This is a genomic window from Gottfriedia sp. NPDC056225, from assembly GCF_042267765.1.
In the GTDB taxonomy this organism is placed as follows: Bacteria; Bacillota; Bacilli; order Bacillales; family Bacillaceae_G; genus Gottfriedia.
In genome coordinates, this window is record NZ_JBHJTJ010000008.1 from 1 (window position 1) to 57671 (window position 57671).

Genomic DNA, 57671 nt, shown 5'->3' on the forward strand with positions numbered 1-57671 from the left:
ACTGCAAGACTTTCAATATTTTGCGGATCATTTGTACTAGCACCCAATGATAAATTAATAACATCCATCCCATCAGCTACAGCCTTATCAATACCTCCTAACACATTTTCCGTTGTACCAGAACCAAATTTTCCTAATACACGGTATACATATAAATCCGCATCAGGTGCAACCCCAGTTACTGCGTAATCCGTATTATTTTTACCGCGTCCAGCAATAATACCTGATACATGTGTTCCATGCTCTGTATAGAAAGTTGAACCAGTAAGAGGATCCTTTTCTGCTAAACCGGATTTTTTCCAGTCATCATAAGTTGTTTCCATTGGATCTGCATCATTGTCAACAAAGTCCCAACCTTTTACTGAGCTGGGGCTAATTGTTTTTGGATCAACTCCAGTTTGAGCACGATATCCTTTATATGCATCCGTTAAATCTGGATGATTATAATCAATCCCAGTATCGATAACCCCAACTTTAACGCCTTTACCAGTGTATCCTTCTGCGTGTAATTTACTTACACCAGGGAATACTTCTGTTTCCATTTTCTTAGTCGTATCTTGAGAATCCCCAGCACTTTCAGTTGCATTTGGTGGCTCAACTTGAATCTTATTATTTGGCCAAACTGCTTTAACAACCTTTGAGTTTAATAGAGATTTAACTTTATTCGCTGGTAAGTCTATTGCTACACCGTTTAACGTATTTTTGTATGTACGTTTAATTTTATAAAGATTCTTATCTTCTTTTAAATCATCTTTAAAAATTGTTTGTAAATCCGTTTTAAATGTTTCTTGCGCATTGTCTGCCTTTTGCTCTGCATCGTCAAGAGATAGGCTATTGCCATCTGCAGCTTCCTCTAATACGGCTACTTTTGCAGGCTGCTCCTTAAATTCAACGATTACTGATAGATTTTTAGAACTTTGTAAATCGACTGAAGAAGGTAGCTGTAATCCTTCTTGACTAGTAACCTCTATTTTTTTTAAAGCTTCTCGTTGCTCAGGCGTTAACTTTGATAGCACTTCTTCAATTGAAGTTTGCGACGCAGCCTTTACAATCGACTGATGATGAGTTACTGGAAATGCATTGAATAATACACCAGTACTCAATGTTAAAACTGCTGTACTTTTAATTAAACGATTCAACTTGTTATATCCCCCATTCAAATATGTTTTCTGTTACTTTCTAATTATATTGAAAGTTTATAATTTTTAGATTTCAACATTTTTCACCAACGTTTCTTTATTTATCAACAGCTTTCGACAAGTTTTTCTATTCAATTCTTGTTTCATCATTCTAAATCGTTCCTTTTTGACTAAAAAAAAAGACTTCGGTTTATACCGAAGTCCATTAAACTAACTCATAAACTATTAATTTATATTTTAGTTAACACCTAATGCACTCTTAACAGTTTCAAGAGTTTGTGATTTGTATTTCTTCTTAGGTGTTGGTGCGTAGTTAATTGTTGGATTTTGCATTAAGTAGTTTTGTTCTACATATGCTAGATCTTTTTCATCTACTACACCATCATTGTTAATATCTGCATCACGTTTATTTGTTCCCCAATAAGTTTGTAAGTAAAGCGCGTCCATTACGTCAATGACATCGTCTTTGTTAACATCTCCAGCAATCGCCGTATTTAATTTCAAGTTAAGATGTTGATTCATCACTTTTCCATCTTCATCATGGAATCCGATTGTAAAGTCTTTGTGTTGTGTAAAATGCCCTGGAATATTTACTTCTAACTCATACTTATCATCCGTTAATGGTAAATTCGGCACTTGATAACGACCTCCAGCAGTCGTAACTCCTTCGAACACTTTACCGTTACCAGCTGTCGCTTTAACTTTTATCCCTAGTTTAGAATAATCAAACGAACCAAGTATACCTCCATCTGGAGCTAAGAACGGTTCTGCCAACAGATTACCATCCAGTAAAGAAGTAGTTGGTTGCATATAAGTAATAGATGGATTTCCAGATGGAACCGTTTTTGTCGTACCGCTATTGTCCGTAACTTTAACACTATATAAGTTTGTAGGGAAAATTACAGCACCCGCATTATAATCATTACTCATTTTAAATTCGATATCTGCAAGATTTAAATTGCCTGATAATGGGGCAACTCCATCTTTTGTTGTGACTGTTACTTTACCTTCATATGTAGTTCCAACCAACTTTGTATCTTCCACTTTTACATCCACTTTATCAACTACACTTGGGTTGGGTATTACATTCATCGTTGCAACAGCTTTATTATATTGGAATGTATAGACTACTTGTTTGACATCACTTGCATGATTTAATAGTAACGTAGCATTCGTTGTTTCGCCCATTTTTGCCGTGCGTTTTTCAGGGTTCATATAACCATACGTTACGTCATCACGCGTAACAAAAATATCTCTACCTTCTTTAAATGTTTTATTTGATGCCGCATCCATCGCATAAAACACAAGTTCCATCGGTTTTGTTGCATTTGTTGGAATTGTCGCTGTAAATGTACCGTCAGAATTTACAGGTACCGACACGGCCCTTCCACCGTTTAAATAGTCTGCATAATACACTGTTGTACTACCTTGATTAAAGTTCATGCCAAGTTTTTGCATTTCTTCCGTTTCTTTATCGTAAACTGAACCAGTTATTGTCACACTTGTTTGACCGTTTTTATATTCGACAACATCCGGACTGTTAATTGTCATTTTTGGCGCCGTATTATCAAAGTAGAACGGTGCTTCTTGCGTAAATGTTTTTCCAGCGTCATTTTTGCCAACTAACTTGATCTTATAATAACCTGGTTTTGCTAAATCAGAATCATACGCAAATGGATGCTCATCATCGCCAGTTGCTTTATAATAATATCCATTAAATACTCTCGCTGATAAAGCAACATTCTCCTTCATTCGCAGGCCATCTAACGTCCCTACATAGCCTAATTCTTCGCCTGTTTTCCCATCTTCTAAGATGACATCAATTGTGCTTAAGTTTGCTTTCAGACTAAATTGCGCGTTTGTATAAATTAATTGACCTGCATATGCTGAATCAAATACTTGCGTAAAGGCTTGTGGACTCATCGTTACTGGATTTATTCCTTCTTCCACCGTTTTAATTCCGAAAGGCACTTGGAATGTTTCTTCTGAATTATTATGATTTGTATACGTTACAAATCCTTCATAAATACCTAATTTTGCTGATTTTGGAACTGTAATTGCAACTGTTGATCTCTTTTTCGCGTTTGCCCCAACTTTAATCGATTTATCTGTCACGACCATAACGCCATTGTCGTCAGCATCTAATGAACCACGACGGCCTGCTTGATAGGAAACAGTCACATCATATGTTTTTGCTTGATTGCTATTGTTATAGATGTTCAGCGTGCGTTGTTCGCTAATATTTTTTCCTTCTGGAGCATGCGAACCAAATGAAAGTGCACCTGTTAAATCTTTTACCGTTGTTAAATTACCTTTTTTATCGTATGTTCCTTTAGTTTCATCCACTACTTCAATTCTTGTTTTTGAATGGATTGCTTCGTAAGGATCAACTTGGCCTGCACCAGATTCAAATACACTATAGTCACCATTTAGTGGATCTGCAGTATTCATTAATGTTTCTTTAATTTGTGCTGGTGTTAAGTTTGGATTTGCTTGTTTTAATAATGCTGCCACACCCGCTACGTTCGGTGTAGCCATTGATGTACCTGATAAATTCTCATAAGCATAGTCATATTTTCCAATTTGATCTGCTCCATGCATATAAGAAGGTACGGTTGAAAATACCGCAACACCTGGTGCTGTTACTTCAGGCTTAATATCATAATTAATACGAGAAGGCCCACGTGAACTGAATGCCGCTAACTTACTACCTTCATCCGTTACTTGTCCGATTTCATCAAATGAGAAGGTTGGATTAGCCGTACCAAGTTTTGCGACTAATGCTGCCCCTTGTTCATATGACATTGAGAATGCAGGAATAAATCCATAACCTTTACCTAAGTACGATGGAACAAACCCTTCGCCAGGTACGTTATCTATCAGAATAACTGCAGCTGCGCCATGCTTTTGAGCAATTGTAATTTTATCATTCAGTGATACTGATCCTCTATTTACTAATGCAATCTTTCCATTCACATCAATATTTTTATAATCAGAATCTGCACCTACACTTGGTACTAAAACGATTGGTAAATTTTTGCCTTTTAAGCTTGATACATTATCTTCAAAGCCTTTTCCAAATAATTTTAAATCAGCCGTAACATCTTCTGTTCCATGTAGTGTACCTTTTGATGTTTCAATCACAGTTTTCGTATCATTCGCACCAACTGTAATAGGCAATGCTGCTGCCCCTGGTGATCCTAACGTATCCATACCATCTCCTGCGTTACCTGCTGCTACAACAGCCGTTACACCTGAAAGGACTGCATTATTTAACGCAAGACTCTCAATATTTTCTGGATCATTAATGCTTGATCCAAGTGATAAATTGATGACGTCCATGCCGTCAGATATCGCTTTATCAATACCACCTAAAACAGCTTCAGTTGATCCCGATCCATATCTTCCTAGTACACGATAAACATATAAATCAGCCTCTGGTGCAACTCCAGTTACTGCGTAATCAGTATTATTTTTACCACGACCAGCAATAATTCCAGATACATGTGTTCCATGTTCTGTGTAGAATGCTTCACCAGTAAGTGGATCCTTTTCTGCTAAACCGGATTTTTTCCAGTCATCATATGTTGTTTCCATTGGGTCTGCGTCGTTGTCAACAAAATCCCAACCTTTTACTGAACTTGGACTAATAGTTTTTGGATCAACGCCAGGTTGCGCGCGATACCCTTTATATGCATCTGTTAAATCAGGGTGATTATAATCGATTCCTGTATCGATAACCCCTACTTTAACGCCTTTTCCTGTAAATCCTTCTGCATGTAATTTACTTACTCCAGGAAACACTTCTGTTTCCATTTTCGTAGTTGAACCTTGTGCACTTTCAGCTATTTTTTCTGGCTCAACTTTAATCACATTATTTGGCCAAACAGCTTTAACAACCTTAGAATTTAATAAAGACTTAACTTTATTCGCTGGTAAGTCAATCGCTACACCGTTTAACGTGTTTTTGTATGTTCGCTTAATTTTATAAAGATTCTTATTGTCTTTTAAATCGTCTTTATAAATTGTTTGTAAATCTGATTTAAATGTTTCTTGCGCATCATCTGCTTTTTGTTTTGCATCGGCTAGCGATTCACTATTGCCATTCACTGCTTCTTCTAAAACAGCTACTTTTGCTGGCTTGTCTTTCAATTCAACGATAACTGATAAATTTTTAGTACTGTTTAAATCGACTGAAGAAGGTAATTGTAAACCTTCTTGACTAGTAACCTCTATTTTCTTTAAAGCTTCACGTTGTTCTGACGTCATTTTTGAAAGCACTTCTTCAATAGTAGATTGTGCTGCAGCTTTTGCAATTGGCTGGTGTTGTGTGATTGGAAATGCATTAAATAAAACACCAGTACTTAAAGCCAAAACTGCAGTACTTTTGATTAAACGTTTCATCCTGTTATTCTCCCCCATTTTTTGTTTTTTCTTTCTATTTAGATTATACGGAAAGTTTACACTTTCGAAATTTTGACAAATTCCACAAAACTAAACATTCTATCGATAAATTTCGACAAAAAACGAGCGTGTTATTTAATATGTTCATTTAATTTATAATCTGTATCTTTCTTTCCTTCTAATTCTTTATTTTTCCTATGATTTCAGATCATACTTTTTAGGTTTTCTACTAAAACATTGAATAATTGGCGTTTTATGGTCAGAATAAATGTCGTTTAGTGCAAAAAAAATTAGCTTCCATACCATTTTTTTCCTTGTTATAATTAAGTTTTATACTATTAATTTGATGTAATTAAAATTCCCCAAAAATTGTTACTCATTTTTTTGTTATACTCAAATGAAAAACTCATTTTTTGGGAATCGTTTATCATATACATTTTTTAAAAATACTAATGAGTGATATCAATAAACTAATGCGCTATATATCAACCTAGCTTGAACAAAAATAAAACGGTAATCCAATAAAAGATTACCGTTTTTCCTAATACTTTCACTTTATTATTTTAAACTTAGTGTCTGTGGACAATATCTAACACTTCAACTTTGTATTTCGTACTTGATTTTAAATCATTGTCAAACTAAATCGACAATATATGGGTTACAATTCTATTTGGGCCTATTTGTTATACGGAACCATTACCAGTCGTACTATATTACTGAGTGATCCCATCCCACCAATAAAAATTTGAAATCTCATTGTAAGCAAAAATACTTTCATTTATAGACTCGTGGGCTATATCACTTTTGCTTTCTTGCCAAATGTTATGACTGTAATCAGATTTTTCAATCGTTTCGAAGTTACTATCATTTTTATTTGAATTCATAGTAGAATACGTTTTATTTTCTGAGTTTAAAAGCTTCATATATTTTTCTTCTAATTCTCTATTAAAAAATCTTCGGTAATTCCAGATTGCCAAGAGACATTTTCGAAATTTCTCACGATTCTCAGCATTTTTCAGTTTTAAAGCCAGTTTTAATAATTCTTCTATCCCTAAATGGGTATTATTTGTTTCACATTTTAATATTCCGATTGCATACCTATATTCTAAATAAAGATGTTGAATAAATAAATTAGAAGAGTTACTCATTGCTTCAATTTGATCTTGATGCTTTTCAATAAAGATTTCTGCATCTTTGAATCTCCCTAATTTTACATAGCATTCAATAATCCTTGGAATTCCAATAAAAAGGTCATCACGTTTAATTAACCAATTATAATAGAAATCAATTACTTCTAGGTTTCCAAAATCTATAAGTGCAACATATCGATTTCCAGCAGCAATTTCTGCATAATGATCATTTATTTTACTATATGTTTCAATTTTATTTAAAACATCTTCTAAATTACCACCTAATCTAGTTAATGCAAATGCTTGATACATTAAACTACGTCCCAAATAATCTTCATTTTTTGTGATTTTTTCTAATTTTTTAGCATAATGTAAAACCTCATTCCACTCCCTTAAGAAATAATAGGAAGCTGTAATCCATAAGATGGTTAATTCTTGAAATTTATCTGGCATATACGAAATATACTCTAATACATGAACCAAATGTGAATTCCCTTTGTTGGATGGAATGGTCATATAAAACTTTCTAAAATAACTTATCGCCACTTCTTCAGTTGCTGAATGTGGCATATATTTAATGACCATTTCATATAAAGGTAATGATTCTCTTTCTTTCCCATCTAAGAAAAGCTGTTCTGCAATCGAAAATAAATTTTGAAAGTATTTAGTCCGAATTGCTTTTGATTTTTCTTTTATCATAACTGATAAAATATAGGATAACTCCGATTTAAATCCATACTTAGCACATTGATAAATCAGTGAACTACTTCTTCTTTTATCTAAAAGATGTCTTTCATTAAAGCATAGGTTCAAATACATTTTATAAAATGCCCCTTTAGGAAGTTGGAAAGCTTCAGTTATGGCATCCAAATTATGTAAAGAAATATGTATTTTATTATTAAATATTTTACTGATATCGGTATAATGTATATCTGATTTTTTTGATAAGATTCTAAAGTTCCATTTATTTCTATTCAACAACTTGGTAAATTCATTAAGTAGAATATCATTCATTTTGGACCCCCATCCCTTTAAATGACGATTTATAACATATTAATAATAAGAGACCAAATCTTTAAGTGATTTGGTCTCTTATATTTGAAGGCGTATTATTATAGTTCAACTCGACTGTAAAACCATTTTGACCATAAGCATTTTATTTAATTTTTCGATCTAGCCCCATTTTTAAATAATTAGCTAGATTTTTCTTTTCAACCTATTACTAGTGATTTTTTTAATTGTGGAATTTCCCTAAAAGTTTTTCTTTATAAAACAAACATCCATCTCAAGTAGCAACAACAAATAGAAGACAATATTCTGTACTTTAGGAAATATAGATCACTATATAAATCTAGTATATTGAAGTAATATAAGCTATGGGGGTTTATGGGAGATCTAAAGACCTACAAAATAAAAGTTACAAATTAAGTTTTATCGTATTATAAGATAGAATTAGACCAAATACCCACAAAAACTTGCAATCTACATAAATAGATATACCCAAAAAATAAAAAATACATTTCATACATTTGGGGTTATTATTAAAATATTAAAGTATTAACTTAAGCGGAGGGATGAAAATGGTTGAAGGGAAAATTATCCAATTTTATAGACAACATAGAAATATTAATCAATCTGACTTAGGTGAAGGAATTTGTTCTGCGACTCACATAAGTAAAATTGAAAGAGGGCTTACTGAAGTTTCTGATCAAACAATTACTTTAATAGCTGACAGACTTAATATAAATATGGAAGATGAAATAAAAAAATTCATGAGTTTAGAAAGGTTACTAAATGATTGGTTTCAGTCCATTATTATGAAAATAGCTGTAAAAGCTGATCGTATAAAAGAACAATTAGAAGAAATTCCATTTATACATCTATCTAATTTCGTTCACCTTTATACACTTATACTGACTAAATATTATCTGTTAAATAATAATGAGAAATTAGCAAAAATAAACATTAAAAATATAGAACAAACTAAAGCTTTAAGTGAATTTGAAAAAAACTTACATCTTCATAATAAAGCAATCTTTCAACTCAAATTTAAAAATGATTACGTAGAGGCAATTTCACTACTTAAGCAAATAAACACAACTGAGTATGATAATAAAGAATTTTATTACGATCTAGCATCTGCCTATCATTACAAGAACTCTAGAGTGCTTGCTTTCTACTATGGCAATAAAGCATTACAATTTTTCACTGAAAGCCAATGTTTTTCTAGAATGATAGAGGCCGAAAACCTTATGCTCGTTCAGCTTGAAGAAACTGATAAGAGTAATACAAGTGATAAAGACTATTACCGTCTAATTGAACTGTCATCACAATACGGTCTAAATAACCAAATGAGTACTCTATATCATAATCTTGCATACCATCAACTACTTAATGATCAATATAAGGAAGCGAGTGTGTATTATAAAAAATCGATGCAATTGAAAGATAAGGACACAAAAAACTACTTGCTCTCTCTTGAAGGATATATTAATTCGATGACAAAAGGGAAACTAATACCAAACAAGGATTTACTTCCACTAGTTGAGAAGGGTTTACTTTTAGCAGAAAGAATTGAGTCACAAATGCACATCCATATTTTTAAGCTTCACCAATTTACACTACTAAACTTAGAAAACGAATATTTTCACTACTTAGAAACTGAAGCCTTACCATACTATTACAAAATTGGTATCACTGATGCAATCGAACATTATCAACTCAAATTATTCGACTATTACATGGAAAAACAAAATAGAATAAAAGCAGACGAATATGCAAAAAAATTACTAAACAAATTTCGTAATAATAATAGTAATCCATTTGTGTAATAAAATGTAAAAGAAAAAGGCCAAACCTTAAATCTTAGGTTTGAGCCTTTTCATTTGTATAATCCCAACTGGAAGCTAACTAGCTATCCCTTGAGGAGTCTTTATTTACTTGAGGTAATCCATACATATTCATTATTTATTTTGTCATAGAAGTATTAGAAGAGTAAAATAACAAGTATTATTTTCATCATTCCACAATGAATAAAATAAACGGTAACCCCTTATAGAGATTACCGTTTATTTAATTATTCTAAACCAAGTGCTTGTAAAACATCATCTAATGTTTTACCTTTTGATTTCTTAACTGCCTTAGGAGAATTATCATTCCATGGATTTTGCATCATATAGTTATTGATGACATATTGCATATCGTTTGCGTCAACAACGCCATCAAAGTTAATGTCTGCATCACGTTTATTTGTACCCCAATACGTTTGGATGAATAACGCATCATTTATATCAATGACATTATCTTTGTTTACGTCTCCACCAGGGATATAGTCATATTGAACAGGTTTAGATCCCGCTGTAACCTTCCCGTCCTCTTTTATTCCTACTGTAAAATCTTTCGAGAATGTAAAGTGGCCTGGCACGTCAATTTTTTGTGTAAACGTATCATCTGTTATAGGTAAATTCGTTGTAAATGTATTTGGGTATCCTAATCCAGTATTATATCCTAGCTGATTAGTTACACCATATTCTTTACCTTTGGAATCTTTGACACTAATTTTTGTACCTGCTTTAGTATAATCAAGTTTTTTCACTTCAGGTTCTAAACCACTAAACTTCATTAATCCTTCTACCTCAACAGATCCACGCATAATTGAATAATTCGGTGTAACGTAGAAATACGGTTGAATTCCTTGTGTCGTCACTGTACTATTATCCACATTTGTATAAACAGCACTAAAGAATCTACTTCCAGTTGAACTAGTGAAACTCATAGGACCTTTGTAGTATGCATCTTTGGCTTTAAAATTCAAGTCTACTAACGATACATCTCCAGCTATTCCTGTATTCGCAAGGTCTCCAGTCGCTGATGCAGTAATGGTCATTAACGTTTTACCGCCAGCTTGAGGCACACTTGTATATTGAACATCTAACTTACCTTTATATGCAGCAGTTGGTTGCACATTCACTACATCAAGAAACGCGCTTGGGTAACTGAAAGTAAACACAGCTTTCTTCACATTTGTTTTCACATTTTTTGTAGAGAATGTCACAGTCGTTGAGTCACCCATATTAATACGTTGTTTATCAGCGATTGCAGTTGTATAAGACGTTCCTTTTCTTACAAAGTATGCATCTACAAAACTACCATAGTTTCTAACAGATGATTTGCTATAATCTGAGAAGTCATATTCTGTAATGGCATTGACAATTGGACCAGATGTACTTAAAGGAATTTCCGCTTTGAAATTACCTTGAGCGTCTACTGGTATACTTGTTTCTGCAGAACTATTCGGATTATAATACGTAAAATTATTATCACCTTGAGAAGCAGTAATTCCAGCTGCCTTCATATCATCGATGTCTTTATCAAATACATTACCTGATACTGAAACTTTTGTGTCGGTTGAATTAGCCGTTTCGTAAATGCCACCAGGTTTCATATTATCCATTGTTACCTTTGGTTCTCTCTCTCCATAGTAGACCGATGTATCTGCTGTAAAGGTTTCCCCTTTATCGTTTGTTCCTACCATTCTAACTTTATATGCTCCTGGATCCGTTTGTTTTGAGTCATATGCAATCGGATTATCTGGGTTATCAGTTAAAGGATAATATCTTCCTTCATTTAGCACGCCTCGGAAATAATAATCCGTATTCTCATCTGCTCCCATTCCATCAGCTGAACCTAAGAAACCAATTTCTTTGTCTGTTTTTGGATCGACAAGGAAGAAATCAAAATGACGCATATGTGAATTTAATTTAAAGTTTGCCCCAATAGACCATCTAGTCGCATTACTTCCTGCTTCATACGCTATTGTATAAGCTGGTGGATTAGCTGTCACATATTCAATGCCTTCTTTTACAGTATGAATCGCAAATGGAATTTTATATGTTTCATCAGGGTTCTTTTGGTTTGTATAGACTACATACCCTTCGTAAGTTCCCAGCTTTGCAGTTTTTGGTACGTTAATTGTAGCATCCATATTTGCACTGCTATATTTTTTTACTTTTACAGATGATTTTACATCTAAAGTAACACCATTTGCTGCAGCATCTTGGTCTGCTCTAGAATCACTTGTAAAACGAGCATCCATTGTCTGGAACTGAACCTTTACATCATATGTTTTATCTACAGATGATTTATTAAATAAAGTGATTGAACGTTGATCAGCCAAGTCTTTACCTTCAACGGCTTGTTCACCAAAACTTAATGCACCAGTAATGTTTTTAATTTTTTTAATTCCCTTATCTGCCAAAGTTGTTATATTATTTGTTACATTTTTTACAGTTAAAGTCTTGTCGTTAACTTGGATTTCCGTTTGCGCATGGACAGCTTTATACGGATTTATACGCCCAGCCCCGACTTCGTACACACTATATTTATCAGACAAAGGATCTGCTGTGTTCATTAGTGTTGCTTTAACATCAGATGGAGTCATGTCAGGGTGTGCTTGCTTAACTAAAGCAGCTACCCCTACAGCATTTGGCGTTGCCATCGATGTTCCAGATAAGCGTTCGTAAGCATAATTATATTTTCCGATTTGATCTGCCCCGTGCATGTAAGATGGAACAGTAGAGAAAACAGATACACCAGGTGCTGTTACTTCAGGTTTAATATCATATAATACACGGGATGGACCACGTGAACTGAATGGCGCTAATTTATCACCTGTTGTGACTACTTGCTTCATATTACTAAATGTAAAGTCCATAGAAGCACCAGCAGTTTTCAATCCTCCTATTGGAGCAGCTAAAGCAGTTCCTTGTGCGTTACTAATTAAAAATGTCGGAATATAACCGTAACCTTCTCCAAGGTACACATCGCCATTTGGCACAGGTGAATCATATAATACAGCGCCGATTGCTCCATGTGCTTTCGCATTCGCTATGATTTGAGATAAACTAATGCTTCCTCGTTGAGCTAATACAACTTTTCCCTTTACATCAATTGGTGTAACAGTACCATCAGCATTTCTCGTCTGGTACGAAGCTTCAGTGCCATATAATACATTGACTAATTTCATAGTTTTACTATCAAAATCTGCTACGTTATCCGTTAAACCTTGAGCTGCTAGTTTTAAATCAGCTGGAACATTACCTGTTGGCGATTTTAATGTTCCTGTATAAGTCGGAATTGTCACAGATGTGTCACTAGCCCCAACTGTAATAGCTAAAGGAGAAGTACCTGGAGCCCCAAGCGAATACATCGTACTTCCAGAATTTCCGGCAGCAACAATCGCTGTCACACCTGCAAGTACAGCATTATTAACCGCAATCGTTGTAGGATATAATGGATCATTGTAATTTGCACCAAGAGACATGTTAATAATGTCCATTCCATCTGAAACAGCTTTATCAAGTCCTGCTAGAATAGCTGATGTATAACCAGATCCATATGGTCCTAATACACGATATGAATAAATATCTGCATCCGGTGCAACTCCTGTTACTGAAAGATCTCCATCATTTTTTCCTTGCCCAGCAATAATACCTGCAACGTGTGTTCCATGCTCAGTATAATAAGCTTCTCCACTTGTTGCTAACTCAGCCTGCCCAGACTTCTGCCAATCTGCATATGTTGTTTCCATTGGGTCATTGTCATTATCAACGAAATCGTATCCACCTTTAAAAGCACCTTTTAAATCTGGGTGGTTATAATCAATCCCAGTATCAAGAATACCGACTTTTACACCTTTACCTGTATAGCCCTCCTCATGAAGTTTTTCAACTCCAGGGAATGTCACCATCGTATGCGTTGCAGCTTGTGTTCCTGTAGTTGATGTTTCGCTGATCGATGGTGGCTCTACTTGAACTTGTAAATCACTATAGACAGATTGTACTGCACTTGATTTAAGTAGTTGTTTTATTTTGTTAGCCGGAATTGTCATTGCAACCCCATTAAATGCTTTTTTGTATGAGCGTCTAATTGTATATGGATTTTTCTTTTCTTTTAATTCACTGCTGAAAATTGTTTTTAAATCATTTTGGAACGCTTCATGTGAAGCGCTTACATTATCTTGTGCATCTTTTGCTGATAACGTTTCACCATTTGATGCTGCTTCTAATACAGCCGCCTGCTCAGGCTTGTCCTTAAACTCGACAATGACAGACGTAAGCTTATCACTTGTTTGATCGACTTCATTAGATAATTGAAGCCCTTCTTTATCACTTAATTTCAATTGCTTAATTGCCTCACGCTGCTGGGGTGTAAGATTTGCTAATACTTGTTCGACCTTTGAAGTTGCTTGTGCATGTACTTGTTGTGAAAAGGAACCTGGTGTCATTGTAGTACTTATAAGTCCTGTTGTTAATGCTAATGTTGTCACATTTCTAAACATACTCTTTTTCATCTACTAGCCTTCTTTCTTTTCTCAAGATAGATTCATTATACGGAGAGTTGCTCGTATTTAGATTTTGCAAATTTCAATCAATTCTAAATTTTTTACAAATTTCTGTTATTTACATGATTCACCTTAATATTTTGTAAAAAAAGAAATAAAGAGGTCGAAAAATTCTCCGACATCTCTTGTTGTATTTCCAAACACTATTTCAGGTGATTTTGCCTATCTTTCTACTATTTTTTTCTTGTATTTTCGACTTAAAATATTTTTGTTGTAATTGTAATTTCAAGCATATTTAACTGATTTACTAATAGTTAAATAATTCCATAAATTAAGAACTTATTATATAATTAAACAATAAATTAAAACTAAATTTTATTAACTTAACTAATAGTTAAGGAGAAAAAGTGAGATTATGCATATTGAACAATTAAGATATATTGTTGAAGTCGCCAAAACTAGCTCAATTGCTCGAGCTTCTGAAAACATGTGTGTAACACAACCAGCTGTTAGTCAATCCATTACTAACTTAGAAAAAGAAATAGGTTTTAAATTGTTTATTCGTTCACGACAAGGCGTTTCTCCTACTGTTGAGGGCAAACTAATTATTCAAAAGGCTTATGAGGTTTTGGCAAAATTAGATGAACTTCAAGATCAAGTAGATTTATACAACAATGTAATAGATGGACATGTCACATTATCTTCTGTACCAACTATGTTACCGATTGCATTAAAAGCTTTAAAATACTTTCAAAGAAAGTATCCAACCATACAAGTACAAGTTTTAGAGAATCTAGGACCCGGGGTATTTAAAGATATTCAGCATGGAAGGGCCGATATTGGTCTTCTAGCGGCAGACAACATGATAGGTGAACTAGAGCACATAACATTTGAACAGCTAGTTAATGGTAAAGTTCAAGTAATTGTAGGAAAAGAATCTCATCTGGCTAGTAAAGATGTTTTAACTGTAAAGGATATTCAGGATCAGAGCTTTGCGTTGTATAGTGGCCCACTCTATTCAAAGGGAATAGAATCTATTTTTTCTTCACCTATAAAAAGAGCAATTGTAACTGATAACTTCGAAACGATCCGCTTTGCTGTTGCTGAAAACTTAGCGATTGGACTTGTACTCGACTTTTATCTTGAAAAACATCCTGACTTAGATCAAGCAAGTATTGTTCCAATTAATTTAATTAATTTACCTCCTTTACCTTCTCTCCAACACGGTTATGCGATGCGAAAGAATAGCAAGCCTTCTTATGGTACTCGAAAACTGATCGGCTATTTACAAAATGAATTTCAAAAATTTAGTAAATCCGATTCATAGATTGATAGATATACTAAAAAAGGGCTACCGTCTTGTCAACGGTGCCCCTTTTTAGTATTTAATATCACAAGTGATTATTACTGTTTATTGAGGAAAATCTTCAAATGATAAGCCTAATTCTTTTAGGACATCTACCAATTTCTTTCCATTCTTCTCTTCTAACGGAGAAGGAGCATTTTTTGCATCTGGGTTTTGCATTAAATAGTTTACAACAATTAATTCCATGTCACGCTTATCTACTAATCCATCAAAATATATATCTGAGTTGCGGTCTGCTGAACCCCACGCTTTTTGTAATGCTAGAGCATCCTTGATGTCGATTACATCATCTTGATTTACATCTCCGCCAATCATATATCTAGTAAAATACTGTAAGCGTTGACCCCATACCTCATTGTTACGTAACACACCAATTGGTAAAGGTTGCGAAACAGAAAAATGTCCTGGAAGTTTGACACTCCATGTAAATAATTGATCAGAAAGTGGGAGATTTGTTAAATTATAATCTCCACTTCTAGAAAGAATAGAAGCAACATCATATTTTTTACCATTCGAGTCAATAAGTTGGGCTTTTACACCGGCTTTAGTCCAATCAAACCCTAGTGCCATACCCTCGGCACTTAAATAACCATACATTTCAGAAAAAGTAGGTTGAATAATCCAATCTGCACCTGCAGAAGAAAGTGTGTGTTGAGTTCCTATTTCATCAGTATAAGATGCTGTTACGTTCATTGTTGCACTAGCAGCAAAAATTGAATTTTTCACTTTAAATTTCACATTAATTGCGTCCGAAATATCAGATATTCCTTTTGTTGTATTTAAGTCCAGCTTAATTTTGGAAGTGTTCCCACTTGACTCTACAGTTACCTTCGCATTTTTATAAGATGAAAGGTTTTCATTAAGCTTCGCATTTACAAGTTCTAAATTGGATTCACTATTCGTAATAGTCCATTCTACTGAGCGCATATTTTTTACATTGTGTAGCGAAAGACTGGCATTTAATGCCTCACCCATCTTCACACCAACTTGACTACTCTTTATAAAGCTATATGGTGTTCCTTCTTTCACGAAGTAATAATTTTTCTTTATGCTCGGATTGTTTGCTGCGTCTGTCCCGTAAATATTTAATTTTGAGAATGGAACGCTTGCATTCATTGGAACAGTAAAATCAAGATTTCCATCTTCTCCGACTCGTATCGGCTCATTATAGTTTCCGTTTAAAGAAAAATTAAAAGCATTAATCGATTGATTGATTCCCATTCCTGCGTTTGTCATCTCATCAACTTCTTTGTCAGTAACCTTTACTTGTAGAGGGATCGTTGTTTGTCCTTCTTTGTATTCGATCACTGGCGATTCATTTGAATCAAAAGAAGTCGTCAGTGTAGGACCATTGTTATCAATGTATACTTCCTGATAATTAGTGAATGTTTGATCACGCTCAGTTGTACCAATTATCTTAATACGATAAAGTCCTGGTTTTGCATAGCTCACTTGTGTAGCGACAGGGTGATCTGCATCATCTGTAAAAGCATAATACGTCCCTTTAAATACATCATTAATTAAGTAGTTTACACCGTCATAATACGAGCTCACATCAACATATCCTAAAGCCCCGATTTCCTTACCTGTTTTTGCATCTTCTAATACAAGATCTAATTCTTTCATAGGTGCCTTAAAATTAACCAATAAGGATGTGCTTGAGTAACTTTGGTACACTCTTTTTACATGAAGGTATGGAGGTGAAATAGCATAGTCTAGTAGATTAACAGTGTTAAACCCATCCTCTAACAGACGGAAACTGAACGGAATACGGTACGATTCCTTGCTATTTTCTTGATTTGTTAAAATGAAATATCCTTCATATATTCCAGATTGCGCTTTGGCTGGTATACTGACTGAAATTGGGACTTGCTTTGATTTTAATCCTTGCACGGAGATAACCGGTGGCGCTGTTACTTTTATTTTATTTTGCACCGCGTCCAACGATCCATTTACTCCTTTTTGAAAATGAGTTGTTAATATAAATGTTTTCTTCTTATTATCTTGATTGTTTATTTTCACCTTTTTTTCTAACGTTTGTGCTTCTCCACCATAATGAGCACCAAGTGCAAGACCTCCAGTTTCCTCATGTAAAGTAACTCGTTCCCCATTAAACGGGATGTCTGTCTCATCTTGTACGCCAATTGTAGTATTCGTATGAATTGCACGATACGGATCTACACGCCCTGCTCCAACTTCAAAGACACTATATGTCCCATCTAAGGGCTTCGCTGTGTTCATTAAAATCGTTTTAATATCTTGCGGATCAAGCTGTGGATTTGCCTGTAATAGTAAAGCTGCTATCCCAGCTACGTGTGGAGAAGCCATGGAAGTACCAGATAAACGATCATAGGCAAATTGGTAATTGGAAGTATCATCAGGATTTGTTACATATGCTGGCACAGTCGACATTACACTAACTCCAGGCGCAGTAACTTCAGGTTTCATATCATAATTTTCACGAGTCGGTCCTCGAGAACTAAAACTAGCAAGCTTATCTCCATCTGTAAATGTTTCCTTATAGTTTTGGAATGTGAGCGTGTGTTTTCCAGCTGCTAATTGATCTTTCATAGCAAGTCCCTCTTCATAACTCATTGAAAAAGTAGGGATAAAACGCTGATCTTCTCTTACAAAATTAGATGGTCCTTCATTCGGCCTATTACTATATGCAATCACTACGCTAGCACCATATTTCTTGGCAAGTACTACTTTGGATTGTGTTCCGATTGTACCTGTATTAACAAAAGCAACTTTTCCTTTTACGTCTTTATTGGCGTAATCTGCCTCTAGTCCATCTCCTAGATCAACAATCTCTAAGCTCTTTCCATTCAATACGTTTAATTCGCTTGTAAAATCCTTATACAAATTGCTCAATGTATAATTAGTGTTAACTCCATTTAATTTTCCACTATATTTCACAACAGATATTGGAGAACTACTTGCTCCGACCGTTAAAGCTAGTGCTGCCGCTCCTGGACTACCAATTGTGTAGGCATTTGGACCACTATTACCAGCTGATACAACCGCTACTACACCACTAAGAACTGCATAATTTATTGCTGTACTTGTAGGAGAAAACGGATCATTGCTCTGTAAACCTAGCGACAAGTTCATTACATCCATACCATCTATAACAGCTTGATCAATACCTGCAATGATGTTTTCCTCAAACCCTGTTCCATATGGACCAAGAACACGGTACACATATAAATCTGCATCTGGTGCAATCCCTTCTACTTTTGGGCCGTTTAAATTCTGAGCCTGTGCGGCTATCGTACCAGAAACATGTGTCCCATGTTCTGTATAGTATGCTGATCCACTTTGATTGAACTGAGGTTGATTTGATTTTTTCCAATCGTTATATGTCGTCTCCATCGGGTCATTATCATTATCAACAAAATCATATCCACCTTTAAATGCAGGCTTCAAATCAGGATGATTATAATCAATACCTGTATCAATGACAGCTACTTTTACACCTTTTCCTGTGTACCCTTCATTGTGTAGCTTGTCTACACTGAGAAATGCTCCACTATCAAGAGATGCTTCCTTGCCTTGACCCTCTTCAGATTTAGTTGGAGGTTCAATTGTAACAGTAGCATTTTTATGTACAGCTTTAACTGCTTTAGATTGAAGCAGTTTCTTTACTTCGTTAGCAGGTAACGTCATCGCTACACCACTATATGCCTTTTTAAAACTTCTCATAATTTTATACGACTTTTTCCCACTTTTCGAATTAACAGCCGGTAAAAGTTTATTTACATCTTTTTGAAACGTACTATGATCCTGATCAACATTTTCTTTTGCTTGAGAAGTTGTAATCTTCTTTCCTTTCAATGCTGCCTTTAACACTGCTACTTTCTCTGGTTCTGAACGAAATTCGACAATTACAGAGATGTCTGCATTACTATTTAACTCACTTGCACTAAAACCTTCCAATCCATTACTTTGTGACATGTCTAACTGTTTAAGTGCCTCTCGTTGTTCAGTTGTCAATGATTCTAGCATTTTGTGTGTAGTACTTGATTCTGCAGAAACAATACTGTAATTACCTTGGAAAAGTGAGCATAACATTCCAACTGCCATAATATTAAGGAGTGGTTTCTTAAACCGTTTTCTAATTGCTTTCCTATCCATCAACTTCATCATCCATTCTAAATTAATTTTCTACTGAATTATTTCTGAACTGCTTCAATCTAATTAAATTGCACCCCCGTACTCTAAACCGCAGCATTTTTACAAAATTCAACAAATTACTTGAAGAATGAATTTATTATATATTCTAAAATTTCAGAAGAAAATTCACTTTGATTTATGTTCACTTAACGGAAACTTATATATACGATTATTTCAAAACAATGTGAAAGCGACTCTTATTATGAAAGAGTCGCTTTAGTGATGGGGATCTATTTATTCAATTTATAATTATTCTTTATTTCCATTTTAAGACAAATTTATTGAAATTATTTACTATCAATAACTCAATGATAATTTTCAATCCTTTCGTCAACTATATATCAAAATACCAATTAATCCAGAAAACAAAATAATACAGATTGGATGTATTTTAAGCCGAAATAACGAAAACAAAGAGATTGCAAAAATAAGAATTAGACTTAATGTATACCAGGATAAATGACTTATCATGTTATTAGATAAAGAAAAACGAATGGCAGAATAAATAATAAGACCGGTAGTTACGGGTCTAAGTCCATAAAATGCAGATTTTACTAATTTATGTTTATGAAAACGAAAAAAGACTGTCGCTAATATCAGGATGCTAATCAAAGATGGGAACAGTATCCCACATGTTGTAATCACCGCTCCAGTTAAACCAGCTGTTCGATATCCAACAAAAATTGCACTATTAATGGCTATGGAACCTGGTGACATTCCTGCAATTGCAACCGCGTTGGTAAACTCTTGAATTGTCATCCATCCATGAAATGAACTTTCCCTTTCCATTACTGGTAACATAGCATATCCACCGCCAAAAGAAATCAATCCTATTTTAAAGAATGTCCAAAATAATTGCCAAAACATAGTTTCTCTCCTTTAAATACCATCTCCCATAAAATACTCGCTATCCTTATATTCTTGTATTTCTACCTTCTCCAACTTAATCATTAATCCTAACCAACTTTTTACTTTGATTGATAAGATTCCTGTGATGCCTCCACTTAAAATTATTATGATAAGATTAATATCGGAAAATAATAAGATTAAAATGGAAACAACAACTATAAAAAAAGTTGTCTTATCAAACACTGCGGTACAACCAATTTGATACCCAGCATATGTAATTAAAGCTACGATTGATGCCTGTATACCTTTAAATGCTGCTTCAATAGTATGATTGTACTGGAAGTGAATAAATAAAATACAAAGAGAAATTACAATGAGAAAATTGGGAAGCATGATTCCTAACATTGCAGTAATGGCACCCTTTAGTCCGGCAACACGGTATCCAATAAATGTCGCCGAATTGATCGCGATGGCTCCTGGTGCTGATTGAGCAATAGCAAAAACATTTGCTACATCTTGCTTTTTTAACCATCCCCTCTTTATTACTACTTCTCTCTCAATCACGGGAATCATGGCAAATCCACCGCCAAATGTAACAGGACTTATCTTAAAAAATGTCCAAAAGATTTCAAGAACAAGCTTCCACCATTTTTTCATTACCACGTACCCCCCATCCAAACTATGAATTATTCTTCTAATCATTACAAAACTTAAAAGCCAAGGCTTTCTAAAAAGCACTTGGCAGCTTATTTCATTTTAAGATTTAGTTATTGCTTTAATGTTCTCTGACGTCTTTGAAACTGAATTGTTTTTCATCATAAAGTTAAATTTAGATGGTTTCAGATAGATGAAAATTACAATTGAAGAAAAAAAAGCAAGATAGGCAGCAATATCAAAAGCCATCCGATATGAGTTAGTAGATTCAACAACATATCCTGAAATAATAGGGGCAATAAAACCCATGGAGCTGTATATCATAAAATTTATACCAAGAATCCTCCCAGTTTGCTGTTTTGGAATACTTTCATTTAGTATTGTTGTAGCTCCATTTAATGCAAAATAATTAAAGAAAAGCATCAATCCAAAACATAGTGAAGTCAATAAGACTGTGGTACTTCTAGTAACGAACATGATACATATTCCAGATAATAGAGTCCCGCTGAACGTCGTAAGACCTCTTGCATACCAGCTGTTTTTCGTCTTGATTAAGATAATATCTGCTAAATAGCCTGAAATGACAGCCCCAAAAGCTCCTCCAATATTACCTAATACAATAACTAGAGACAGTTCCGTAGAAGTAGCATGAAACGTATCTGTTACAAACTTAGTACTCCATGTCCAAAATAATACACTTTCATAGTAATGAACAATGCATGCTAAGACGACTGCAAAAAATGCCGGGCTTAACAAAATAGATCTCCATGGTACAGTAGGAGTTACCTCATCAACATAAACTTCTTGGTTATTTTTAATCCAATTGCTCTCTGACATTTTAACGTAATGACTTTCTTCCGGTGAACTCGCCCCGAATTTCATCCAAATTATCGTTAGTATTATGCCTAAGACTCCCATCATAATAAATGGTGTTCTCCAAGAAAAGTGATCAATCATCTTAATTAAAAAAGATGATAATACTGCTGGAAGAATTCCACCCCCTAATATAACGATTCCTAGTCCCCGTCCTAACTCCTGTTTCGGTAGCCAGTTTTTCACCATTTTCATCATCGTAATCCAGGCAGGTCCTTCAAAAAGACCTAAAAGCATCCGGTTAAATAAAAGAAAAGAAAATCCTCCGCCAATTAAGAAAGATAACTGTAATCCCCCCCATGCTCCAGATAAGGTGCTTATAATCCGAGAAGGTCTAATTCGATCAATTAAAAAGCCTCCAATTAAAGCAGATAAAGAAAATAACCAAAAGAATGAACCTGAAACAATACCCCACTCGGCGTTATTAAGATTAAACTCTTTCATAATTGGTTCTGATGCCCATCCTAGTAAAGATTTATCTACTTGATTAACCCCAAATAAAATAACCATAAAGGAGAGAATGATCCACCGAAACTTTCCTATTTTACTTTTTGTATCATCTATCATTTAAAATAACCCCCAAGTGTATTCTTTTTTTATACTTAGGTATGACTCAGTATGTTCGTTAAATAATGCAGTTTCTACATGTGAAACCATTACATTTTTGTGGTAATTGTTTTAACCTGTGTATAAGTAAGTAATGATTCCAATCCCTTTTCTCGTCCAATGCCACTTTTTTTGTAACCGCCAAATGGGGCCTCTACATCGATTGGCATGAAATCATTTATATACACTTGCCCAGCGAGTACTTTTTTGGCTACTCGATGGCCTCTATGAATATTTTCTGTCCAAACTGATGCTGAAAGACCAAATTCTGATTCATTTGCTAGTGCAATCACTTCTTCTTCAGTATCAAATGGAATGATGCTTACGACTGGACCAAAGATTTCTTCTCTTGCAATCTTCATGGAATTATCTACATTCGTAAAAATAGTAGGTTCAATAAAATAGCCATCTTGTGAGAGCCGCTTACCACCGTACTCTAAAGTGGCTCCTTCTTTCTTTCCAATATCTATATATTGAAGTACACGCTCTAGTTGTTTATCAGAGATCAATGGTCCCATCATTGGATTCGTGAGCCCGTTGCCAATTTTGACTCCCTTTACCTGTTCAATTAACTCTGTAACAAATGATTCCTGAATACTCCTTTGTACAAACAAACGAGTTCCAGCAGCACAAACTTGTCCACTATTTGCTAAAAACGCTTTAAGCGATCCTTTTATAGCCTCAGTCAAATTTGCATCCTCAAATACAATATTAGGTGACTTACCACCTAGTTCAACAGTTACAGGCACAATCTGTTCAGCAGCAGCCTTCATAATATGTTTTCCTGTTTGTACCGACCCCGTAAATGTAATCTTTTGAATTGAAGGATGGTGAATAAGTGCATTCCCCGCTTCATTCCCCAATCCATTTACTACATTAAATACACCTGGTGGTAATCCTGCTTCTATACAAATGGCTGCTAGCTCTAAAACTGATAATCCTGCTTGTTCAGCTGGCTTCAAAACAACCGCGTTTCCAGCTGCTAAGGCCGCAGAAACATCTCGAGAAGCCGTTTGTAATGGTGCATTCCAAGGAATAATAATTCCGACTACTCCATAAGGTTCACGAAGAGTATAAGTCAAATAATCATTATGAGCTGGAATCACATCTCCAAAAATTTTATCAGCAGCGCCTCCTAAATATTCAAAAAATCGAGCTGAGCTTTCAACCATTTGCATCGATAAAAATAATGGCCTTCCTGTATCAAGGGTTTCTAAGAATGCCAGTCTGTGTTGATTCTCACGGATTCGTTCCGCTATTTTCATTATAATTTGGCCTCTTGCACTTGGCTTCAAAGCACACCATGTCTCAAATCCTTTTTCAGCATTCTTAATAGCTAAATCGATATCTTCTGAACTCCCCCTTGCGACAAATGTAAGCTTTTCACCAGTAACAGGATTCATATTAGTAAAATATTTGTTTTGTTTTGGTGTCTTCCATGTCCCATCTATAAAGTGACTATACTTCTCTAATATCTTCATTTCTTCCATCTCAATCATGTTAACTTCCTCCATTACTAAAGTTTAAATTAGTCCATGATAATTGTTGCTCGTGTTACCTCTCTTTGAAGTGATTTTTGTAATGCTACTTCTACTTCTTCTAATGTAAATGAGGCATCTAATAACTGTTCAAACGGGTATTTTTTTGCGTTTCTTTCTAAAAATTGTAAGGCTTTAAATAAATACTCAGGATTATAGCGATTAACCGGAATAATTTGTAACGCTTTTCTGACCAATAGTCCTGGGTCAATTTCTACTTTTTTACCTACTGTTATATTTCCCATTGTCACGTATATACCGTTTGTTTTAGCAAGATGAATCCCTTCACTAAATGCTTCTGGAACTCCTGATACCTCTAATACATAATCTGCTCCAATTCCACCAGTTAGTTCTTGTACACGGTACATTCGTTTTTCGACTGTATTATATTCTGTTATATTAATAGTTACATCTGCTCCAAATGATTCTGCTGCTGCTAAACGCGATGGGACAGTATCAATTACAATGACGTATGCACCTTTTTCTTTTGCCACGGCACACGCATTTAACCCTAGCCCACCAGCACCTTGAATAACCAATGAATCTCCAGGTTTAATATCAACTTTATCCAATCCAAATAAAACTTGAGATAATGCACAGTTGGCACTAGCTGCTTCCTGGTTGGTTACAGTGTCAGGAACTTTGAAAAAATACTGATCATGATGAACTTCATAGTGAGATGCAAAAGTCCCCACATCATACTTAAAGTTATGCTCACAATGATGGTGGTTACCATTCAAGCATTCTCTGCACTTATTACAAGTTGCGAAGTAAACCGGTACTACTCTATCTCCTAATTCCAATTTATTTCCTGCAGAATCAGTTTTAACGTTCGCACCTATTTGTACAACTTGTCCAACCATCTCATGACCCATTTTTCCAGTCTGTTTTAGGGGATGGTCCCCTTTGAAAATATGTAATTCTGAACCACATACGTTTGTTTGTAATACTTTTAATAAAATAGATCCGTCTTGTAAATCACTTTCAAGATCATACTCTCTTACTTCAACCTGTAATGGTTTGATTTGATATGCCATTTTCCCTTTCATAAATAACCTCGCTCCTTTTTAAAACGTTTTCATTTTCCAAAACAAGAATTTTAAATAATACTTAATGCTCTTAACTCATTCACTTTCTCTTTATTAAAACCTAATAGATTAATATAGATTTCCTCATTATGTGCCCCTACTTCTGGGCATAACCATTTAACCTGACCAGGGGTTTTAGACATTGTAGGCACGATCCCCTGCACCTTCACGTGTTTATTTAACTGAGAGTCAAAAATTGATAATACATTCTCTCTCGCTAAGTAATGAGAATCATTTATAATATCTTCAATGGAATATACTGGACCATGTGCTATTTTATATTTATCTAGCAAAACATCTACTTCTAGATAAGTATGCTGAGAGAAGAACGATTTTAAATAACGATCCAGTTCATCTCGATGTTTTACTCGAAGAGCATTTGAACAAAATCGAGAATCCTCTATAAGTTCGTCATGACCGATAGCTTGCATGAGTCTCTTAAACATATTTTCTGTTGAGGCCGGTAGAATAACCCAGTGGTTATCTTTTGTAAGATATAAATCATTTGGTGCAACACCTGGGTTATGTGTTCCTACTCTATTTCTTATATTTCCTGTAATATCATAATCTATTAAAATATCTTCCATCACGCGAAATAGTGGCTCATATAAGGACAGGTCTACTAATTGCCCTTCTCCTGTTTGTTTATAATGATATAATGCCAGCATGATAGAAAATGCTGAATAAACTCCCCCCAACCCATCAGCTATGGCAAATCCAGAAGGCATTGGTTTATCATCTGGATACCCTGTCATATTCATTAAACCTGAAAAACCTTCTGCGACTCTCGCAAAACCAGGTTGTTCAGTTCTGGGACCACTTCTTCCAAAAGCAGAAAAATGCAACATGACAAGATCTGGCTTTACCTTAATCAAATCTTCATAATCTATTTTCCATTGCCTTAAGGTCTCTGGTCTAAAATTCGTAATGATCGCATCTGATTGTTGCACTAACTTATACAAAATCTGGACGGCTTCTTTTTTATGGAAATCTAAGGTAATACATTTCTTATTTCGATTAGTGACTTTCCAAGTATTTGAACCCCAATTTCGACTTGCATCTCCTTTTCCAGGTTGTTCAATTTTAATAATCTCTGCTCCAAAGTCACCCAATAAATTGGATGCGAGTGGTGCTGCCAGAACTGTTGATATATCGAGGATTCTAATACCGTTTAAAACTCCAGAAAACATATCGAAGGTTCCTCCTTTTTAAAATACTGAATATTATAAAAATAATTATATAATTGATTTTTTAGCATGTAAAACGTAAATTAATCAAGTATAATTGATTAAAAATCATGTTAAAAGGGGACATTACGTGAATATTGAACAATTAGAACATATACTAGAAGTTTCTAAGACAAAATCACTTGCAATCGCTTCAGAGAATTTAGGAATTACTCAATCCGGTATTAGTCGATCTATTAGTAATTTGGAAAATGAATTAGACATACAGCTTTTTTCTCGTTCTAAGTCTGGAACATTACTTACAATAGAAGGTGAGGAAATTGTAAAAGTTGCTTATGAAGCTTTGGCAAAAATAAAACTGTTGAAAGAAAAGGCTCAACTACATAAAACCTTGAACGAAAGATTAAAAATTGCTGCCAGCCCAAGTCCATTAATAAAAATATTAGACAAGACAATTCCTATTTTCAAAAAGGCATTTCCAGCTGTCCAACTAGAAATTACAGAACAACCAGCCAATGAAATTATTGATAATATCCGAAACGAAAAAGTCGATGTAGGCATTACATTTATTAACGAGGAAATGACAAAAGAAGTAGATTTAAAATCAGCTGTTTTATTTCACGGAAGAATACACGCCTGTGTGAATAAGAATTCTCCTTTATCTGTGCACCAAACAATACAACCAGAACAGCTTCTTCATGAACCTCTTTCCTTGTATAATGGTGTAAATGTAAAAAGATTTATTCACCAGCTGTTTGAAATGTATGGCAAGGCGGATGTTATGTTTACATCAAATAATATGGAAACTATAAAAAAAACTGTTATTGGTGGATTAGCGACTGCAATTGTTTTGGACATCTCATTGGAAGACGATATCTCGGTAAAAAATGGTGATCTTGTTCTTATTCCTTTAACTGGTACATTTAAAACAAATATCCCATTTGGATGGATTCAATCAAAGAACAAAGTAAACAGACATGTCGCTACTGAATTTGTTAGATTTTTAGAATTAACTACTTCTTAAAAAATAGATATATTATTATGCAGATGCTAACTTAATATCGATTCTATGAATTAAAAATGTTACTACTAAGGCAACTATCATTTTATGAGATAGTTGCCTTTCATTTAATATCTAATTTAAATTACTACGGTTATCTATAATTTTGCTAAAATCAAACCTTAGTTCATTGATTCAAGTTCTTTTTTAATATCCGCAAGCTTCTTACCTTTAAATGCTTTCTTAGGTGTTGCTACATTATCTACTTCTGGATTACTGAACAGAAAGTTTTGTTCTACAAATGCAAAATCTGTCATATCAACAATTCCATCAAAGTTAATGTCGGCACTTCGTTTATTAGTACCCCAAAATGTTTCAATTGCAAACGCATCTAAAATATCAATTACTTCATCTCCATTCACATCACCTGCATATGATGGACGAACATCCTCAGTACGCTGTGTGCCAATCCACTGTCCATAGTAATCGCGACCAATTTGAACTGTTTTTGATGCAGAAGTATGACCAGGAATTTTAGCTTTTAGCGTAATTGTCTTACTTGTTATTGGTAATTTATCAACTACAAAATAATCTGTTGTATTCTTTCCAGAAGTAGTGAATGCACCTGAAAATTCTTTTCCATCTTGATCTACTGCCGTTAATACAACACCTGCTTGATTCATATTACGAGTTCCAGATTTAACACCTTGCATATTCATAAGGAATGTCTCTTGAGAATAATCTGGTAAAATATTAACTTTTCTACTAGAATCAGTTGGTAATTTATCTGTTTCTCCAGAAGAATTGATTGCTACAGCATTGTTTGCTCTCACAGATGCTGTAATTGAAGCATATGTTAGTTTTTCTCCTGATTTAGCTTCAACTGTAAACAAAGGCAAGTCTCCGTTAACAGCTTTTACGTTTTCTCCTTCAAGTTTTACCTGCACTGTTGTATTAGAATAGGAAGATGTAGCCGCTTCATTTTTAGTAGTAATTGTAACTTTCCCCAGTTTTTCTAATTCTGGGCTTGGCTTAATTTCACCTAGTTTTAAAGTATTTGTTGGATACGTAATATTAAAGGTTCCTCCAACCCAATCTTTTGCATTCTTTATACTTATAGTATTGTTAAATGATGAGTTATAACCAACACTAGATTGTTCTGGTCTAGTTTGTATATATGTCGTTCCTTTTTCAATAAACGTTAAAATCGGTGATTCGTGATAGCTCGTATTACCAGGAGCATTTCCTGCATTATCTTGACCTAAAACCTGTATCTCTTTAACAGGTTTATCTAATTCAACATCATAACTAAATTTCCCATCTTCTCCAACTTCGACATATGCGTAAGGTAGTGTTGATGGAGCTTTAGGATCATATGCATTTTCATAGCGATAAACTGTAAGTGCATTATCAGCCTGGGTGATTGGTTCATGGATATAAGCAAGACCCGCATCTTGGATTTCTTTCATAGCAGAGTCTAAAAGTGTACCAGAAATTTTATATGTTTTTTGCCCTTTTTCATATTCAATCACATTAGATTGTGTATCAAGTGTTAAGTTGGGCCCTGTATTCTTAATAAAAAAATCAACCGACTTAGTATATGTTTTTCCAGTTTTTCCGGTAGCAATTAATTTAAGTTTGTAATGACCTGGAGGTGCCGTTACTGTATCATCTGAAATTGGGAAATTAGCATTACCTGTAAATGGATAATATTTTCCATATCCTAAAATTGGTGAAAATTGAAGATAACTACCTTCGAATAAATTCGAAGCGTCTGCGCCTGCAATATAACCGAGATCTTGACCAGTTTTAGCATCTTGTAAAATAACATCAACTCTTTGCATTGGAGCAGTTATAGTGAACGATACACTTGTCGATTTCTTCATTACTGGCGAAAAGCGCTCATACCAGTAATCATCTGTCATAATCGGTATTCTCGTAAATATGTCTCCAATTCCTTCTTTCATATATCGGAATGCAAACGGAACTTGGTATGTATCTTCAGGATCCTTTTGATTCGTATAAGTTATATAGCCTTCATATACTCCTGCTTTAGCAGTATTTGGGATCGTTAAGTTTATTTGGGAATCCATTTTATTTGAACCAGCAACTGTTATTGTTGAATCAGTTGTTAATTTAACACCATTTGCTTTTGCATCTTTTGCTTCTGATGATTGTTGTTTAAAATTCACTTTTACATTATACGTTTTTGTTGCTTTTGTTTTATTTTGCAATGTAATGATATGCGTTTCATTGTATTTTTTTCCATAATCAACATAAGCACCTAAACTTAATGCACCTGTAAGATTTTCGATATCTACTAATTGATTCTCACCATCAAACATTTTTGTTGTGTCATGTACGACAATTTCTAAGCTTGATTTCAACGCTTCAACTGGATCTACACGTCCCGCACCTACTTCATAGACACTATAATCTTCTTTAAGTGGATCAGCTGTATTCATTAAGTTAGCTTTAATATCAGATGGCGTCATCGTAGGATTTGCTTGCTTTAATAAAGCTGCAATTCCAGTTACGTGTGGTGTTGCCATTGATGTTCCGTTTAATCGTGCGTATGCGTTTTTATAAGTTCCTATAGAATCTGGACCTTGCATATATGAAGGAACTGTAGATAAAATTGAAACTCCTGGAGCTGTTATTTCAGGTTTAATATCATAAGTATTTTTAACGGGACCTCTAGAAGAGAATGCAGCTAAGTGATCTCCATCAGATTTCATTGAGCCAATTTCATCAATAACGAACTTAGCACTATTACTTGCTGCTTGTTCAGATAATTTAATTCCTTGTGCATTTGAAATGCTAAATGTTGGTATAAATGTTTGTCCTTCTCCTAAATACGCTCCAATAAAACCTTCATCAGGATTATTATTCCATATTATAACAGCTGCGGCTCCATTGTATTTTGCATTTTCAATTTTTTCGTTTATTGTATAAGTTCCACGTTGGATTAAAGCAACCTTATCTTTTACATCAATCCCATTGAACTCACCAACACTACCAAGTCCTACATTTACAATTGGCAGTTCCATATCTTTTAAGGATTCGATATTACCTTCAAATCCTTTCGCTAATAAACGTAAATCAACTGGCAACGTACTATTTCCAGAATGTACTGATCCTTTTGCTGTTGAAATATTCATAGGAACATCACTTGCACCCACCGTTAGTGCCAGTGCTGCTGTGGCTGGTGAACCGACTGTATATTCACCGTCTCCTGAATTTCCAGCAGCAATGACCGCAGTTACACCGCTTAGTACAGCATTGTTAATTCCTATACTTAAAGGTGACAATGGATCGTTAAGATTATTTCCTAATGATAAATTAATAATATCCATTCCATCTGTCACAGACTTTTCAATCCCTGCTAAGATTGCAGCTTGTGAACCAGTTCCATAAGGACCTAATACACGGTAAGCATAAAGATCTGCATCTGGAGCAATTCCTGTCGTTGCATATTGTGAATTATTCTTATGTTGACCAGCGATTGTTCCTGAAACATGTGTCCCATGTTCAGTATAATATTCAGAAGAACCATTAGTTTCAGGTTGTCCTGATTTTTTCCAATCAGCATACGTTGTTTCCATTGGATCATTATCATTATCAACAAAATCATAACCACCCTTATAAGCATCCTTTAAATCAGGATGATTATAATCAATTCCAGTATCAATGACCCCTACTTTTACACCTTTACCTGTATATCCTTCTTCATGAAGCTGATTTATTCCTAAAAACTCATTACTTTCAGCCATTCCTTCAGTTGAGCTTGTCCCTTGAATAGTCACATCTGAATCTGGTTCATCTAATTTAACAAAATCGTCGCTCCAAACAGCTTGTACCTGCTCTGATTGTAATAAATCACTTACTTTGTTTGCTGGTATCACCATCGAAACACCATTGAATACATTTTTATACTCACGCTTAATTGCGATTGAACTTTTACGGTTTTGCACCTCCTCTTTAAATATTGTCGAAACATCATTCTTGAACTCAGCGTGGGAAGCCTCGACTTTTGATTTCACCTGGCTATTTGTTAACGTCTTTCCTTGAAGCTTAGACTGAATTACTGCAACATTTTGTGGAGCCTGTTTAAATTGAACAATAACGGATATCGGCTTGGTACTTGTTAAATCCACTTTCGGATCTAATTGTAATCCAGTAGCCTGATTCAATTCTGATTTTTTTAATGCATCTAGTTGCCCAGGTGTTAAAGAAGCCAAAATAGACTCTGCATTTTGATTTGTTTGTGCTTTTACTTGTGGTAAGTTGTTACTTAAACTAATTGCCCCAAAAATACTACTAGTCAACAGTGCAACAGCTGTCGTGTTATTTAATAGTTTTTTATTGCTCTTTTTCCCCATCTTTTAAATCCTCCCAATTTAAATTTTTCTACAAAAATTAATTTTTCTGTAAAAACAAGTAAATTGTATTATTATCTATCTATGAAAAACATTAGATATTAATTATGAGAAGTAAATATAGAGTTATATAGAGAAATAGAACTATACTCATTTATCAAATGGAAAACAGTCTACCACTATCTTCACGGTGTTTTAATCAGGATCAAACTAATTGCCGGCTTATTATATAGAGCTGTAAGAAAGTTTATAAATAAGAAATTGTACTCATGTTAGTTAAAGTTAGTTCAAATTACCTCTATAGTTAAACATTTCAATATTACACCTGAACAATCGGATCAATTATAGCCTGTTGACGATGAATGGTATGTATTTTATAAATCTTTTCAGTATGTTTGTAAAAAAATGCATTACTCCGTTTAAGGAATAATGCACTTTTTCTCATACTTTTTATACATTTAATTTTATTAAGGGAGATAGTTACCAATCAATTCGTTTTCCCTCTCTAAAAACTCCACTTTTAGGTCCCCTGGTCATTGTCGCTAACCAGAAGATAGACTCAGCAGCTTGCTCAGTTGAACATGGAGCAGATGGCCTCCATATCATACTTCCCCATACTGGATCGACTGCATTTGATTTATCTATCCGATAAGGTAATAAGAAAAGATTTACGACAAAATATGCACATTAGACAGCACTCCTTAGTATAGAAGTTGGATAACCGATAGTTAGCCATATTTTAAGGAATGCAGTCTAATAATTGTTTAATGCATAATTCTTGGTTTTTTAGCGAGGAATTTCTTGGATATTCCGTTCTGCTTTTACACTAAATACAGAAGACCAACTTATTCTACTTATAAATTCCTTTAGTCAACATCAAAACCATTTGATCTGCCATAAAACTAGGTTCATTTGGTAAATCTTCATCAACCCAATCTATAATCAATGCGACGAGTGCTCCAGCGATAACGCTTTCCAAAAACCACTTATCCAAAGTCACTTCAATCTTATTTTCCTTTAATTGAGCAATATTATTCTGAATTGAGTGTTTAAGAACGTCTAACATTTTCCATCGTAATTCCGGCAATCCATTTTTACTTAATAAAATTTTATACACTTTAGCATGTTTCTTTACATGTTCAAATACGGCTAAAACAGGTGGATAGATAATATCTGCAAATGATTGAACTCGATAAGGAATGACAAGGTCATTTACTAATCCTTCTAACGTTTCATCGACTATTTCCTTATGTAATTCAAACTTATCTTTATAATGATAATAAAAAGTTGCTCGGTTAATATCTGCTTCTTTAATTATATCCTGCACAGTTACATTTTCTATCCCCTTTACAACTGCATATTTAAACAATGCTTCTTTAATCAGTTTTTTAGTTTTAATAATACGCCTGTCCATCTTTTCACTTCCTTTAGCAAATGATTCCTTCAAAAAATTAATCATTTTTTATACATTTTATATTAATTTGACGAATATTAAACAGTTTCTATAAGTCTGTTGGTTGTAGCCTTTCTCAAACTCTTTTATTATACAAAATATAATAGCGCATACATATCTGCGCTTTAATAATTAAAATTTAATATTTTATAAAAGTAATTCCAAGGGGAGAGAGAATTAATGAAAGCTGCTAAATTTTATGGTGCAAGAGATATCAGAGTTGTTGATACGCCGAATCCAGAAACAAAATCGAATGAGGTAAAAGTAGCAATTGAATGGTGTGGCATTTGCGGTAGTGATATGCATGAATACTTAGCTGGACCGATGGTTATTCCATCTGGAACTAACGTTACGATGGGGCATGAATTTTCAGGTGTAATCGTTGAAATTGGAGAAGATGTCACTAATTTTGTAATTGGCGACCGTGTTGTGATCGAACCTATTGTTCCTTGTTGGACTTGTAACTCTTGTAAAACAGGTAATTATAATGTTTGTGAAAAACCACAATTCTTTGGTCTTATCTTAAACGACGGTGGGTTCGGAGAATATATCGTAGCTCCTGTAGATCGTGTTTATAAGATTCCTGACACAATGAATTTTGAACAAGCAGCCTTAGTTGAACCTGTTGCGGTTGTAACACAAGCTATTCGTTCAAGCCAATATAAATTTGGTGATGCTGTCGCAGTATTTGGCGCTGGTCCAATTGGTTTACTTCTTATCCAAGCATTAAAAGCAGCAGGAGCTTCTAAAATCATTGCTGTAGAAGTTTCTGACCACCGTAGAGAAGTTGCTCTAAAATCAGGCGCAACACACACGATCAATCCGATGGAATCAAATCCTGTTGAAACAATATTCGGAGTAACAAATGGCAAAGGTGTTGATGTATCGTTTGAATGTGCTGGCGTTCAACCAACTTTTGAGGCAGCACTTAATAGCGTAAAATTTAACGGTGAGTTAAAAGTTATCAGTTTATGGGAAAAACCTGTAACATTTAATCCTAATGTAGCCATGATGACAAACAAAAAAATCTCTACTACTATGACATATAGCAACATTTACCCAGAAGTTATCGAACTAGTTAACCAAGGAATCATAAAAGAAGATTTAATTATTACAAAAAAAATCCACTTAGACGACATTGTTGAAGAAGGCTTTGAAGCTGTTCTTAATGACCGTTCACAAGTAAAAATCCTTGTAACGCCTAAGCGTTCAAATTTATAATGCTTTAAACCAATCCTGCATTCCCAAAAAGAATGCAGGATTTTCTAATTTAAACGAATAATCTTGCTTTAAACGAACTATATCCATCATCTAGATTGACGCACGTTCCATTGATACAATTTGATTCCTCAGAAGCTAAAAAAGCTACAGCATTCGCAATTTCTGTAGGTTCTGTTAGGGTTGAACGCATTTGTTCACTTACCATCTGCTCCCAAACACCAAAGTCTTTATATGGTGATAAAATTGGTGTATTTACTCGTCCTGGAGCAATCGCAATAACTCGGATACCCTGTGGCCCCAGTTCCATTGCTGCAGAGGATGTCATATTAATAATGGCAGCTTTAGTAGCATTATAAGTAAAAGTTAGCTCACCAGGTAAAATACCAAAAACAGAGGCCGTATTGATAATTGTTCCTTTTACCCCAAGCTCTGCCATTTTGCGAGCAGCTACTAGAATTCCATAATAGACACCATTTTGATTAACAGCAACAATTGGATGATAATCATTAGCAGGATCATGTTGAAGCAAAGGAACCGGTTTTGCAAATCCAGCATTATTGAACATAATATCTAGTCCACCAAAGACTTCTACCGTTCTATCAACCAAATACACAACATCCTCATATTCTGCTACATTAGTCTTAATGAATAGTACTTCCCCACCTAATTCGCGATTTATTTCATCTATAGCTTTATGGCCACCGTTTTCGTTAATATCAGCGATTACAACTTTAGCACCTTCAGATACTAGTTTTTTAGCTGTAGCTAGTCCAATTCCACCACTACCACCTGTAACAATTGCCACTTTATTTGCTAGTTTCATATAATTTCTCCTTTCCAAAGTAAATTCTCAAAAAAGTACTTACCAAAAAAATGATAAGTACAATTATAATTAAAACTTTGTAATATCAACTGGATTTTGTATTCCTACCTTTTCGCAATGATCATGGTACATTTGAAGCGATCCGGCACAGTTTAAGATTAGGAATGTATCTCCTTTTTCATCTTTAAATTCAAGTGCTCCATTAATAACATTGAAAATAATTGTATCTTCTTCACAATCTGCTGGAGTATAAAATGTGTGTAAAGAAGCAGCGGGCTCATAAACAACTTCATGTTTTTTCGAAACCCAATCATGCTCAAGATATCCCCATTTACCTGCCAATGTACATACAATAACCGTACCGTGATGCACATGAGGTGGTAATTGACTACCTGGCTTAGACTTCATAGTTACACAAATCTCACCTGTAACCATATTAATCTTGTGAAATTTTATTTCGTTCCCGAAAAAAGGAATCCAAGGTACACTTTCATCTGCTACATAGTTTGCATCTAATACTTGATTCTCTTTCGTTGTCATTAATTATCTCTCCCTTTAATAGTGGTGATAATTCAAGAAAAAGATTTTTTTGCAAACTCTTTTTTCTGAATTATTTGAATTTATTATAGGATGGCTTTATAATTTATAAAAGTTAATTCTTTTAATGACTTCTATAAATAAATTTAATATAAAGAGATGGGATAGCATGAATATTGAAAGATTGAACTATATCTATGAAGTTTCAAAAACAGGGTCCATTTCAATCGCAGCAAGGAACCAACATGTTACACAATCTACAATCAGTCAAGCAATTACTAGCATTGAGAAAGAATTAGGGGTAACTCTCTTTACTCGATCGAAACATGGTACAATACTTACATTTGAAGGAAAAAAATTAATGATACAAGTTAAAGAACTTTTGGAGAAGGCTGATGAGTTGAGGAAAAATGCACATCATTTCCATGAAGAACTGAGTGGTGTCTTGCGAATCGCAGCTATACCAGGGTTCATGACGATTATATTAAGAGTTTTTGCTAACTTTAGAAAAGAGCATCCTAAGGTTCAATTAAATATTGCAGAAAAAAACTCGAAAGAAATTCTAGAAGCAGTCAATTACAACAAACTTGATATCGGACTTATTAATTTCTTCGACAATTTCTCGCAGAAAATAAATAACATTCCCTTTGAATTACTATACAATAGTCACGTACGAATTTGCGTCAGTAAAAACTCAAGTTTGGCATTGAAAGAATCGATTAAGATTACAGATTTGGAAAATGAAGCAATTGTATTGTATGAAGATGATTTCATTCTTTCATTTACAAAGAATTTAATGGAGAAATTCGACTTAAAACTTTTATTTGTAACAAATAATGTAGATGCAATTCGAGCTGCCGTTAAGGAGGAAATTGCTATTACACTTGTAACGGATAACTCGATTATCGATGAAATGACGATATTAAACGGTGAAATTATTTCCATACCAATTGAAAATATTGCTTCTTCTTATGTCCCTTTTGGACTAGTTCGGTCCAATAATAAAAAAACTACTTTGATCACTGATAAATTTACTGATTACTTAAAAAAAGAATTGCATTCGTTTGAACAAACATTTCAGTTCAATTAAGCCTAGTAATTTCACCGGTAGTTGAAATTTTGCAGACCAATTTACTACTATATTAACAATTGCTTACTACATATTAAACAAAAGAGTCGCCTCTATTGTATTTGGTGCCGACTACTTTGATAAACAAAAAAGAAATTGTCATCAAGCAATCTATTAAACGATTAGAGAATCTTGGATGTAAAGTGTCATTCAAAGCAATAGTTTAACTCTTTGTACATTCATAAAAAAAGACCTATTTTAAAAAATGAAATGGGTCCAGTTTCATAATGCCAAAAAAGTGTAATGATTAATTTATATTTTCAGGATATGGTATTAAGAATCTATCTATTATTAACTTCATACGCTGTTCTAACTCCTGCTTCAATTGCACCTTGAATCCAACCTGGTGTAGTTGACGAATGGGATCCTGCGAAATGAATTCTTCCTTCTGGTGTACCAATAAACTGACCAAACTCTTTAATTTGGTCGGGTTTATACATGACAAAAGCTCCTCCAGCATAAGGAAATTCTGACCAATTATGCGAGTATCCTATTAAAAAATCTGAAAACACTTGATCTCCAAATATAAATGAGAGATTATTCAAAGCAATTTTTATCCGTTCTGCCTGTGTCATATTATCCCAAATACTAGAATCATCTTCCCATGTATAACTAGCTAGCATAATCCCAGTATCATCCGCCGACCCTTGACCATGACTAGGAAAATAGGCAAACTTGATTGGTAAATCTGTTGTTAATTTACCACCATTTAATCCATATTTTTCCCAAAATCTCGTTTTAAATTGAAGACCTATTTTGGTTGAATTTGCATAATGGATCTTTCTTATAACATTTCTCTTTTCATATGAAACAGACTCATACGGTAGTAAATCTATGAAATTCAATAAAGTATAAGGAACTGTAGAAATTACAAAATCACTTGTAAGTTGATGTTCAGTATTAAGTATTTGATTTTCTGTATAAATCGTTACGTTCGATTCTTGTTGTATGATTTTTTTCACTCTTTGATTTGTAATAATATCGTCTTTAAGTTGTGGTAAAAATCCATTAATAAGATGATCCGTTCCCCCTGTAATTTCATAAAGTTTTAGATCCTTAGTTAGGAGTACTAAAACTTCTCTTAATATTGCAGTAAATGCAAGTTCAGAAAATCCTTCCAATCCAACCATTGTTTCTATCATATTGATTGCTTCAGCTGATAAGGATACACCAACAGGGTTATATCTTAAAAATTGATACATTGAATATTGATCATACATTTGAACAACTTTTTCCCAATTCTTCTCAGGATTTTGGTTTATATAATCAATGACTGGACTAACTGCTAATAATAGTAATTCTGATGCCGTTTTTCCTTTTTCACTAGGGGTAACATTATAATTTAACTGGTCTGGATTTGTTCCATAATTTTTTTCATTTGTTAATACATTATTGATGTAAATCAAATCATTAGGTGTACTATTTATAAATTCATTTACATGCAAATTAAATTTTTTTATATACTCAATTACCAAATAATGGAATGAAGGTATACGCATTGCCCCAAGATCTATATATTGATTATTTATAAAAGGTTCCCTTTTTGTGTATATCCTCCCCCCGATTCTGTTATTTGCCTCAATAATAGTAACCTTATGCCCGGCTTCTTTTAAAAGTGAAGCAGCAACTAAACCGGAAATTCCTGCACCAATTACGGTGACATGTTTCGGGGAATTCGTTTTTTGTAATCCATTTTGAATTATGTAAATCATTTGATCCATTGAAAGCAGTAACTTTTGAATCAAAGATCTCACCTCTTCTTCTAAAAGAATAAATATCAATAAAATGTTATGCAATTGTAAGTTGAGATAGAATTTCAGGAATTATTTCTTTTATTTTACAAATTAGAAGTAAATCCTTATTTATCTAATCTGTCAGTTTGCAAAAAAATAGACTGCTGAAGCAGTCTATCGTTGTACAACTAAAGGGTATGTTAGTTTGAATAAGGTTTTTATATAAATATTTAGCCTCTGTTAATGTTTATCTTACCGTTGGAAATATGAACAATCTTATAATTAGAATAAATTGAAATGAAACAACAGGCCAACACCTCTTTTAACTTTTTAACTTTAGTGGGTAATAATCGCAAACGAAAAAAACCGACTTGACCGATGAACTGGGTGAAGTCGGGGAGTATCTATTTTACTTTTTTAGTAACTTTTTAATTTGCATTTCAATCTTTAGAGGTTTGGTCGCAGGTGAAAAGCGCTTCACGACATTCCCTTTTGCATCAACTAGAAATTTTGTGAAGTTCCACTTAATGCGTGAACCTAGAAATCCCGGCGCTTCTTGCTTCAAATACTTGTATAGTGGGTCAGCATCCATCCCATTTACATCAATTTTTCCAAGAAGAGGAAATGTTACTCCGAAGTTAAGTTGGCAAGTCTGTGCCATGTCACCGTCATTTACCGGCTCTTGATTCTTAAACTGATTACATGGGAAGCCAAGAACAACTAACCCATCATGCTGATAAGTCTCATGCAATTGCTGTAACTCATTAAACTGTGGAGCCAAGCCGCATTTGGTTGCCGTATTGACAATCAGAAGTACTTTGCCACGAAAATCTCCCATTGACTTTTTTTCACCACTAGCCGTTTTTACGTTGAAGTCATATACGTTCATATAAAGTTATCTCCTGCCAATATCTAAAATTTGTTTTTTTATCGTCGCGATTCTAAATATATTTTTTTCTATATTTTTCTGGAAATTTGGCAAAACAACGTGTTTTAAAGTAAATCTAGGTGAATACACCAAAAATAATATCAATGATATCATTTACCCTTAGCAGATTCGGATTCTATTAATTTAATATAGTTTTTTTCCAAATTAATAAACATTTTAATCAGAGCCTATATTTATTATATTTTTAGGCTGTTCTAGGGCTCCTATTCCAATAACGCTTGCATTCTTTGCATTAATTTATCTTCTTAATGAACGGGATCTTAGTTTAATGAATGTTTATATATCCTGTATAATAAATGAGTATGAGAAAGACTGCAACCAACAGTTTGATAGAATCTGTTTAATATCTTATATATTATAAAAAAATGTATAAAAAAGATTAATTGTTGTAGAATCATATAGTAAATAATGTGGGAAATATGGATAGGCGTATTTAAAAAAGCTAGCCCATGTCTTTATATTAGCATTTCTAATTGAACTAACCTCCCAGTTAGTGCAACAAAAAAGGCCACGAAGTAGTCTATCGTTGTTCAACTAAAGCATGCGTTAGCTGAATTAGATTCATTATTTTTTTCTCTATTTAGTTCAATTGTTTCCTAAGTTTTTTAATACACTTTAAAATTGATTCTCTATTTTTAGCACTCTTAATCCACGAGGGAAGTCTACTAGCTAAACTTCGATTAATGTTAGGTAATTGTTCTCTTATGCTTGCACTCACATAATTCTCTAAAAAATCGAGATGCTCATTATTATAAGCCCATAGTGTATTGCTACAGCAACTAGTTTTTAACCATAAACTTACTCCACAAAACTCAGGTCCACCGTAACTTGCAATAGGTGAAACAGCAACTAATCCGCACTTTTCACAAACCAACTTTGGAATTGATTTAAAAGGTGCCCAGGTCATTTTAGCACAATTATTGCAACGTGGACATTCGACGAGAACATTATCAACAAACTCAAAAATAGTTTCTCCAGCTTCACTGAACCTTGATTTTTCCAATTGTATCAATCCCTTCGATCCTAAAAAACACGATGTAACTTATATGATACTATAATTTTTTTATTGAAAATTATTGACAAACCATTAGCTGGTTTAGTTGCATAAGTTATTTCCCACCTAAGTAGGCATAATGCTACTTTTCGTAATTCAAGAGTTCTTCCAATTCTTTTGAAAGCTTTTTGTTCAACATGACATAACTTTGTTTATCATTGTCTCCTATCAATACAGCTTTGTTGATATCATTGTGGAACCATATTTCATACTCGTAGATCTTTTCAGGCATATTTTTCTCTTCTTCATAGAATAATGTTGCTTTAAAGTCTGCTATTCGTTTACTTTTTACTGCAACGTTTTCTTCCCATTTAATATTACTGAAAAAACACTCTATTTTTTCAAGTTTCTTCTTATCTGTAACTATTTCTGTATCCGAATATGTTCCGTTTGCACTCATCTTTATGTATTCAATTCTCGTTAAATTCTTTTGTTTGTTAATACACCCCAATAGAGTGCATACGAGTATAATCAATACAAAACCAACTAAGCACCTTTTCTTCATAATATCCCTCCTGACTCTCATCTCGATTAAATCATAAATTTCGATTGTGGGATTTGAAAATTTGTTTGATGCCGTGTAGATAATATTCTGTTATACATCATCTCTACGATATTCGAAATACTCATATCAAATTCCTCCCTCTTAATCGGTCAAAGTCATGTTTCACGTCGCCTAAACTTAAATTTCTTATTTAACTAAACTGCCTTTCGTTGCATAAGAAATTATACTAACTTTTTATATCAATAAAGGATTTCTGCCCCATAAAACTGTTACCTTATAAATTATGTACTGTTATAAAACAAAAAACCTCTTGATATACAAGAGGTTTTGGTATGAACCCAGCTGGACTTGAACCAGCGACCCCTACCCTGTCAATTAGAGAGTACGGGTATAATTCAATATTTATGAATATTTTAGGTCGCAACCTCACCTCGTGATACCATCGCCGAACCTATTCCTAATGAATTTCTCCAAGTAAAACCACTTAATTTTGCTGAAACACCGATTGATGTAAAGAAAACTGATACAAAAAGTGAATAACTTATCGTCTCATTTTTTCAAAAACCTCATGTATAAATTCCGTTACACTTATTGAAACACCAGCAATTTAGGCTCCAATAATTGCTGCTACCTCAGTTTATTTAGCTATATATGCATAAATAAAACAAATGATTAATGCCGATGAATTAACTGTCTCTGTAACACGCAATGTAGAAAATTTTTTAAGGAAGTAAGGAACAATTAGTTTTTAATTTATTCATTTCCTTTAATACTTGTAATGAAATACTTACACTCGTTGCAGATAGTAATAATCCCAAAAAGCTATGATGCTAGTAAAATAATAGAAAGTTCAGGACCCTCTTTCGACATATCTATTTCCAAACAATTTCCATCGTCTACTGAGAATGCTTTTAGATCTGCGCCTGCACAGAACGTTCCTCCCTTACCATACAATACAGCTACATGTAGATTTTCTTCATTTTCAAAATCACGAAATGCTTCAGCAAGCTGTTGTGCTGTCTCACGGTCAACTGCATTCCTAACATTAGTTCGATTGATTTGAATCGTACAAACTTTATCTTTTTTTCTACTAATACCTTCATTAACAATTACCTCACCAGTCTATATTTAAATACCACATTAAAGTCATTTATCATTTGATCCATTCTCACTTTAATACTCTAAATCTAAAAAATGATCCTCAAAAACAAAGATCATTTTTTGGCAAATTCTCATAGGAGAAGAGTTTAAAACAATCCCCATACATCTAAATAATAAGCTCCAAAAATAATAAAAATAAGAACCAAGGCCACCGATAAATAAAAAACCAATATCCTTGAAAATTTAAACGTTTGATTATTAATATCATTTCCCTTGATAAAATAGCTGATCGTTGAAATGATTAAAGCAAAAATTCCAACAATAATCGATGATAATCCAATTATCCTTGATAATGTGTCTCCAAATTTTGCATTAGAAGCCAGAGTAGAAAAATGAAGATTAGTAATTAAAAAGCCAACCCCCATAATGGTTATACTTGTTCTTACCCAAGCAAGATACGTTCTTTCATTTGCTAAATGCTGTTGTATATATTTAGAATCAATTGTTTCTTTCAGCTTTTCTAACGCATTATTCATATTCATACCTCTATATTTATATCTTTCTTCAGAATATCTTTAAAACAATTCAATCGGAACATTTTTACCATAATTAAATAGACGTTTTGAGTAGGATTACATTGATACTTCTATACCACTCTCATTAGAGGTTCACTAGCTTATTATCCTTTTCTATTGAAGCTTGTTGATTTCGGCTTCTGAAAAGGAATATTAATAACGCTGCAATTACCATAGCAATTGCCATTCCATAAATTGCAATGCTATATCCACCTGCTACATTTGTACCAGAATTTTGAATAAGTTTCCCAAAAATAATCGGAGTAATAATACCCGATGAAGTCATTATTCCAAAATAAGTTCCTGTCATAACTCCTCTTCGCTGCGGAAGTATACTAACTACGATTGCTGGGGCAAGTGTGTTAACAGTAATGACCAGTGTATTTACTAATGAAAGTACGATGATAATTGAACCCGAACCATTCAATAATGGATAAAATAAGTACAAAATACCTGCTAGCAATACACTAATAGCAGAAAATAAAATACGCGATTTCCATAAACTTTGTGTTTTTTTGTATAAACGATCTGAAATGATAGATAGTACGATTGCTAAAATAGCTCCAATTAATCCAGAAATAGCAATAGCTGATGCTGACTGTTGTTCAGATAACCCCTTTACCTTTATTAAATACGAAGGATTAAACGTAAGTCCAAAGACAATGAATGAATACGCAATAAATGCAATTAAAGTTGTAAAGATAAAAATAGGAGATCGTAAAGCTTCCCAAACATCTTTCCTATTATTCTCTTTTTTGATTTCCAATGTACTAACTTCTTCTTCAAAAGTAACAGTTGGTTTCATTCTTCCTAACCAAAGCCAACAAATAAACCAGACAAAGCTAAAAAAACCAGAAATAAAAAATGCTTGCCTCCAACCATAATTTGATACTAAAGAAACGATAATAGGAGCTGTAACAGCTATTCCAACAACATTTCCAAAATTAATGATGGATATGGCGAACCCACGTGATTGTGGCTTAAACCATTTACTTATATGACTAATTGCTGTTGCCAGAAATGCGCCTTCTCCTGCACCTAATAGTATTCTACTAATAATTAGAACCGGTAGACTTGATGCAAACAAAGCCAAAGATTGTGCGATTGTCCAAACAATTGCCATAATAGCAAGTGATTTTCCAGTACCAATACGATCCGATAAAGAGCCACCTACTATACCAAAAATTGAAAATAACCAAAAAAAGCTGCTACCTAAAATACCAAACTCAGTAGAGGTTAAGTTCAAATCTTTCGTAATATGAATTCCAGCTAAACCTAAAATTGATTTGTCTGCAAAATTAATAATAGCCATAATAAAAAGTGAAAATAAAATAATCCATTTCGCCCAACTTTTCATTCAAACTCCTGCCTCTCAACAAATCTATACTTTTTCGATAAACCTTATTAAACATACATTCGAAAAAACACCTGCACAATCTATTTTTTTCGAACATGATTGAGCAGATGCTTATTGTAAAAATTGAATCATTCATTATTTTTTCTATTAATTAAGGAGTTACGATATTAATACAGCGCTCGAAATCATCTAAAAGTAATAAAAATTCATTCAATTTTGTTTGGTCACCAGAAATGATCAATTTTCCTGCTCCAACTGCTTGTTCAGGTGAAAGAAGCCCAAGTACAGTTCCATAAAATGCAAATTGATCAATTGTTAATGAAACGTCTGCATTGTCATCTAACTTATTTGCTCTGGAAAACAAAACAGAATTTTCCAAATATAAAGTATAAAGCTGATTAGAGTTTGATAATGTTACATTTATCGTTATTTTTCTACCCTCTGCTTTTGGACCGTTTAATTTAACGGCTACTAGTTTTAAAAATTCATTGACTGGCATTCTCTTAATGATTCCCGAGACATCTAACGGGGAATTTTCTTTATTAATTCCATATCTTAGTTCAGATGCGCCTACAAGATAAATATTGCGCCAATTAGCTGATTCAGCTTGATACCCTAATTGTTCAAATGCATCTGCTAATAAATTTTTAGCTTCTGAATTTTCTGGTTCAGCCATAATGACGTTTTTTAATACTTGAGCTACCCAACGATAGTCACCTTTTTCAAAATCAGCTTTTGCTTGTCTCAAAATATTTGTTGATCCGCCCATGTATTCAACATATTTTTGGCCTGCTTCCACTTGTGGTAATGGATCTAAATCAGAAGGATGAGCACTATAATAACCTAAATAATAATTGTAAATACCCTTTGAATTATGCTTTAAAGTTCCATAATACCCACGGTTTCCCCAGTAAGTATCCAATTCTTTAGGAAGTTTGATTATTTCAGCGATTTCATCCATCGTATATCCATGATTGGCTAAGCGCACCGTCTGATCGTGCATATATTTATATAAATCACGTTGTAGTTTTAAATGATTGATCGCATTACCTTTATCCCATACAGGCCAAGCATGAATCATGAGTAATGCATCAATCTCTTCATTTTCAAATAATTCGATTGTTTTATCCAGTGAATTAGCCCAATGTAATGCATCTCGCGTTTTTGCTCCTCTTACTGTATAAATTTGATGCATCAATTTGTTGGCATTCTCTGATACAAATAATATTTTGTAATCCCTAATATAAAAATGCATTTCAGCTGGTGCTTCTGTGTTTGGCGTTAATAAAAATTCAAATGTTACACCGTCGACTTCCATCGATTGGATTTCATTTTCTATGACAACATTTGGTAACTGAAAACTCATAGTACCTGATCCCATTGTTGGGCCAATACCTACTGATACAGAGCCTTTTGTACCGTCTGGTAAATCTTTTCCAAACTGATACTCTGCACGACGCGCCATGATCGTACCTAAAAGTGCATTCTCACTTAATGCTTCTTCTGTAAAATATTGAGGGACTATAATCGGAATATTAGGATTTTCAGCATATTTAAGTACAGCTTGAATACCGCCAAAATGGTCAGCATGACTTTGACTTATTATAATGGCTGTTACTGGCTTTTGTGGTCGATGTTTATAATATAATTCCATCGCGGCTTCAGCTGATTCATTACTTCCTAATGCATCAACGACAATAACTCCATGTTTTCCTTCAATAAAAAAGTTCGTTACCAATGATTGACCACGAACTTGGTATACTCCTTCTACAACTTCAAATAAACCAGAAATAGCCTGTAATTGTGCATTTCTCCATAAACTAGGGTTAACAGTCTCTGGAGCAGTGTCAATTAAATAGTTTAACTGTTCAATGTCCCAAACGACTTCCCCAGAATCATCTTTAATAATCTTTGCTTCTAGTGGTGCAATAAATCCTCTGTTTGCATCTAAGAAGTCCTGCTTATCATCAAAATTTAGAGAATCATATACTGCTAAATTAGCCTTTTTTGTAAAAGAAGTTGCGGGCATTGATTGAGTTAAAATGTTATTTGTCATAATAACCTCCATGAATTAATATATATTCAAAAGTTTTTATCAGAAAATACTCTATTAAACTAATTAACTTTCACTTGTTCTACATTTAAAGCTCTTTTTAAAATCTTACCTGTATTATTCTTTGGCAATTCTTTCTTAAATTCTATTTGTTTAGGCAGCTTGTACTTTGCAAGCTTGTCCTTGCAGAAATGTAGTATGTCGTCCTCCGTTATATTTTCATCATTCGATACAACGAAAGCCTTTACGATCTCTCCGTAATCTTTATCAGTTACTCCCAATACAGCTACTTCAACAATTGCTGGATGTTGATAGATAACTTCCTCTACTTCTCTTGGATATACATTGTATCCGTTTACAATAATCATGTCCTTTATTCGATCAACAATATAGATATATCCATCGTTATCCATTTTTGCTAAGTCACCAGTATAAAACCAATCATTCTTTATGGCGTTAGTTGTTGCATCAGGCATTCCAAGATATCCAATCATGACATTTGGACCTTTTACAATTAGTTCACCTATTTCGCCTCTCGGGACCTCATTTCCAAATTTGTCGACAACCTTATTAACAACGCCTGGAATATTTATTCCTACAGACCCAATTTTTCTTATTCCTTTTATAGGATTAAATGCCGTTACAGGAGCTGTTTCTGAAAGTCCGAATCCTTCAGCAATAATAGTCTTATATTTTTCTTCAAATCGCTGAAGTAATTCAACTGGCATCGATGCTCCCCCTGATAAACATACACGCATAGATGCGAAATACTCAGCTGAATAATCTTTTAATTGTAATAAAAAGTTATACATCGTTGGAACACCAGCAAATAATGTCACTTTCTCATTAAAAATTGTATGAATGACTTCAATAGGATTAAATTTTTGAACAATTACGATATTAGCACCACTCATAATTGGAGTATTAATACAAACTGTCATGCTAAATACATGGAACATTGGAAGGGCAGCTAAAATGCGATCATCTGCTTTGAACTCGACAAGTTTAACAATTGACTCTGCATTTGATGCCATATTTCTGTGACTTAGCATAGCTCCTTTTGGTCTTCCTGTTGTTCCCGAAGTATATAAAATAACAGCAAGATCTTCTGCCATAATTAACGGATTTTCATTGCTTATTGATTTGTTTACAATCAACCGCTCCCAATTGAATTCAGCATTATTAGATCCGACATAGTAAAGCATCTCGATCTGTTTTAATTCTAATTTAAGAGAATCAATGGTCTTTTCCATTGTAAAATTTGCTATAACAGCTTTTGCTTGGCTATTCGATAAAACATATGAAATTTCATCTTTTGTATAGATCGGGTTAACCGGCACTACTACCCCACCTGCGCGAAGAATTCCATAAAAAGCGATGACAAATTCCGGACAATTCCCTAATACCAAGGCTACTTTATCACCTTTTCTGATTCCATTACGTACTAAACTAGATGCTACACATTCAACTTGTAAATATAATTCACTATACGTTATATTTTTATTTTCAAATGTAATTGCATTACGATTTGGATATTTTTCTGCACTTTTTCTTAAACTTTCATTTAAATTCCAATTCATAAAAATATTTCTCCTCCTGATAACTACATACCATTAGTAGGCAACATTCTAGTAAAATACTGAATTAAGAGAGCTTGATTGAAATTGTTATAAAAATAGAGATAGATTCGTATTATTATTTCTTCCAACTGTATACATAAAATTTGAATATAATTGAGGCACCTTCAAAATTTTTGAGGGTGCCTGGTAACTATAATTAAAAATTATGAAATTACTAAGCCAGAACCTGCAACTTCATTAGAAACTTTTGCGATTACTTCAGGTGGAATTTTGAAGAATATTCCGCAAGGATCGCTATGAACCATCGCTACAATGTATGTCATATTATCGACATTCACCTCAAAATCAGCAAATGTACTAGGAAGACCAACTTTTTCACGTAAATTACGGATGAATAAAACAACTTCTGCAAGGCACTCTTCTGGTTTTTCCGAAATATCTTTTAGGCCTAGCGCTTGGGCAAAACCATGAATTCGTTTCAAATAATATGGTGCTAGTGATTCCATTACATTTGGTAATAACACTGCATTTGCAAGTCCATGAGGAATTCCGAATTTTGCTCCAAATACGTGTGCTATATTATGAACTGGAATCGCATTAACAGAAAGACTGAAAGCAGAAATTGCCATCGAACTAGCCATTAACATATTTGATCGTGACGCAAGGTTATTTCCTTCATGAACAGCAATAGGTAAATTATCTACAATCATACGAACCGCTTGAAGTGCATATGCATCTGTCATAGGATTCGACTGAGGAGAGAAATAAGCCTCAATTGCATGAGTTAATGCGTCAAATCCTGTAAACGCTGTAATTTTTGGCGGTAAACCAACTGTAAGCTCAGGATCTAAAATCGCCATATCAGGGCTAATGAATGTATTTAGGATATTCGTTTTAATTCCTATTTTTTCATTAAATACTACAGCGATTGGAGACACTTCTGCACCAGTTCCAGCTGTTGTTGCAATTGCAACGTGTGGAATTGGAATATACTGAGCTTCTGGCCAAAATTCCATTAAATTTCCAACAAGAAGCTCTTCACGAATATCATGCACCTTATTATGAAGCATCCATTTAATTGCTTTAACTGTGTCTAAAACACTTCCTCCACCAACTGCAATTAATGAATCTCCATTACATTCTTTAAAGAACTTAGCTCCGCGGTTTATGATTTCACCTTTTGCATCCTGTTCAATGTCCTCAAAAACTCCTACCAGTTGTACTGCACTAGGAATAGCTTCAAATAATTCCTTAATTTTATCTGTAATTCCCGCTTGAGTTATTCCTTTATCAACGTAAAGAACTGCTCTTTTACCACCAAGTCCTTTTATCATTTCTGGTAACATTGAACGAGCTCCAGCCCCACTGTTTACAACTGTACGAACCGAAAACTGAAAAAATGATGTTATCATGGGATCACCTTCTCTTTTCTATTATTGTTTTTTATTAGTCATACTGTATTAATCTACTATTTTATAATCGTAACTTTTAAATCTAGTTTTTTATAATAAGATGCCATACCAAGGTTTTTGGCTTAATTCAGGAGTAAGTGAACAATGCACATGTTTTACTTGCGTGTACTCATCTAAAGCATAACGGCCAAGTTCACGCCCAAAACCACTTTGTTTATACCCACCAAATGGTGCATCACTTCTTAACATGTGCCAGTCATTAATCCAAACTGTTCCTGCTTTTAATTCACGAGCAATTTTTAGTGCTTTATTAACATCTTTTGACCAAATACCAGCTGCTAACCCGAAAATTGTGTCATTCGCAATTTCGACTGCTTCAGCAACCGTAGAGTAGCGAATCACGGAAAGCACAGGACCGAAAATCTCTTCTTGAGCAATTTTCATTTTATTGTCTACATCTGCGAAAATAGTAGGTTCAATGAAATAGCCATGATCATAAGCTTCACCCGTTAATCGTTTACCTCCGCAAACTAAGCGAGCACCTTCCCTAATTCCAGTCTCAACATAGGATAATACTGTATCAAGTTGTTGCAAAGAAGCCATAGGTCCCATGCCGTTCGCCATATCAAGCTGGTTTCCAATTGTAATTGAAGATGCTAATTTTGCTAAGCGATCAACAACTTCATCATAAATCGAATCATGTACTAAAAGGCGAGTTCCGGATTCGCAAAGTTGTCCAGAATGAAGACAGAATCCAAATAAGCTACCTGGAATCGTAATGTCTAAATCAGCGTCTGGTAAAACAATCGAAGGTGACTTTCCACCTAACTCAAGGGTTACACGTTTAACCGTACCGGACGCCAGTTCCATAATACGTCGTCCAACTTCCGTTGAACCCGTAAACGCGATTTTATCAACATGTGGATGAGTAGCTAGCACTTCTCCAACAGTAGCTCCAGGTCCAGAAACAACATTGAAAACTCCGGCAGGTATTCCAGCTTCAGTAGCTAATTCTGCTAATTTTAAAGTAGAAAGAGGTGTATTTGAAGCTGGCTTAACAATAATAGAATTACCCATTGCCAGTGCAGGTGCAATTTTCCACATTGCTAAAAGCATTGGAAGATTCCAAGGTGTAATCGCAGCTACGACACCAACCCCTTCACGCCATACCTGATTATTGCTTGGTCCTGGAAAAGGCAGAACTGGCAGAGACTCAACAAATGGATACTCAACAGTAAATTTTGCTGTTTGCTGAAGTAAATCTACTAAATATAAAATATCTAAATTTGATATTCGTCTTACAGTTGCACCTGAGCTAATAGCTTCTAAGAATGCAAGTTCCTCAGAATGTTCGACAATCTTATTTCCGAAATTAATTAAGATTTGAGCTCTTTCTTGTGGTGATTTTTTTGACCATACTCCTGAATCAAAGGCTTTACGGGCAGAAACAATAGCAGCCTCAGTATCTTCCTTTCCTGCTTTAGCGACTAGAGCGATTACGTCTCCGGATGCAGGATTTTTAACACTAAACGTTTCACCACTTTTTGCTGGTGTCCATCTACCATCAATATAAAGCGGAAATTCTAATACTTTTACAGTCGTTTGCATTTAAAAACCTCCTAAAAATAGTTTTATTAATATTAGATAAATAGGATTTATAGTAACACCTTTTCCATCGAATTGGCCTTACCTCTTATTTAGAAAAAATGGTAGATCATTAGGGTATAACGATATTAGGTCATGGATCATGTTCTTTCCCCTTTTTAAATGAATTAAGATAAATTAAAATGACCTGGTTCAACAGACTTTCAACACCCAAGAAAACGCTTGCAAAAACACATAAAAATTTTTAGAATATAAAATTAGATGAAAGTTTTTTTAGAATTTTAATCTAATTTAAAAATTAAGAATTATCTGAATTAATTTTACAACTTCATAATTACTTAGTAAAATTAAGCTTTGTAATACCTGAATCACAATTACTAATATCTAAAATTAGAGGATATTACTATTCTCAAAACGAATTTCTAATATAGTAATTTATTTAATAAGGTGGTCATCCTATGCACATACAAAAACTAAAAATTCTTTCTGAAGTTGCTAAAACGGGCTCTTTTTCTATAGCTGGTCAGAATCTTCATATAAGTCAATCTGGTATTAGTCAGGATATCAAAAAAATAGAAGATGAATTAGGGATAAAAATTTTCGACCGCACTCGTTATGGGGTTGTTCAATCAAATGAAGGCGCTAAAATTGTAAAAAAAGCAAATGAAGTTTTGTTAAAATATGAAGAATTAATCGAAGAGGCTAGAAAATTTTTAGATACACATTCTGGAACTCTCAGAGTGTCTACAATACCTGCTTTTATTACTTATTTATTGAAACCATTAATGGAATTCAAGAATTTATATTCAAATTTAACGATAGAGATTTCAGAAAATATAACTGAACTTACAGTTGAATCAGTGCAACAGAATAAAACTGAAATCGGCCTTATCTGCATCTATGAAGATATTTTAAAAAATATTGAGAATTTAAATTTCGAAAGTATCCTTGAGGGAACATTAAAGGTTTATGTAAGTAAAGATTCACCTTTCGCTAAAAAGAAAAAAATAACACCAGAAGAAATCATTCAGCAAAGGATCGTCTTATATAATGGCGATTATATTAAATGGTTTATTAATAATTTTCAATGTACTTTTGGAAAATTGAATATTTTATTGTCATCAAATCAAACAGAAGAACTATCTCGTTTAATCTCAAATGGATTAGCGATTGGGTTTGCCCCAGACTTTGCTACTAAAGCTAACCCTTATGTTATGGAAGGTAAAATCGTTGAAATTGATATTATCAACTATGAACCCATTAATGTAACACTTGGCATTATTCAAACGAAGAATAGAACTCTTACAAAAATTGAGGAACACTTAACTCGGTTTATTAAATCTGAATTACAATATTATCTAAATTAAGATTCGACTTCATATTCATAGCTAATTCACAACCTAAAATTGTATAATGCTAATAAAATGAAAAGATGTCTCAAATGATACGAATCATTTGAGACATCTTCTTTTTTTTTAATTACATTGAACTACCTTTACTTAACTTTTATCGTTCGTTTTACAGAATGACTTTTATTTCCGGCATTATCCATTGCATATAGAGTAATAGTTTTTGTACCTTGACTTTGTTTTGGTAATTTCATATCAAATGTACCCTTACTTGATACTTTTGCTTTTGCAACAACTTTATTCCCTATTGTTACAACAATTGTTGAATAAGCCTCTGCTTTACCTTTAATTTCCACACCATGTTTGGAACTTACACTCAGGCTTGAGATGACCGGTGTATTTGGAGCAGTACGATCTAACACCTTTGTTTTAGATGCAGCGCTCTGATTTCCTGCGCTGTCTTTGGCATAAACTGTTAGAACTGTACCTGTTTTTTGTTTACTTACCTTAATACGATATGCTCCCTTTGTATCGGCTTTTCCTGTTGCAATTATTTTGTTTTGATTTTTAACAATAATAGATGCATTTGCTTCGCTCGTACCTGATATTGATGTATCGTTGTTATCAATCTGATTAATCCTTGGAGCATTAGGTGCTGTCCGGTCTAATACTGTTACTTTTGATGTAGCACTTTTATTTCCCGCTTGATCTTTTGCATATGCGATTAATGCTGTACCAGCTTTTTGTTTACTTATTTTAAATCGATATATCCCTTTTGAATCTGCTTTTCCTGTTGCTAGTACTTTATTTTGTACGTTAATCGTAACCGATGCGTTTGCTTCGGTACTACCTGAAATTGATGTATCATTGTCATCAACTGGATAAATCCTTGGTGCATTAGGTGCTGTACGATCTAATACGATTACTGATTTACTTTGTTGACCTTGGACATATACCGTTAAAACCGTGCCTGCTTTTTGTGGGCTAATCTTTATCACAAATTTTCCATCGGCATTCGTTTTTCCAGTTCCTACTACAAGTTCTTTATTTTTCACAATAATATTTGCATTGGCTAGCGTAGTTCCTGAAATACTTGTGTCATTGTCATCAATTGTGTTGATTGTTGAAACTGGTGGTTCTTCATAATTTTGTCTTAATACTGTCAGATAAAATTCTCTCGTCGTGCTAGCATTTCCTTTCTTAATAGTTGCCGTTAACGTAACAGGACGGTTACCAAGCTCAAATTTTGGTCTTGTTACTGTTCCATCATTTTTAATGAAAGAAAGATTACTTGAAGACCAACTAATTGTTGTATCATTTGTCCCTTTTGTTGGCAAATTCAAATTAGATGTTACAGAATTTTGATCTATATTATTGTTCTTTATTAAATTCCAAACGACTGATGACTTAGCTGCCAAAACTGCCGGATCATCATTATTATCTTTACTTCTTACAAAGAAATAAAACGTTTTTCCAAGTCTAGCATCACCTAATTTGATATAAGCGAAAACTGAAATGTACTGATTTTGAGCAGGTCTTGTCACTTTTCCATCATTTGCAATCACGTCTGGCATGTCCGATTCCCATCGAATTTCGACACCATCATTTCCAAAAGTTGTCGGGAAGTTTAAATCCTTTGTCACGTCCAAATCACTTGTGTTTTCGCCAAGTAATTTGTCAGTTGTTAACCCTTGATACACGCGTAGTACTTTTGTACGTTCTGCGTGTTGTGTATCTCTTAGGACTGTTAGATGGAATGTTTTGTATAATGTACTGCTGTTTCGTGTGATTTTTGCAACAAGTTCCACGTGTGCATCATCTTCGTCAAATAACGGCAGGTACACCTGACCTTGATTTGTAATATGCTTTTGATCATCAGAAGTCCAAGTAATTACTGAACCATTTGATCCTCTAGTTGGTAATGATAAAGCTTGAGATATATCACCTTGGTCAGTATTTCCTTCACGAATAACATCCCAAGTAATAGTTGAAGAATCTTCAGCAACTGCTGATGAGTCTTCTGGATTTTTAGCTTTTACTGTCACGTTAAACCTCTTAACAGCAGTAGCACCACCTACAGTTGTCTTAGCTGTCAGTGTGATATTCGTATCTTTATCTGCTCGATATACCTTCCCATCATTTGTGATAATGTTCTGGTCACTACTTTCCCAGCTTATTTCTGCTAGATTATTTTTATCATAGAAAGGTAGCATTAAATTAGTCATCACATTCGTTTGCTCTGTGTTACCACCTTTTATCTTGTCCCAATTCAACTGTTCCGCTGCTTTTGTTGCTAGTGGTTGATCAGCGACTTCTGCAGCACCAAGACGATAGACAACCACATTGAAAACTAATGGATGGTTCCCTGCAAATGGGTGACTAGGGTTCTCACCGATTGTACTTCCACCATCTATTTCAAAATAGTTTGCTCCTGGTTTTAACTCACCTGTTGGCATACTGAATGGTTTTACGCCTGGATCATTGTTATATCCTTCTGGGATATTTCCTCCAGTTTCTTCGTTAAATGCATCGTCATATGGACCACTTCTCCATTCTAACGTTGGATCAAATAAGTTTTTATAGAATTTATCTTCTCCCGCTACTGCTCGATTCCAATCAACCCATTCAGCGTAGAAATTCATTCCAACCGCAGTTATCGACCCTTTTACATCATATGTTGAATCATAAGTAAAGAATGTTGCAGTACCCGTTGAATCAATAATCGCGTTATCAAATTTCACTTTTGGTATATACGGATTTTTGATGACAGGTACTTGGATCGTTGTCTCGTGACCTAAATAATCAATCATCGTTACCGGGAACGTACTTTCTCCTTCTGGTATACTTCCTGGATCATTATATCCAACAGGACTATTAAAGGTATATACATCTCCTAATGGCAAGTCCCACTCTGGAATAGCATTAGGATAATACGATGTTGCCGCTTTTCTTTGTTGATTTCCAACTAATAAAATCGGTGCTAAATCTGGATCTGCTGACCATGTTTTATTGTTACCATAAGGCGTTACAAGATAGCCTTGAGCCCATGGATCGTAACTTTCTACATGGTAAGTCTTATTATATTTAAGTTTTATTTCTGAATTTCTACTAGCATCCTTATATGGAACAATATTAATCGGAAGTTCAGTATTTGTTTCACCATTTTTAACAATTACTTTATCTGCGGCAACACTTACCTCAAACTTAATCGTGCTTGCATTTCCCATATAATCGGTAGTTGTCAGTTCGATTGAGTGCTCACCATTTGCTAACACAACTGGATAACGGAACGGTTGTTCAGATCTATCTAAAGTTGTTATACTTCCCATCGATTTTTTATTTCCACCATCAACAGCTACTTCTACTTTATATCCTCTTGAATTTGCTATTTCATCTTTCACTGTCGTATTTAACATTAGAGAAACAGGATCTCCGCTCTTTTCTACAAAAGCTTTCATTTTATCCGCATTCACTGAAATCGTTGGTGCCACGGTATCTACATATGTCTCGATGCCAATTGCTGGAATTTCTGCATCATTCCATTTTTCTCCCTCAGCTAAACATACATACTTCACAACATACTCTCCTGCAGGTAAATCTTTTGGAACGGTATATTGTCCTTTTATCGAATACTCACTGTATTCTCCATATGCTGGTTTTTCCGTCATCACTTGATTTAGATTAAGATCAAGCGGATCTCCAACAATCGTGTTATTATCGTAATAATCTTTTAAAAGGACCGCTTGAATTTTTTTCACAGCACCTGTACGTCCTACTGCTTTAAAATTCAAACTAAAATTGTCGTCAGGTTTTACGTTAGCAGTCCAGTACATACTTGGACTTTTGTCACCTAAAGTAGCTGAATACATATCAATCCAAACATGATTACTTGTTTTATTAACAATTACTGTATGAGATTCACCATAATTTCCGACTTTATCGATTGGAGCAATAGTGATGATGTTTAGTCCTTCATTTAATCCTGGTACATTTAACTCATATGTGCCATCTGCATTTTGTTTAACATCTGATTTATAAGTAGTAAATGGCTCGCTTCCATTAACAGCTAGATATACACTTCCGTCAACTCCACCAGCATCTCCATCATCCATCGTCCATCGCACAGTATAACTATCTTTATTCGTCACTTCTGGATGTGTTTTTTCATCATAGTCAGCTGATCTTAATAAATTTAATTTCGGTGCTGTAGTATCCTTATACATAGGAATATAAACTGTCGGTTGCGGTTTTGCATTTGGTGCATCTGCTGTTGCTGTAACTGCAAAGTAATATTGTCCATCAGGAACAAGTAGTCCTTGATTATACGCATACCAAACCCAGTTTTGTGAAACCTGAGAAGGTAAGCTACCTGAATATGGATCGTTTTTGACATTCCATTCTTCATTTGCCAAATGAGTCACAAGATTATGTTCTTTATCAACAACATCTATTTTTATGTTTCGTGCGCTTCTTAGTAAAGCAAGCGCTGGTACTGGGAAAAACTCAGGGCCAAAAGCATAAAACTTGTCACCTAAAGCAATCTGAGCAGGTGTTGTAGGTTTACCGAATAACTGTTCATATCCAAAATAGAAAGGACCTGTTTGAACTGCTAATTGTGTACCAAATCCTGACTGTGTCCATACATCCGTGGTATTTGGTGTATCGATGACTCTTGGCTCATCCCATTCCCCATAAAAACCATTATATGGCACGCTTAGTGTCGGGTTATTTGAATCTGTCGGCGTTAAATAAATATAGCCCTCAACAAATGTATTTTTTACTGTGGCATCTGTTAAAGATAAAGTAACAGTTACTCGCTTAGTTGAATTTGCTGGAATTGTAATTTCTTTTAAATCAAATGATAAGTTTGCATCATCTAAATATCGACTACGAATGTTATCTGAATTTGTCTTAAGCTTGTCTTTTAAAACATCCGTCATCACAGTTCCATTTAATTTGTAAGTTACAGCTTTATTTGAAAGATTTGAAGCAGTTAGAGTAAATGTTGTATCTTTGCCTAGTTCTTTTAAACTAATACTACCAGTACCAGTTGAACCGGAAACAACCACGGGAGTTTTTACAGCAAGGTCTGGGCGAATCATCCCTGCCCCCTGTCTTCTAGGTTGGTATTCAGTCATATAGTCACTACGGTCAATTGAATTATTACCATTGATATAATCTCTTTTTGCTGGAATCGATGTATTCATAATTAAATTCTTCGATAACCCCGCAAAAGCTCTTGTTCCTGGTTTAAATCCTTTATCAATTAAAGCTTGCATTACATCTGCAACTGCACCTGCTACATATGGAGCTGCCATTGAAGTTCCATCTTCGCTCTCATACGCATTGTGTTTATTTGTATCAGCAGTTCTAACTGATGAAACAATCGCATGACCAGGAGCCATTACTTCTGGTTTTAATAAAAGATCACTAGTTGTCCCCCAAGATGTGAAATCCGTTGGTTGTCCTGGGTTCGATTCAGCGAATGCAGAGCTTACTTTCTC

At 34.2% G+C, this 57671-nt stretch carries 34 protein-coding genes and 1 pseudogene (1 of these 35 running past the window's edge); 6 read left to right on the top strand and 29 right to left on the bottom strand.

Going from position 1 to position 57671, the window contains the following annotated elements; genetic code table 11:
- The 3 genes from ACFCYN_RS07760 to ACFCYN_RS07770 all read right to left on the bottom strand — a co-directional run.
- On the bottom strand, positions 1 to 1139 hold a 1139-nt coding region (locus ACFCYN_RS07760), incomplete at its 3' end, for a S8 family serine peptidase (protein ID WP_375948553.1).
- 237 nt (positions 1140 to 1376) lie between these two features.
- On the bottom strand, positions 1377 to 5543 hold the full coding sequence (locus ACFCYN_RS07765; protein WP_375948555.1) for a S8 family serine peptidase: 4167 nt from the start codon (positions 5541 to 5543) through the stop codon (positions 1377 to 1379).
- Positions 5544 to 6256: 713 nt separating this feature from the next.
- Positions 6257 to 7687 carry a hypothetical protein gene (locus ACFCYN_RS07770; protein WP_375948557.1) on the bottom strand — a complete coding sequence of 477 codons (1431 nt, stop codon included), beginning with the start codon at positions 7685 to 7687 and terminating at the stop codon, positions 6257 to 6259.
- A gap of 566 nt (positions 7688 to 8253) precedes the next feature.
- On the opposite strand from ACFCYN_RS07770, the gene ACFCYN_RS07775 reads away from it, so the two are divergent.
- Positions 8254 to 9504: a helix-turn-helix domain-containing protein gene (locus tag ACFCYN_RS07775; protein WP_375948559.1), complete on the top strand. Its 1251-nt coding sequence runs from the start codon at positions 8254 to 8256 to the stop codon at positions 9502 to 9504.
- Positions 9505 to 9749: 245 nt separating this feature from the next.
- On the opposite strand, the gene ACFCYN_RS07780 is transcribed toward ACFCYN_RS07775, so the two are convergent.
- On the bottom strand, positions 9750 to 14024 hold the full coding sequence (locus ACFCYN_RS07780) for a S8 family serine peptidase (RefSeq protein ID WP_375948561.1): 4275 nt from the start codon (positions 14022 to 14024) through the stop codon (positions 9750 to 9752).
- Positions 14025 to 14430: 406 nt separating this feature from the next.
- Between ACFCYN_RS07780 and ACFCYN_RS07785 the strand changes: the two genes are divergently transcribed.
- Positions 14431 to 15342 carry a LysR family transcriptional regulator gene (locus ACFCYN_RS07785; RefSeq protein ID WP_375948563.1) on the top strand — a complete coding sequence of 304 codons (912 nt, stop codon included), beginning with the start codon at positions 14431 to 14433 and terminating at the stop codon, positions 15340 to 15342.
- Between the two features lie 84 nt (positions 15343 to 15426).
- Here the strand turns inward: ACFCYN_RS07785 and ACFCYN_RS07790 are convergent, their stop codons facing one another.
- The 7 genes from ACFCYN_RS07790 to ACFCYN_RS07820 all read right to left on the bottom strand — a co-directional run bounded on the left by ACFCYN_RS07790 (position 15427) and on the right by ACFCYN_RS07820 (position 26355).
- Entirely contained in the window at positions 15427 to 19518 is a 4092-nt protein-coding gene (locus tag ACFCYN_RS07790) for a S8 family serine peptidase (protein ID WP_375948565.1), read from the bottom strand.
- Positions 19519 to 19887: 369 nt separating this feature from the next.
- On the bottom strand, positions 19888 to 20424 hold the full coding sequence (locus ACFCYN_RS07795; RefSeq protein ID WP_375948567.1) for a chromate transporter: 537 nt from the start codon (positions 20422 to 20424) through the stop codon (positions 19888 to 19890).
- Between the two features lie 12 nt (positions 20425 to 20436).
- On the bottom strand, positions 20437 to 21063 hold the full coding sequence (locus ACFCYN_RS07800; protein WP_375948569.1) for a chromate transporter: 627 nt from the start codon (positions 21061 to 21063) through the stop codon (positions 20437 to 20439).
- 99 nt (positions 21064 to 21162) lie between these two features.
- Complete coding sequence (locus ACFCYN_RS07805) at positions 21163 to 22500, bottom strand: MFS transporter (protein WP_375948571.1); 1338 nt, start codon at positions 22498 to 22500, stop codon at positions 21163 to 21165.
- 89 nt (positions 22501 to 22589) lie between these two features.
- A complete protein-coding gene (locus tag ACFCYN_RS07810) occupies positions 22590 to 24038 on the bottom strand; it encodes an aldehyde dehydrogenase family protein (protein ID WP_375948573.1) in 1449 nt (482 codons plus the stop codon).
- A gap of 29 nt (positions 24039 to 24067) precedes the next feature.
- Positions 24068 to 25126, bottom strand: coding sequence for a zinc-binding dehydrogenase (locus ACFCYN_RS07815; protein ID WP_375948575.1), 1059 nt, complete (start codon positions 25124 to 25126; stop codon positions 24068 to 24070).
- A gap of 50 nt (positions 25127 to 25176) precedes the next feature.
- A complete protein-coding gene (locus ACFCYN_RS07820; protein ID WP_375948577.1) occupies positions 25177 to 26355 on the bottom strand; it encodes a CaiB/BaiF CoA transferase family protein in 1179 nt (392 codons plus the stop codon).
- A 127-nt stretch (positions 26356 to 26482) separates the two neighbouring features.
- Between ACFCYN_RS07820 and ACFCYN_RS07825 the strand changes: the two genes are divergently transcribed.
- Complete coding sequence (locus ACFCYN_RS07825; protein WP_375948579.1) at positions 26483 to 27376, top strand: LysR family transcriptional regulator; 894 nt, start codon at positions 26483 to 26485, stop codon at positions 27374 to 27376.
- A gap of 158 nt (positions 27377 to 27534) precedes the next feature.
- Here ACFCYN_RS07825 and ACFCYN_RS07830 read toward each other — a convergent pair whose 3' ends face one another.
- The 3 genes from ACFCYN_RS07830 to ACFCYN_RS07840 form a co-directional block, all read right to left on the bottom strand.
- A complete protein-coding gene (locus tag ACFCYN_RS07830; protein ID WP_375948581.1) occupies positions 27535 to 31734 on the bottom strand; it encodes a S8 family serine peptidase in 4200 nt (1399 codons plus the stop codon).
- Between the two features lie 477 nt (positions 31735 to 32211).
- Entirely contained in the window at positions 32212 to 32337 is a 126-nt protein-coding gene (locus tag ACFCYN_RS07835; RefSeq protein WP_375948583.1) for a hypothetical protein, read from the bottom strand.
- Between the two features lie 244 nt (positions 32338 to 32581).
- Positions 32582 to 33145: a TetR/AcrR family transcriptional regulator gene (locus ACFCYN_RS07840; protein ID WP_375948585.1), complete on the bottom strand. Its 564-nt coding sequence runs from the start codon at positions 33143 to 33145 to the stop codon at positions 32582 to 32584.
- Positions 33146 to 33364: 219 nt separating this feature from the next.
- On the opposite strand from ACFCYN_RS07840, the gene ACFCYN_RS07845 reads away from it, so the two are divergent.
- Positions 33365 to 34405, top strand: a complete 1041-nt coding sequence (locus tag ACFCYN_RS07845; RefSeq protein ID WP_375948587.1) for a 2,3-butanediol dehydrogenase — start codon at positions 33365 to 33367, stop codon at positions 34403 to 34405.
- Positions 34406 to 34454: 49 nt separating this feature from the next.
- On the opposite strand, the gene ACFCYN_RS07850 is transcribed toward ACFCYN_RS07845, so the two are convergent.
- Positions 34455 to 35228 (bottom strand): SDR family NAD(P)-dependent oxidoreductase, encoded by a 774-nt coding sequence (locus ACFCYN_RS07850; protein ID WP_375948589.1) that lies wholly within the window; start codon positions 35226 to 35228, stop codon positions 34455 to 34457.
- A gap of 69 nt (positions 35229 to 35297) precedes the next feature.
- On the bottom strand, positions 35298 to 35768 hold the full coding sequence (locus tag ACFCYN_RS07855; protein WP_375948590.1) for a 2,4'-dihydroxyacetophenone dioxygenase family protein: 471 nt from the start codon (positions 35766 to 35768) through the stop codon (positions 35298 to 35300).
- A 166-nt stretch (positions 35769 to 35934) separates the two neighbouring features.
- Here ACFCYN_RS07855 and ACFCYN_RS07860 point away from each other — a divergent pair, with 166 nt between their 5' ends.
- A complete protein-coding gene (locus tag ACFCYN_RS07860; protein ID WP_375948592.1) occupies positions 35935 to 36855 on the top strand; it encodes a LysR family transcriptional regulator in 921 nt (306 codons plus the stop codon).
- Positions 36856 to 37175: 320 nt separating this feature from the next.
- Here ACFCYN_RS07860 and ACFCYN_RS07865 read toward each other — a convergent pair whose 3' ends face one another.
- The 12 genes and pseudogenes from ACFCYN_RS07865 to ACFCYN_RS07920 all read right to left on the bottom strand — a co-directional run bounded on the left by ACFCYN_RS07865 (position 37176) and on the right by ACFCYN_RS07920 (position 50821).
- Positions 37176 to 38639 (bottom strand): flavin monoamine oxidase family protein, encoded by a 1464-nt coding sequence (locus ACFCYN_RS07865; RefSeq protein ID WP_375948594.1) that lies wholly within the window; start codon positions 38637 to 38639, stop codon positions 37176 to 37178.
- Positions 38640 to 39036: 397 nt separating this feature from the next.
- Positions 39037 to 39516 (bottom strand): glutathione peroxidase, encoded by a 480-nt coding sequence (locus tag ACFCYN_RS07870; RefSeq protein ID WP_375948596.1) that lies wholly within the window; start codon positions 39514 to 39516, stop codon positions 39037 to 39039.
- A 640-nt stretch (positions 39517 to 40156) separates the two neighbouring features.
- Positions 40157 to 40579: a hypothetical protein gene (locus ACFCYN_RS07875; RefSeq protein WP_375948598.1), complete on the bottom strand. Its 423-nt coding sequence runs from the start codon at positions 40577 to 40579 to the stop codon at positions 40157 to 40159.
- 133 nt (positions 40580 to 40712) lie between these two features.
- Entirely contained in the window at positions 40713 to 41135 is a 423-nt protein-coding gene (locus ACFCYN_RS07880) for a hypothetical protein (protein WP_375948600.1), read from the bottom strand.
- Between the two features lie 419 nt (positions 41136 to 41554).
- Positions 41555 to 41956, bottom strand: a pseudogene (locus ACFCYN_RS07885) (cation:proton antiporter domain-containing protein); the annotation flags it as partial.
- 1 nt (position 41957) lies between these two features.
- Positions 41958 to 42245, bottom strand: a complete 288-nt coding sequence (locus tag ACFCYN_RS07890) for an enoyl-CoA hydratase-related protein (protein ID WP_375948700.1) — start codon at positions 42243 to 42245, stop codon at positions 41958 to 41960.
- A gap of 137 nt (positions 42246 to 42382) precedes the next feature.
- On the bottom strand, positions 42383 to 42772 hold the full coding sequence (locus ACFCYN_RS07895) for a YidH family protein (protein ID WP_375948602.1): 390 nt from the start codon (positions 42770 to 42772) through the stop codon (positions 42383 to 42385).
- Between the two features lie 124 nt (positions 42773 to 42896).
- Positions 42897 to 44168: an MFS transporter gene (locus tag ACFCYN_RS07900; RefSeq protein ID WP_375948604.1), complete on the bottom strand. Its 1272-nt coding sequence runs from the start codon at positions 44166 to 44168 to the stop codon at positions 42897 to 42899.
- A 151-nt stretch (positions 44169 to 44319) separates the two neighbouring features.
- On the bottom strand, positions 44320 to 46224 hold the full coding sequence (locus tag ACFCYN_RS07905) for an alkyl/aryl-sulfatase (protein WP_375948606.1): 1905 nt from the start codon (positions 46222 to 46224) through the stop codon (positions 44320 to 44322).
- Between the two features lie 59 nt (positions 46225 to 46283).
- Complete coding sequence (locus tag ACFCYN_RS07910) at positions 46284 to 47801, bottom strand: long-chain-fatty-acid--CoA ligase (protein ID WP_375948607.1); 1518 nt, start codon at positions 47799 to 47801, stop codon at positions 46284 to 46286.
- 203 nt (positions 47802 to 48004) lie between these two features.
- Positions 48005 to 49213 (bottom strand): iron-containing alcohol dehydrogenase, encoded by a 1209-nt coding sequence (locus ACFCYN_RS07915; protein WP_375948609.1) that lies wholly within the window; start codon positions 49211 to 49213, stop codon positions 48005 to 48007.
- 90 nt (positions 49214 to 49303) lie between these two features.
- On the bottom strand, positions 49304 to 50821 hold the full coding sequence (locus ACFCYN_RS07920; protein WP_375948611.1) for an aldehyde dehydrogenase family protein: 1518 nt from the start codon (positions 50819 to 50821) through the stop codon (positions 49304 to 49306).
- Positions 50822 to 51276: 455 nt separating this feature from the next.
- On the opposite strand from ACFCYN_RS07920, the gene ACFCYN_RS07925 reads away from it, so the two are divergent.
- The gene (locus ACFCYN_RS07925) at positions 51277 to 52185 is read left to right on the top strand and encodes a LysR family transcriptional regulator (protein ID WP_375948613.1); all 909 of its coding nucleotides are present in this window, start codon (positions 51277 to 51279) and stop codon (positions 52183 to 52185) included.
- A 128-nt stretch (positions 52186 to 52313) separates the two neighbouring features.
- On the opposite strand, the gene ACFCYN_RS07930 is transcribed toward ACFCYN_RS07925, so the two are convergent.
- On the bottom strand, positions 52314 to 57671 hold the 3' portion of the coding sequence (locus ACFCYN_RS07930) for an immunoglobulin-like domain-containing protein (RefSeq protein ID WP_375948615.1). It continues 1857 nt past the right edge of the window; the window shows 5358 of its 7215 coding nt (coding positions 1858-7215); its start codon lies off the right edge, out of view; the stop codon is at positions 52314 to 52316.

Coding starts and splice junctions, on each gene's coding strand:
- ACFCYN_RS07870 (WP_375948596.1), bottom strand. CDS start 39,516: ATGAACGTATATGACTTCAACGTAAAAACGGCTAGTGGTGAAAAAAAG.
- ACFCYN_RS07895 (WP_375948602.1), bottom strand. CDS start 42,772: ATGAATAATGCGTTAGAAAAGCTGAAAGAAACAATTGATTCTAAATAT.
- ACFCYN_RS07850 (WP_375948589.1), bottom strand. CDS start 35,228: ATGAAACTAGCAAATAAAGTGGCAATTGTTACAGGTGGTAGTGGTGGA.
- ACFCYN_RS07770 (WP_375948557.1), bottom strand. CDS start 7,687: ATGAATGATATTCTACTTAATGAATTTACCAAGTTGTTGAATAGAAAT.
- ACFCYN_RS07815 (WP_375948575.1), bottom strand. CDS start 25,126: ATGAAAGGGAAAATGGCATATCAAATCAAACCATTACAGGTTGAAGTA.
- ACFCYN_RS07835 (WP_375948583.1), bottom strand. CDS start 32,337: ATGATATGGAGGCCATCTGCTCCATGTTCAACTGAGCAAGCTGCTGAG.
- ACFCYN_RS07795 (WP_375948567.1), bottom strand. CDS start 20,424: ATGTTTTGGCAATTATTTTGGACATTCTTTAAAATAGGATTGATTTCT.
- ACFCYN_RS07785 (WP_375948563.1), top strand. CDS start 14,431: ATGCATATTGAACAATTAAGATATATTGTTGAAGTCGCCAAAACTAGC.
- ACFCYN_RS07855 (WP_375948590.1), bottom strand. CDS start 35,768: ATGACAACGAAAGAGAATCAAGTATTAGATGCAAACTATGTAGCAGAT.
- ACFCYN_RS07780 (WP_375948561.1), bottom strand. CDS start 14,024: ATGAAAAAGAGTATGTTTAGAAATGTGACAACATTAGCATTAACAACA.
- ACFCYN_RS07810 (WP_375948573.1), bottom strand. CDS start 24,038: ATGATTGAGATGGAAGAAATGAAGATATTAGAGAAGTATAGTCACTTT.
- ACFCYN_RS07765 (WP_375948555.1), bottom strand. CDS start 5,543: ATGAAACGTTTAATCAAAAGTACTGCAGTTTTGGCTTTAAGTACTGGT.
- ACFCYN_RS07905 (WP_375948606.1), bottom strand. CDS start 46,224: ATGACAAATAACATTTTAACTCAATCAATGCCCGCAACTTCTTTTACA.
- ACFCYN_RS07900 (WP_375948604.1), bottom strand. CDS start 44,168: ATGAAAAGTTGGGCGAAATGGATTATTTTATTTTCACTTTTTATTATG.
- ACFCYN_RS07925 (WP_375948613.1), top strand. CDS start 51,277: ATGCACATACAAAAACTAAAAATTCTTTCTGAAGTTGCTAAAACGGGC.
- ACFCYN_RS07840 (WP_375948585.1), bottom strand. CDS start 33,145: ATGGACAGGCGTATTATTAAAACTAAAAAACTGATTAAAGAAGCATTG.
- ACFCYN_RS07775 (WP_375948559.1), top strand. CDS start 8,254: ATGGTTGAAGGGAAAATTATCCAATTTTATAGACAACATAGAAATATT.
- ACFCYN_RS07915 (WP_375948609.1), bottom strand. CDS start 49,213: ATGATAACATCATTTTTTCAGTTTTCGGTTCGTACAGTTGTAAACAGT.
- ACFCYN_RS07820 (WP_375948577.1), bottom strand. CDS start 26,355: ATGTTTTCTGGAGTTTTAAACGGTATTAGAATCCTCGATATATCAACA.
- ACFCYN_RS07845 (WP_375948587.1), top strand. CDS start 33,365: ATGAAAGCTGCTAAATTTTATGGTGCAAGAGATATCAGAGTTGTTGAT.
- ACFCYN_RS07880 (WP_375948600.1), bottom strand. CDS start 41,135: ATGAAGAAAAGGTGCTTAGTTGGTTTTGTATTGATTATACTCGTATGC.
- ACFCYN_RS07920 (WP_375948611.1), bottom strand. CDS start 50,821: ATGCAAACGACTGTAAAAGTATTAGAATTTCCGCTTTATATTGATGGT.
- ACFCYN_RS07830 (WP_375948581.1), bottom strand. CDS start 31,734: ATGGGGAAAAAGAGCAATAAAAAACTATTAAATAACACGACAGCTGTT.
- ACFCYN_RS07800 (WP_375948569.1), bottom strand. CDS start 21,063: ATGAAAAAATGGTGGAAGCTTGTTCTTGAAATCTTTTGGACATTTTTT.
- ACFCYN_RS07860 (WP_375948592.1), top strand. CDS start 35,935: ATGAATATTGAAAGATTGAACTATATCTATGAAGTTTCAAAAACAGGG.
- ACFCYN_RS07910 (WP_375948607.1), bottom strand. CDS start 47,801: ATGAATTGGAATTTAAATGAAAGTTTAAGAAAAAGTGCAGAAAAATAT.
- ACFCYN_RS07805 (WP_375948571.1), bottom strand. CDS start 22,500: ATGATAGATGATACAAAAAGTAAAATAGGAAAGTTTCGGTGGATCATT.
- ACFCYN_RS07790 (WP_375948565.1), bottom strand. CDS start 19,518: ATGGATAGGAAAGCAATTAGAAAACGGTTTAAGAAACCACTCCTTAAT.